A 57,671-nucleotide genomic window follows, 5' to 3' on the forward strand; every position below is an offset into this window, starting at 1 on the left:
CTAAATGATGTGTAAAAATTTGAAGGACTGTAGATAGGGGACTAAAGCTTACCACATGAAGTTTTTGGTAGCATTACCCCACCTACATATATTTCAGAAATCAAATCATAGTCCTATTGTATTCCTAAATCACTGATTTCTGATTATTTTCTGCATTTTATGTCCTTAAGTTTACCAAACAATCAACATTTGAATTTGTGATGTAACCACTATTGTTACCAACATCCAATGTTTGAGCAATTTGTAAGGATTGAGGTTTGTAACCGGGTACAAGTTTCTCCAGCCACAACAAGATTGAATTCACATCATTATGATTTGCTGCCTTACACAAATATTCTATGTAAACTCCTAAATATTCTGGAAGAATACGACTGGCATTTTTCACGACAAACAATTTCTTATGTTGTGTTGGTTCGTACTCTTCTCCTTGAATAAATAATTCCTCATATAGCTTTTCTCCAGGACGCAAACCTGTAAATACAATGTCAATGTCTTTATTAACTTCATACCCAGAAAGGTGAATGAGTTCTTTAGCTAAATCCACAATTTTGACAGGTTCGCCCATATTCATCATCAACACTTCACCACTTCTACCAAGCACTGCAGCTTGCAAAACAAGTTGAACAGCTTCTGGGATAGTCATGAAATAACGGCAGATGTCAGGATGAGTCACTGTTACTGGACCGCCACCTGCAATTTGTTTTGTAAATGTAGGTACAACACTTCCACGACTACCTAAAACGTTACCAAAACGAACCGCAACATAAGATTTGCCACTTTCTCTTGCTGCTTGCAGTACTAACATCTCAGCAGTTCTCTTGCTAGCCCCCATGACATTAGTAGGGTTAACCGCCTTGTCTGTAGAAATCATGACAAAATGTTTGACGTCATATTGTAGTGCCAAGTCCAGCAAATTTTTCGTTCCAATCACGTTGTTAGTAATTGCTTCTGCTGGATTTAATTCCATTAAAGGGACATGTTTGTGTGCTGCAGCATGAAAAACGACATCTGGTTGGAATTTCTCGAAAGCCTGTTTCAGACGTTCTTGAAAGCGAATATCAGCTATGAAAGCAAAAACACGAGAAGTACGTCTTTGTTCGTTGTTGTCGTTTTTAATGAATTGGACAGCCTGTTCAAGTTCTTGTTGAATGTTGAAGACAGAATTTTCTCCATGTCCTACAAGAATCATTTCAGCAGGTCCCGATTTAAAGATTTGACGGCAAAGCTCGCTACCAATAGACCCACCTGCTCCCGTAATCAGTACTTTTTTGCCTTGAAGAAATTGATACACTCTCTCGATATCTGTCTGTACGGGTTCGCGTCTGAGCAAATCTTCGATCCTGACATCTCGAATACTATCTACTCGCACGCGACCATTTAAGATTTCATGTATCCCAGGTAAAGTACTTGTTTGAATTCCTGTTGCTTTACAAATATCTACGATTTCTCGCATGACTTGTCCTGGTACCGTGGGCATGGCAATGATAACCTTATGGATATCAAGAGCTTTGACTGTATCAGGAATTCCGGTGCGATCGCCTACTACAGGAATACCTCGAATTCTTGCGTGTAATTTTTTAGAGTCATCATCAATGAAGGCAACAGGATAAAAACCCAGTTGGGGATTGCGCTGCATTTCTTCTACCAGAGAAACCCCTGCACTACCTGCACCAACTATCAACACTCGTTCTCGTGGATTGATGCTTGCACGCCACAGACTAGCTCTTTCCACAACCCTAATACTAAAACGCAGTGCCACAATCAAAACAAACGAAAGCATACCATCGATTAATGGTAGCAAGTGCGGGACTCCATCGCTCATTAAGTTTGCGTAAACCAAAACATTAAATAGCAAGGTTTGGCTCCCTACTGCAACTGCCATAAGTATGGCTATATCTATTAATTCTTCAATACTGGCGTAACGCCAATAACGCCTGTAAAAACCAAAACTCCAAAATACACTAATTTTGGCGCATAAAAACAGTGTGGTTACTAGTGCTAGCTCTGATACGTAAGTAGCGATATCAAAATTGCCATCCAAACACAAAAGCAGAGCTAACAATGGCGTCACAGAGAAAATAATGATATCGCAAATGAACAAGTGACGGTTTCTAAGTTTCAGCAGTGTGGTTAATAAACTGTTCTTTGATGTTGGATTAATGGTGTGAGAAGTCATGAACAACCTTCGAACGCTTTGAAGAGAAACAATACTAACTCTAGCCTTGAGAGCTTGACTTTCTATAGGGTTATGTGGATGCGTAAACTATGCAAGCCTTTGAAAGATCTAATTTACAAAAACCTAAAACACAGTGACAAAATACCTTCTGCACTAGAAAAAGGATACCTATTATACCAGCAAACTGTGTTAGCACCACACGTCAGGTACCCTTATAGAAATAATCAATATTATACAAATCAGGGATTTTTACCTATTACAAAACGTAATAGATACCTTTGTTAGAGAATTCAAGGCAGGTTTTCTTGGGGATTTTAAGCGATTGAAGAGAGGACTGGTGGTGCAGTTTTGGCGTTTCTCAGTAGAAACTTAATTTTTACCCTGTGTATGTGCTTTTAAAACATTCAAGCTACTTAGATGCCAATAGATGTTACTGCTAAGTGATTTGCAGAACGTAACCCTGGTTTAATATGGTTTTAAAGTTTACATCCACATATCAAATTACAATACGAGAAAATTCTCTCAACAGAACTTTATTAAAACATTAAATTTAATATCCCTATAGACTTACGTAAAGCTCGACTTAAGTTTCCCAAGCATAAGCCTTTGACACACTAAATTACCTTTACTCTCTATAAAACTTTGTAAACAACTTATAAAGTAAACCCTTACAAGTAGGTGAGGATAAATGTATTTATCATTGGGAAATAACAGCTATGCTGAGGACAGAAGAACAGACAATAGCGATCGCATAAAACGAAATTACTCTATGAATATTTTCGCTTAGAGATGCGCCATAACGCATCTCTACTATTTGAAAATATTAACCAAGTAGTATTTAAAGGGAACAGAGTTTAACCCTTGTTTAGAGGATGTTTTAAAAGTCATAATCGATCACCCCACCCTAACCCTCCCCTTATAAAGGGGAGGGAACTAAATTTCTCTTAATTTCCCCCCTTTACAAGGGGGGACTAAGGGGGGTAATAATGTGATTAAAATGACAACAAACAACTTTTCAAACATCCTCTAAGGGGATTTTTGAAATTCTTCAACCTGCTGCTGAAAATGGCTCTACACGATGTATTAATATATCTGTACTAAAACAGGTATTACTGTTAAAAGGAAACGCGTTATTTTGAGCAAACTGGCATGGTGAGGTCATTGCTTGTGTTCAGATATGAGCCTCTTACGAGTGTCGCAAAGCATGTCGGAAGCAATCGCCCCTATGAAATGTGAAAGAAACACAATTTTCCAAAAGCCTTGATATATAAGGGATTTAACATGAGTTTCTAAGGAGTCAACTTTTATTTGTCTCATGCAAGTGTATAGGTCGATTGAACTTGAACCTATTTACAAGTAGAAGGAAAAAAACAAGCTATTACCTTCTCAATAATATTGATATACTTTACTTGCTTGTTTTGACTTTTTTCGCTCGCCATTACTTAACCAATGACTAACAAACAGAAGTTTGGAAAAGTTGTATCTCAAGAACAAAGCATTTCCAGTTTAAAGGTCATCTATACTGCTTTTGGGTTTACCAATAGTCAAAAAATCTAAGTTTTCGCGTGAAGCCCTGTTTAATTTACTAAGCTTCGTGACTCACTCAACCATGGAAAACTATTTCTACAGCTAAGAGGAAAAACACATGAGAAATCAAATAGAGAACCCAGTTGACGGACGGGTATTAAAGCATACTTGGCAATTTATGCGAGCTACGTTTGCACAAGCACCCGAAAAATTCAAGCAGTTGGCAGAAAGTTTGCCCGAACTGTTTCTGGACAGTGAAACAGACATCGATTTGCGAGAAAAGCGTAAGGTCTATCTGATTATTGCTAAGTTTCTTCGAGACAACTTTCAAAAACCACTTCCTGTTTGTTTGGGAACGACACACATTCTTTGCGACGAAGCTGACCCCCGGTTACTGCTAGACGGCGTGCTTGACGATCAAGCCAAGCAGTTAGCTACGTTTGCAAAAGAACTCGTGATCGCAGTTAAGGTGCTGTACGAGCCGCTACCAACTCGCTCTTACAATCGCCTAGTTGAAATATTATGGCTCAAGAACGACAAACCGACAGTGGTCAAAGTAGAAGAAGAAGTGCCTTGGGATTATCTTGTTGCAGATGTGCGCGAGAAACGCCTTCTCTCTGGTGCGGACACCCTTACCTTTAAACTTTATCCACAAGAGGCTTAAATCATGGACCCAATTACAGGTTTGCTCATAGGCGCAATTGGTCTAGCACTGGCTGCTACAGCTACTGTAGTTTTTTGGCATCGCATTCTCGAATGGGGTGAGAAAAACGTATTTCCTTGGTTTGAACGCCATCTTCCGACGATTGCTCCCTATGTACGTAAGGCTTTCTCTCGCATTGATAATGTTGTTACCAGTGTCCGTCGTACCGTTAAAGAAGCCTGGAACAAGGTAAGCCAGTACTTACTAAAGCAGGTTGTAGAATTGAACCGCCAGACATCGAATACTTGGGTTCAACAAGTTACTTCTTGGGTGATAGAAAACTCCGGTTACAACAACAAGCCCCCTGTCAAAGAAATCAGGACAGAGCAAGAAGTTTCTTGGGATGATTTGCCTGAAGATGTACGCAAAACTTTCTTGCGCCAACAGCAGTCATCTTTTCAAAAGGATGTTACCGAGATTCGCAAACAGGAAATGGTGTTAGCCAGTTAGTTAAACTCTTACTTCTTGATGAGCATCTTGCTAGACGCCACCAAGCATAGGTAAATGAGTTATTGCAGTGATTTGGGAGTCGGTCTTTCCTAATGAAAATGTGAGATAGACCGACTTTCTATCTAAAAACTATGAGCTTGACCAAATCGAATATGCAGATTTCAGCAAAGAACTGCAACGCATAAATTATGCCTACAGAAATATCATTAATCAAATTCAATGAGGTAGTATATGCCGACAGGATGGACGATAGAATCAGCAAAATCAGAATTAACAATATCGAAAGATAAGGTAACTGAAGAGAATTCTACTGTCAATGCTTCTAATTTAGAAATGCCGGAGATGGCACGATTGGAAATGTTCATTCCTGAAGCCCCAAAGCGCAAGATTGATGACCTAATTCTGTCAACAATTGTTCGTGAGCGAATTGAGACTGCGCTCAACCGCATTCTGTATCATGACGTGTTGTATCACGAATGGAATCTGAAAAAGATTGACCCTCAAGGTCGCCGAGTAGCAATTAATATGTATGGTCCCCCCGGAACAGGAAAAACGTTTTGTGCAGAAGCGATCGCGCACTACCTCGACAAACAAATCATTAAAGTGAACTATGCTGAAATTGAGTCTAAATATGTCGGCGAAACACCAAAGAATATCACTGCTGCCTTTAGAAAGGCTAGCGAAACAAATGCTATTCTGTTCTTTGATGAGGCAGATTCCATCCTTGGCAAACGCTTGACAAATGTCACCCAAAGTGCTGACCATGGAGTCAATGTGAGTCGTTCAGTGATGCTGCTAGAGTTGGATAAGTTTGATGGAGTGGTAATTTTTGCGACTAACCTCGCCAGCAATTACGATGGTGCTTTTGTGCGGCGAATTCTAGCTCACATTGAATTTGAACTGCCGGATGAATGTTGTCTGGTAAAACTGTGGCAGTATCTATTACCAGAAGAAGTTCCCCGTGCTGATAATATTACCTCAGAGTGGCTGGCACAAGAGTCACTTGGACTGGCGGGGGGAGATATTTTGAATGTAGTGAAGTTAGCTGCTTCTCAAGCAGTTACCAGAAAAGGTAATGCGCGCCTAGTAATGCAGTCTGACATTAGAAATGCGATCGCACAAGTCAAAAACGCTAAGGAGAAAATCGGCTCAACACCGGGTGAACGACAAGCGATTGCTACAACCGTTGTTACAGAACGGGTGTTGACACCTGATGAACTTCCCTCTGATCTCCGAGAGCCTTACAAACAAGCTATCTCCAATCAGCAAGCACAGAATCAAGATGGCTTAGAATCTCCTTCAAATGATTTTTCTAACAATGGTTATTCCATCTGTCATGATGCTAATTAAGCTGTTGTCTTCCGTTAAGGAGACACGATAGTGCGGGGATCTCCCGCACCGCTGCAAAGCGGGCGTGCCACCGTCGTGCAACTTCTAATCGCTTAGGTTTAATGCAAAATGTGACTAAACTTCCATTGGGGTTATACAAGTGTATAAGTCGATTGGATTTGCGTCTATCTAAAAGTAGAAGCAGGAAAAACCAGCAATTAGCTTGGGTTCCTCCTTCTGCTCAAAAGAACATCACACCATCAAAAAAACATTCCTATGAGCATCAAATCTGATTTGCAACAAAGTTTCATGACTCAATTGCTTAAAAAAACATCACTTACACGAACAATCAGCAAATTTTCTGCTATCGGACTAGTGGTGTGTTCGTCTTTAAGTGTAACATTTTTATCACTTAAATCTAGCTACGCCTACAGCGCCTTTAAAAATAACGATTATTATGTTGCACAAAGCAAGCAAAAGTCTGGGGAACGAGGAAATTTCTCACAGTTTAAGTATAAACTTGCACAAAGGGAAACAGGAGAACAAAATCCATCCTATGATAATACTAAGAACCAATGGGGTTTTATCGGTAAGTATCAATTTGGAGAGGCTTTATTAATTGACCTTGGATACTACCAAGCTGATGTTTACTATGGCAATGGTGCCGACAGGAACTATTGGCGGGGAAGATGGACAGGAAAAGATGACATTAGGAATAAGGAAGATTTTTTGAATAATAAGAATAATGTACAAGAAAAAGCTATTAATCAGGCTTTTGCGTTGCAGTGGAGCCGTCTCAAAGCTGAACTTCAACAGAATGGACGGTCTGTGGAACAATATCTTGGAAAAAGCACTAGAGGAATAGCCATCACCACTTCTGGACTTATAGCAGCTTCTCATCTGCGTGGTCCAAGAGCAACTGCAGAAATGCTGCTTTTTGATAAGGATAATAGGGATGAAAGAGGTACTTCTATTTTTGAGTACCTCAATGAGTTTGCTGGATATCAAATCAAATAGTGAAACTCTGTCATAGGATGTTTTTTAAAAAGTATCAGATTTTATTTAGATCCCCTTAGCCTCCCTTAAAAAGGGGGGAAATACTTCTACTCGTCCCCCTTTTTAAGGCTACGGTGTATACAGAAGTCTGAAATACTTAATAAACGGAGATTTTAGCGTGAGTTTTACCCCACCCTAACCCTCCCCTTGGAAAGGGGAGGGAACCGGAAATTCAATTTCCCCCCTTTGCAAGGGGGGACTAAGGGGGGTAAATCCATCTTGTGTGTAAACCGTAGCTTTTTTTTAAGGGGAGCCACTGCGTTACTTCAAGCTACGGAGTCCCAATTCCATCACACAGACGGCGATCGCTCTGAGTGACATTGGGATTGTTTTTCAAAAAATCACCTACCCAATGACAACCATCAGCTAGTAGCTGATTTGACTCCAAGCCCAAATTCCATAGAATTAATTTTCCGGTGTTGTCACCTGAAGCAAGGTGAGTAGCATCTGGGCTAAAATTTAGGCTCCAGACGGAATCATCGTGTCCGAAGTAAGTTTTCAGTTCCCGAGCGTCAAGACTCCAGAGTTTAACAGTCTTATCCTTACTAGCAGTAGCAATTGTTTTGCCATCCGGGCTAAATCTGACACGGAAGACTCCAGCATTATGCCCTTTGATAGTCCTAATGAATTGACCTTCAGTTGTCCAAAGTTTAACAGTTCTATCCTCACTGGCAGTAGCGATCGTATTACCAAGCGGACTGAAACTAACACTATGAACTCCATCAAGATGCTCGTTCAGAATTTTGATGAGTTTACCTTCTCTTGTCCAAAGTTTGACAGTTTTGTCCCAACCTGCGGTGGCAATAGTTTTGCCATCAGGGCTAAAACTGACGCTATTCACCCCTTCCCCATCTTCATCGTCATCTTTTGTATGTACTGTTAGGGTTTGGAGTCGATCTCCATTTAAGTTCCAGAGTTTGACAAGACCGTCATGACCGGCAGTAGCAAAAGTCTTGCCATCCGGGCTAAAACTCACTTGCCAGATCCATTTTTGATTGTGCGCCTTGAAAGCTTTAATTTTCTCTCCCAGATGATTCCAAAGTATCACATTCCCATCAGCAGTCGCAGTAGCAATTATTTTTCCATTAGGGCTAAAATTAATGTGAGTAAACCATGTATCATTGCTACTATCATCCAATTTAAGAGTTTTGATTAATTCACCATCGCGCCGCCAAAGTTTGGCAGTTTTATCTTGACTAGCAGTGGCATATTCGGAGCCATCTGGGCTAAAACTCAGGCTATAAATCGCACCATTATGCACCTGTTGGATTTGATGTTTCTTCCCTTTTAATTGCCAGAGTTTGGCAGTGCCATCCTTGCTAGCAGTGGCTATGATTTTGCTGTCAGGACTGAAACTGATGCTCCAGATACAATCTTTATGTCCCCTCAAAGTTTGGAGATGGGAACCTGATTTGTTCCAAATTTTGATGGTTTGGTCACTACCGACTGTAACAATTTTCTGACCATCAGGACTGAAACTAACGCTAGTTGCTTCTTTATGAGCATCTAAGGTTTTTATTTCCCGTCCCTCAATGCTCCAGAGTTTTACAGTTCCATCTCGACTAGCAGTAGCAATTTTTTCACCATCAGGACTGAAATTGACGCTCCAAACCCAATCTTTATGTCCACGATCGCCAGTGAAACTTTGTAGTTCTTTCCCATCGCGATTCCAGAGTTTCACTGTGTTATCTTGGCTGGCGGTAGCAAGAGTATGACCATTAGGACTGAAGCTCAGGTTCAAGATAGACTTTTCATGTCCCTTAAAGGTTTTGATTAATTGACCATCAATTGTCCAGAGTTTGATATATCCCTTGGCATCAGCGCTAGCGATAGTCTTTTCGTCAGGACTAAAACTTACACTATTCACTTTTGTATTATGACCAGTGAGGGTAGTCATTAATTGACCTTCAGTTGTCCAAAGTTTGACGGTTCCGTCCCAACTGGCTGTGGCAATTATCCGATCTTTTGGGCTAAATCTGACGCTTTGTACTAAATCTTGATGTCCTGAAAGGGTTTCGATCTCTTTTCCATCTAAACTCCAGAGTTTAACGGTTTTGTCTTTACTGGCAGTAGCGATCGTATTACCAAGCGGGCTGAAACTTACGTCTGTGACTTCATCTGTATGTCTTTCCAATTGATTGCGTTCTGTTACTTTGTAAAGTGCCTCTTGTAATAAAATGTTAAGTTTCTGTTGAAGGGCGGCTTTTTCCTGAGGTTGATAAAATGCCGAAAATAAAGGAGTTTTATTCAGTTTTTTCAATGCCTTCAAACTTTCTATCAGCGCATCAAAATCCTGAGATGATATCAAAAGTGCTTGGCTCGATACACTAGTCGCTTTGATTTCATTCAACCGTGCATTCTGCCATTGCCACCATGCTAGAAGAGCAAGTATTAAGGTGACTACCAAACCACCAGTGAGACCTGACATAATAACTTGCTGTCTGCGTCTGTTTTGGCTTAGTACCTGTTGTTGACGTGTAATGCTAGCGGTAATAAAGTTTTGCTCGGATTGTGTGAGTTGTTCTCTGCGTTGCTCGTACCATTCTTGTGCTACAGCCAGACGAGTTCCTTGCAATAATGCTTCTGCTTGACGGTTCTTATTCAGCTCTAGCCATTCTTGCACGTCTGGTTTTAATCTTTCTTGCCAAATGCGAAACTCACGATTGGATTCGATCCACTCCCGCAAAGTTCCCCATTCCCGAATCAATGCTTCATGGACAATTTCTACTGTTTCTATTTTCTCAATTTCATCCCACCCAGTCACCACTAAACGTGCATCCGCCAAGCGTTTGACTAAATCCCAATTTTCTTGTCCCACCTCGTGGCGAGTAGCTACACGCTTAGTATCCTCTGTTCCTTCCCCCGGACGCACTAACTGAATAAATACCCTTTGTGCTTTTTCTTTATCCGCCCCAGATAGCGGGTTCAATACATCATCTGCATAGTTAGCCAAAGCTTTCTCTAAACCACCAATTTCTTCATAAGCCTCATGTGTCAGATACCAATTCTTCTGTTTAGACCATAACTGTGTCAGAGCAAATTCAAGCATTGGTAAACGACCGAGTTGATTCCCAAGGTCATTAATTAATCTACTAGTTAACCCCGACTCTAATTCCACCTTCATTTTGGCTGCAGGCTTTTTGATGGCATCTCGTAATTCTTCAGAGTTCATCGGGGTCAATAATAATGGTGCATATCGCTGCAAAGCCTCACCAAAAGGTTGATAATCGAGTGAATTTCTGAGAAAATCCGCTCGTAGCGTTAGCACCAACGTAAACCTTCTCCCAAATTTTACAACATACAACAACGCATCTAAAAAAGGTTGACGCTCTGCTTCTGTTGCTAGAGTGTAAAGTTCTTCAAACTGGTCAGCCACCAACACTAAACGCTGATATCCCAAAAATCTGGCAATATTATTAATATAATAGTATAATCTTGTATTATCTAACTCTAAGTGTTCTTTTAAATTAATTTCTATTGAAAAGCGAGCATTTTCTCCTACATCCTCTTGCTGCTGTCGTACCAGCGACTGACAAAGAGGATTTAACGCCGCAGCCAAAGCATCAAAAGGATTCTTCCCCGGACGAAAACTGACTATCTCTACATTAAGAGACTCTTGTAAACGCGGAATCAACCCTGCAAATACCAAAGACGACTTCCCACTCCCAGAAGCACCAATGACAGGTACAAGCGGGTTGCTGTTGACTGCTTCCACTAAAGAAGCAATAAACTTCTCCCTACCAAAAAAGAAATCTGCATTTTCCTGACGAAACGCAGATAAACCTTGATAAGGACCATCAGGAAGTTCCCCAGACAGTCCTCCCAAATCTTCCCAACTTGGTGGAGCGAGAGTGGTATTTTGACAGATAATTGGCAACCAACTAACTCCTGGTAACTGTTTTGCAATATCTTGGTCGTCTGCAAGTTCTTGCAACTTATCTCTTGCTTGTCGAACTGAATTAAATAAAGATTCACCTTGGGAAAAAGAATTTAAAAAATATTGGAGAAACTTTTGTGCCAATTTATCTGGTACTTCTTCACGCCAGACAATAATGTAGGGCAGATTTAAGCTTGCCAATTGTCTTGCTAAACCCAGACCATCACAAGAATTGAAAATAGCTAATTTTAAACCTTTATTAATTGCTGTTTTTAGTGTGTTTTTGATTTCTCCCAAACTTAAACTATCATTACGATTAATATTTATGACACCTATTTGACCATCATTTTTAGTTTCGCTGTGACCAGCAAAAAATAAAATGTCGCAGGGTTCTTCCCAGAGGGCTTTAAAGTCTGAACGATTTGGTTCTGTAAGAACTATTAATTCTGCGGCTCGTTTCTTCAATTTTTCAAGCAATTCTCGATCTGCACTGGTATCAATGTTGGTACTATCTCCAAAAATACTAAGAATCCTAGCTCTTCTAATTTTACCAGCAGTCAATGATTCTTTAGATGCGATAGTACTTGCAACAGAAGATTGAAAACAAACAGCCGCCTCATAAGAGAACTTTTGAGCAAAAAAATTCCATTCCTGCCAGGGTAGTCGATGTAAGATGTCCTTGGTTGCTAGAGATGCAATTTTCTCAGTATGGATAACCAAACGAATTTCTGGTTGGGGGTCTTGTGGCAGTACTTGTTCTAATTTTAACTGAATAGAGCGAAGCCACTGATGAAGTTGATTGCGTAAATACACAGATGAATCATAACAATCTGTTTTGGATAGATTCGTAACTTGGTTATCTTTAAAACGACCTCTGGAGTGGTTCAGTAACAAGTAGTATTGTTTTTTCCAACGTTCATAAAAACCTGGAATTTCCGCATCTGGAGGTAATTGCACTTCTAGTTGTGTAATGTTATGCTGTGCGGTTGGCACCGTCACCTTAAGATTGATGTTACTAAACCCGTGCTCAAAGTTCCCGTCACCAAACTCCAAGTTTACCCATATTTCCATAAACCACTACCCTAGGCTAGTTCACCAACCCCATCACCATTTTCTTTAAGTAGGTTCAAGCAAATGCAACTTATGCGGTTTTAAAGAAGAATTGCAACAAAACTTTAGGGAAGCATTACGTCCTGCGAGGGAGACATAATTTTTAGTATATTTTTACTACCTGCGCTCATCTGTTTTTACAACACTAGGACTTACGTATTGACAAAAAACATCAGATATGTGTGAGCATTTTTAGCGCTTCAACGTTTGATTTTTTAACACCTGAGAACCATCATCACCTACTACAGGGGCGCAAGGCCTTGCGCCCCTACAAGTCTGAAACGACCTTTCTTCCTTGACTCATATAATGGTTCATTTGTACAGTGCGTAAGTCCTAAACACAACCAATGACTTGACAACTGTTTTTACAATACAACTGTTAGTATAGCAGTCCTAAATGATTTACAAACACCTCTTGCTTGTCCTCCTTGTCTCCCTTGTCTTCCTTGTCTCCCTTGTTTGGATCTCAAATAGGATTGCTATAGCATCTGTATAAGTTCAAAAAACCGAAACATATATATATTATGTAGCTCTCCAGAACATTGATAAAAACGATCTCTGGTAAATAGCTTCGCTGTTGATGTCACATTTGATGAGAAGCAAGGTAACTTTAAAAACTATGATGGTTCCGTCAAGATACTGGACAATGCAGATAATTGATTCTCCTATAGTACGCAATAATAAGCTAAAAGGAGGCTACAAGGCCAAACCAATTCTTCCTGCACAGGAGTTTTTTAGGATACATTTTTCTAAATTAGCCAACCAACCTACATTATCGTCAGAAGAAAGCAGACACATTCAAGCGATTGTGTGGAAGCTGTTTTACTCAGCTTCCGATATACGCGATCGCGCTCTTGCTGGGCTTTGTTTGAGATGCTATGTATCTCAGAAAATTCTCATGACTTGTAAAAAAATTCCTCACACCGGTCAATCTGAAGTTGAAAAGCCTTTCAGCTATATCGATCTGCTTCCGTTCGTTTTAAATGACGATGGTAGAGAACTAGTGATTTTGGATAATGAAGGTCAAAATCAACTTATCTTGAATCAAGATGACACAACTCGACCAATAGCTAAAGGAGGAGAATATTTTAGCGTTGAAATTTTGCGAAGATTTAATCCAAACTTAAATTCTAGTGAAAGCTTAGATAATTGGATTTGGAGGCTAACGCAACAAAATCAACATTTAAAGTCATTTTTATGGGAATTCGGAGTACGAACTCCCAGTGATTGGGCGCTACTATGTAGACATATTCCTCGTTCCCTAGAACCCCGTCTTCAAAAAGGAGATCGTGAAATTGTCGAAGTTTTTTATGCAGTCTATCGTCGAGACAGACGTAACTCAGACAAAAAAGGACGTTGTTCTGAACCAACACCAAGGCAGTTGCAAGAAATGCGCGATTTATTGCAGCAACGAAATATTACCGTTAGTTCTTCAAGAGAACTCATGTGTCATTTCAAAAGAATTGCAGAAATCTTACGACAAGATACGCTTTCCAGGAGGATAGGTAGCCCTAAAACCATACCTTTAGAGGTATATGATAACTCAACTAATCATTATGTTCCCAATCTAGAATTAGACTATCACGATCCCGACCTAGAGGAGATTGAAATAGACCAATTACACGAGAATTGTAATGCTTTGTTTGAACAGATTTTATCTGAAGTCATAGCGGAAGTTATTGCACGGCATATTGAATACTTAGCAAAAAGTAAAGGATATAAAAGTTTTGCTCAACGATTCCATGAAGGTTTACAACTTTACTACCAAGAGAATAAAACATTAGGAGATATTGCTAAACTATGGGAGATACCTTGGTCTAAAGTCAGACGCATTTTTGTCTTAGAAGACCTTCTCAGGAAGGTTCAATATCGAACAGAGGAAAAATTCCTTGACACAATTCTCAAAAAAACTACACCACTACTGCCAACCACAATTAATAGCGATCCCGCTCTTCTAACAAATGTTGCTGAATCAATTCGAGATTATGTCTTGAAGAAAACATTCAACGATGCATATGCAGAAGTCTTAAGCGGAAAAAAACAGATAAGAAACAGTTTATTTGCTCAAATGATACGCCGCTACCTCAATCATTCACTCAATCACGTAGCATGATTAAATTTTTTATCAGAAAATATCCACTTTTTTTTATCAGAGTCTACTACTACTTGAGGAGTTAAGATATGATTAACGTTTCTGTTTGTTCAGAATATAGGAGACGGAAATTGTCACCAGAAGTTATTTACTTGGAAACAGAACATTTTGAGTCAGCCAAAGAAAATAGCGACCAAAATTTAGATGAAGCACACCAGTGGAAAATTTATTTAAATACACTAGCGCTACTTGGTTTTGAAAAATGGCTGAGAGAACGAGTTCCGGATATCAAAATTAATCGAGATAATTGTTCGATATTTCAGCCCAATAGTATCAATGCGCTCGCTGGGGTTTGTTATCTTAGTCTTGGTGATTTTCATCTCTGCTTAATTACTGTAGATAACTTGATTGATGATTATGTAACTGTACCAAAAAGGGCTGCTCATTTTTATGTATTGCTTGAAGTCTTGGAAGAGGCAGAACAATTAAGTATTCATGGTTTTTTGCGTTACGATCAACTCATTGAATATTGCCAATCAATTAATTTAGAAGCAACTTCTGACAATTCTTATGAGCTACCACTCTCCTGGTACGATCCTGAAGTAAACAATCTCTTGTTATACTTGCGTTTCTTGTCTTCAACAGCTATTTCTTTACCATCAATAGTTGAAGTCAATAATACAGAGATACAAAATCTTACTCCGGATACGAGCATTGCTAATAAAGCATTAGTCAACCTAACCAATTGGGGACGTGAAGTTTTTGAAGGAGGTTGGCAATCTAGCAAAAACCTTTGGAAGACACTTGATAGTAACTATGCTTGGGGATATGCAAGAAGCCATTCAGTATATTATCATTCTTCTGGAGCTAAAAAATTAGATTTTGGATTATTACTAAATGGTCAATCAGTAGCTTTAATTGTCAATTTGAAAAGGTTGGAAAATAATGAAGTTGATGTGCTTGTACAAGTTGCTCCTTGTTGTGAGGAACATCGCAATGAGGAATATCTACCATCTGGTTTGAAGTTGAAAATCACTCTGAATCCGAATACCTGTGAGTCAGAAAGTCAGGAAGTTACTGCAAGGGAAGCAGACTATATCATTCAGTTAGAATTTAGTGAAGCTCTTGGCAAACAATTTCAGGTTGAAGTCAGCTTCAAAAATGCTGTGATTGCTGAAAACTTTTTGTTGTGAATTTCATCACTGGTGTTTAGCGAGTGGGTAAGGTTTGAGGGGCGAGAGGGGATCCTCAAACCTTACCCATTTTCCATAACTAGTAGCGGCTGCGTGTCCTCGACATTCATCCATGAACAGCAAGTCAGCACAGTTTATCATTCATAACATAGAGCACTGGGCAAAGGCATACTTTTTAATCTGCCCCACCTTATTCTATGCTGCTGAGAGTATTGATGATTGGATGAGCGCAGCTAGATTTGAAAATGTACAAACAGAATACGTTGGTTGGATTAACCAGGTGACATCTAGTGTTAAGCCCAAAGCATTAGTACATTAATCAAAATTGAGGACACAAAATCCATTTTTTTGTTCAAACGCGTCATATCCCGTCTCTACATTAACGAAAAATGAGTTTTTGCAAAAGAATCCAAGTTTTTGACCTCTATGTTGAATAATGTACCAGTGCTTTAAGCCGATAATACCCCTAGTGCCTGATTTTACTACAATTAACTGGTTAAATACTAAAAAAATTAACACTAAGATTATATAAAATTAAGTAATTTTACGGTTTAACTTTATCAGTATGGTTGTGTTAGCCTAGATACGCGTATGTTAAGTTTAGTGCATTTATCCCTTAGAAGATTTGTTTCAGGAAAAACGTTTTCTGTTGATGTAAAGGTAAATATCAAAAGTTAAGCACTGTTGATAGAGGTTCTCACTTGAATAAAGTACAGATTTATCTGCGTGCATCCGCGTTCATCTGCGGTTCCTTAATTATTTTGATGTATTACATCCTAATTGAAAACAACTATATTTTAAACATTTTTATAGTTATTTAATCTATATCCTTGGGAGTCATTTTAGGTGCTCTGCCATGACGTTATCCTTAACCAAAAATGATTCATGGCTACTACTTCTTTAAATGTAACGGTTGATTGGAATGCTGTTGAAGGACAGACAAAAAATGAACATTTTGGAATAAATGTTTATAGGGCTGTTGCAGATGCAGGTAATTCAAAATATCGCAGCAACATGAACCACATGAGTCCGGGAATAATCCGCTTTCATAATATGGATTATATGAAGGATTCTAGCAAGGATCATGGCTTAATTGATACTGAAAATAAAACATGGGATGCTCAAAAGGTAATCAATACTATTCAAGCTTCCATTGATATGTTTGGTACAGATCAACCCCAACGTATGTTCAATATTCCTTCATGGCCAAGTTGGATGGATGCCAACAACGATGGTTATCTAGATAGCGATCGCTTTGACGAATATGCGAACTTATGTGCGGATTTAGTCAAGATTGTTAATAAGGATAATAAGTTCGGCGTTCAATATTGGGAAATCACTAACGAAAAAGACATTGAGTACTTTAGCATTTTCCACACCAAAAGCGGTTGGGGTAAGCTTATTGACCCGAATCAACCAAATCGCTTAGACGAATTAATAACTATTTATAACAAAGTTGCTGAAGCCATGAAGGCGGTAGATCCGAGCATTAAAGTAGGTGGACCTAGTGTTGCTCGTCCCGACTTAACTCCTTTCTATGAACCATTCATTAAAGGAACACTGCACAATCTGGACTTCTTTACCTATCACTATTACCCTACAGGTAGCGCTTCGACTTCAGACGAGCAAGTCTTTAATGCTACTAATTCTATTGGAAAATACACAAAAAGTATTGTTGATACACTCAAAAAGCTCAGCCCAGATCGAGAGATTCCTGCCATGTTAGGCGAATATAACATTAGTTGGACTTGGGAAACTCATGACCCACGTATGACTAATAATAAAGGCGCAGTTTTTGATGCACTATCAATAATAGAAGCTATAGACAACGGTGCAGCAGCATCGCTCTCTTGGAATGAAAAAGACGGTAGTTACGGGAAAACAAGTTATAATGATACGCTACGTCCCGGTGGTCAACTCCTACACTTATTTAATGAATATTTAGTTGGAAATCGTATCTCTACAAGCAGCAATAATAGTAACATCACAACTTTTGCAGTAGATCGTCCAGGTTCTCATAAAGCTTATGTATTAATTAATTCCTCAAATAGCGCTCAAGAAGTTGCTGTCACATTCAATAATTGGAACTCAACACAATCCAATGTCAGCAAACATATTATTTCTGACGCTGGTTATAGTCAAGAATTGACAGCTTGGGATACGGTCAATAATAGTACAATTTTTCTGCCTGCAAACTCTGTTATTTTCTTTGAAGATGGCAGTCTCGATGTAAGTTTACCCCCGACAAACGAACCCAATCCCACACCACCAAGCGATAGCCAAGGCAACACTGGCGGTTCTGATGTGAGTTTGCCCCCAACAAACGAACCGAACCTCACACCACCAAGCGATCGCCAAGGCAACACTGGTGGTTCTGATGTGGGTTTGCCCCCAACAAACGAACCCAATCCCACACCACCAAGCGTTCCCCAAGTAAGCAGCTCTATATCTAGTCCTGAAAATATTAGTGCAGGTGGCATACCCTCTAGTTATACTTCAACTCTTCACCAACAGTCTTCTCCAGGCAATCTCAGTTCTTACAACCAGCCCGATCGCTTTGATAATATGGAGTTTTCATCAAAACCTAAAGACTCAAGCACTAATATTGCTTCTTTATTATTAAGCAGTGGCAAAAGTGTTAGTCAGAGTCTTAAGTCAGCGCTCGATACTCCGCGTAACATTTCCGGAAGCCATGTCACGGATAAAACCGCTATCGGCGAGCCAGAAATTGCGGCTGTATTAAATCCTTCAAACGACTCTCAAGCACCACTGCTTGACTTGCGTAAGACCGATCTGAATAAAGATGGTCAAGTTGATAACAAAGTCTTTGTCAATTTCTATGACGTTAAGAGCCATGCAGTCTACAACAATACTGTAGGATTCTACAAAATTGCCAATATCGATGGAGCAGTTTTTGACTCTTTAACAGGCAAATTAATTCCTCCGGGTGAAAAAGGTTACGCTCAAGTAGCACTTGAACAACGGGTATTGGAGGTAGAACTCAATCGGAATACAGGTCAACTTATGACTCAACTTGAGGGTGGAGCATTATATGCCCCCTACCTGATTGCAAGTGGTACTGCACAAGAGTACCTTAGCAACATATCTGGTAATCCAACCAGCAACCAAACACCTCAAGCATTCTTTGGTTATGGAGTGGGGAACCCAGACAATATCAATCACGTCAAGTTACTTGGTAAAAATCAATTAGGATTTGAGGATACAGCCGGTGGGGGAGATAGAGACTTTAATGATTTGATGTTCAAAGTAAAAGTGCAAAACAGTTAGTTAGAAAACATGACTTTTTTGTGATAAATCCATGAGATTTGAGAGCTTGTAAACTATACGCGCACCAACATTACCATCCCACTCAGCATCACCAACTTCGCAGAGATCGAAGCCAATAATTTTTCTACCGCTATGAACTAATTCACGGAACAGAAAAAAAGCTTGCTCTAATTCTAGCCCTCCAGGAACAGGAGTTCCCGTACTCGAACAGAGTTTTGGATCGAGACCATCAACATCAAAGCTAATGTATACTTGTTCGGGCAAATGACTGATGATTTCTCGGCATATTTCAATCCAAGTCGTTCCAGAGTAGAGTTTTTGTTTGATAATTGAGTCATAATAGGCAACAATCCGACCGTTCGATTGGTCAATAGTTTGCACCTCATCATGGCTGATATCGCGCAATGCTACCTGCACTAACTTGGCAATTTGCGGCAGTTTCATAGCGTTAAACATGATGGATGCATGAGAAAACTCAAATCCTTCATAAGCATCGCGTAAATCTGCATGGGCATCAATGTGTAAAATGCCAAAGTTTGGATAAGAATTTGCTAATGCTTGATAATATCCTAATGGTACACTGTGATCTCCGCCAATGACGGCTACCCGTTTGCCATTTTCTATTGCTTCCTGGCTCTTTTCAAACAACCATTGATTGACTTGTTGGCAAGCTTGATTAATTTCTGTAAGAACTGGTGTTAAATCTGGTGTATCTGTCAGAGATTTACCTTGTTCTAGACGCTGAATAATTTCTGCTGCGCGATCGCGATAATACGCGTTCTTCTCCAAGATATCTTGGGGAATTCCCACCATAAATATTCCCTGTTTCCATCCATCAGGGTTATCGATATCGAACAAATCCAATTGGGTTGAGGCATCAAGAACGCGCTGTGGTCCGTTAGCAGTACCTGCACCATAGGAAACGGTCACTTCCCACGGCACGCCAAAGACTATTAGTTTTGCCGACTCGCAATCAAATGGTAACCCAAGGAGGTTACCATTTATTTGACCTACGCCACTGGGATTGTAATCTTGGAGTTGCATTTTCCTATGGATTTTTAGTAGACAAAACACCGCTTGGTGGATACTGAAATATGGTAACGCAACTCATGCTTTTGGTAACGTCAATTACTTATGAGTTATCTTCTAGAGATTCGCCACTGCAAAAGTATTGCATTGTGCGGGATCTCCTGTCTGAACACCCCGCTTAAACCAACGCGCTCTCTGGGCTGAACTGCCGTGTGTAAAGGAATCTGGGGTGACATATCCTCTGGCTTGGCTTTGCAAGCGATCGTCTCCAAGACTGCTGGCTGCATTGAGTGCTTCTTCAATGTCACCTGTTTCTAAAACCTGCCGCGATCGCTGGGCATGATGCGCCCAGATACCAGCAAAACAGTCTGCTTGTAACTCCTGGCGAACGGAAAGTTGATTTGCCTCTTCTTGAGGAACTTGACTCTGTGCTGCACGAACTTTGTCAGAAATACCCATAAGAGTCTGAACGTGGTGTCCAACCTCGTGAGCAATCACATATGCTTGGGCAAAATCTCCAGGAGCTTGGTATCGATTCTTTAAATCTCTATAAAAGCTTAAATCAATATAAAGTCTTTGGTCAGCAGGGCAATAAAAAGGACCGACTGCCGATCGCGCATAGCCACAAGCAGATCTGACTGCATCTGAGTAAAGAACTAACTTTGGCTCTACATAAGTTCGTCCCATTTGCCGAAACAGGCTATTCCAGGTATCCTCCGTATCTGCTAGGACAACTGAAACGAAGTCAGCTAAGCGATCGTCGCCTGTTGCAGAACGTTCTGTTTGAGGAGACTCTGAGTTAGGGCGGCTTGGTGCTTGTGTTTGCTCCCAAATGACACTGGGATCGCCACCCAGCAAAGCCACAATTAATGACAAAACAATTGCCCCGATACCACCCCCGACAACTGGTGCGGAAATCCGACTTCCACGCCTATCTTCAACGTTGGTGCTTCTACGACCAAATTCCCACCGCATAGCCTAGAGTCCCCAATAACTTAGTTTGATAAAAGTGCGATTTGGCGATAAGGTTGTACTCCCGCAGGCAGCAGGCTTATCGCATTTTCTAAATTTCTACAAATGCACTAAAAATATAAGGAATTAAATTCATCTAAAGCATCTGTCACAGGAGTTGTGATAATTTGCTCGGTCATCATACTTGAGGAAGGCGTACCGCTATAAGTATTCGCACATACCTATCAAAAAACCCGATGCATAAAATTACAAATTATTTTGCGTTGTTTTCAATGCACCAGATCCGATAATAGCGTAGGTAAGGTTTGACACGATACCACAGGGGATATGAGTAGATTGCTTTTTAAGACTAAATAGTAAAAATATTTTATATATTTAACTTATGTTAAGTTAATAGTTATTTTGTTAACTCAGTACGCTAGTGTACACTTCTTTATTCTATAAATATGTTAAACATTCTATGTCTAGTGCAAACAATCAAAAACAACTATGCAGTTGAAAAAGCCTTCCGGAGCTTGGAAAATAAAGCTCTGTTGCCTTATATACTCAGCATAGCTGCCTTTTTGCACTAGCTTAACATTATCCCAGAACATTGATGCTTGATTTAAACAGCTTAGCTGAGTTTTCCCGTGCCAATTGTGTCAGTCTTTGTGCCTTTCTAGTACCAGCTAACTTGGTTGCTACAATCGTTACGATGGCTCTAACTTTATTCGATCGCCCAGCACATCAAATATGGCGAGCCGCAGGAGTTGCCAGTCTTCTTGCTTTAATTATGGTATTGCACGTATATACCTGGTTTGCAGTTGGCATAGTCATGGCTCCTACCTATATTTTGTTATTGCTAGCACTCTCTTGTTTGCTAACCAATATGGGAGCTATCCTCTTTCAAAGACACTTTGCTACTGTAACCAATGACCAATGACCAATGACCGATGACCTGACTCCGTGAAAATTCTATCAAAAAAGGCAGGCTTTGTGCCTGCCAACGACTTTACAGTTATTTAATAATTTTTGCTTTCAAGCTTTAGTAGCGTCTGGAGTAACCACCACTGTTGTTTCCACGTCTACCGCCGCCACCACCGTATGAAGAACCTCTGTCTTCACGTGGCTTAGCTTTGTTAACTTTTAAATTCCGACCCATCCATTCAGCCCCATCAAGCGATTCAATTGCTGTAGTTTCTTCTGCATCCGTTCCCATATCTACAAAGGCAAAGCCTCTAACTCGACCTGTTTCCCGATCTACGGGTAGTTGGACTCTTTTTACGGTTCCATATTCTGAAAAAACGTGTCTGATATCGTTCTCCTGAACTTCGTAGGATAAATTACCGACGTAAATTGACATAAAACATCTCCTGAATCAATTGGCGATGAGAGTTAGATTCGGAGATTACACTTGTAAGTACCATGAGACAAACTGCAAAACCGAATATAAATCCTGTGAATTAAGGATAACACAAGTTGGTAAGCCGATTGTCATGGTTTTAAAAAATTGTAAAAATTACTTAAAGTTAGGCAACCTAAAAGATATTTTTATTAATAGTTACCAGTTGCCAAAGGGATTTATCTCCTACTTGAAAGTCACGAATTTGAATGATGAATCCGTTGATTTTACTTCAGGAAGAAGTAATAGTGTAAGCAATATAGGATTTCTATTTGATTTTTGAAATATATGTAGGTTGGGTTAAAGCCCACCAGCAGTATCATATGGTGGGCTTTAGCCCTACTACTTAAAATCTTTCATAAATCATTTAGGATTCCTGTATAGGATGTGACCAGAAATTAAATAATTTTACTGAATGCCCGGTCAGCGATCGCTGCTCTTGTTCCAGTATCTAGCGATCGCTTGTTCGCTACCCAACCAACCAGCCACCTGAATCAGGGTGTCTATGAGTAACTTTTGCACGAGGTGCGACGGACCGACAAGGACGGTGTCGGCTTTCCTTAATAATAAAGCGAGGTGCAAGGGATTGGTAGGCATTCCCTCACGATTGGTCTTACCGTCAATTGCTAAACCAAACAATCCTCTGATAAATTGCTCAAACTGTCCTGCAGGTGTATTTTCACTTGTATATGTAACCCATTGCTCTGAAGCATTGCGGAAACTGTGTTGCATGCCAGGGGGAACATACACGCTTTCTCCCGCTTGTAGTGTGAGGCGTTTGCCTCTCCCTCCAACCTCCATCTCCAAACATCCTTGCAACACGGTAAAGGTTTCACCCATCTTGGTATGGTAGTGTAACGGGCTACCTTTAGCACCGGGGGGTAGATCGAAGCGCACTTTAAAGTACTCTCCTTCACCTGTGGGGTTTGAGTGCAAAACCGTCATGCGATCGCCAGTCACTGGATTAACAATGGTTTCTGGTTGCTGAGTTGCGACTAAGTGGGCAGTTTGGGTTTGAATATTTGTCAATTCCTTCATAGCAAAAACTCCTTTGGGTTAAAATTTTGTTTGAAGCTTTGTGTTACCAGATGCATTGCTGCTTGGCTATAGTTCAAGAATATGGGTTCTGCTTAGTCGTGAATTGACATATCCCGCCAAGAAGTTAACCGATCGTGACGAGATGAAAGAAGCTACGTTCTCTGTTTACCTGACCCGCAGCATTGTGCAATATACAGTTGTAAAATATGGAGTTGATGCAGATAGCTTGTGTGCGGCGGCGGGGATTGAAACTACCCTGCTAAGCCAACCTGACGAGCGAATTCCAGGTACACTTCACAGTGCCGTGTGGCGGGAAGCGATTCAGCGTACAGGGGATGAAAATCTTGGCTTACACCTGGGTGAAGTTTTCAATCTGGCAGCGTTTGGCATTGTTGGCTATGTACTGGTGAATTGTCAAACACTCGAGCAAGTCTTGGAAAAGCTGTCGCGATATACCCATTTGTTTAGCCAAGGTGTGTACATTCGCTTTAATGTATCTGATGGTTTGGTGTTTTGTGACTGTGATATTGCGGACGACTTAAAAAACTACTTGTTAGCAGAACCTCGACAAGCCATTGAAAGTACTTTTTCATCTTTACTGACAGCAACAAGAGTTTTGACAGGAAAACAGCTTCGTCTTCACGCTGTTTGGTTTGGGTATCCACGCCCTGTTAATACTTCCGAACACGATCGCATCTTTCAGACAAACATACAATTTTCAATGCCTACAAATCGTCTCATCTTTGATGCCAATTGCTTGAATTGGCCTATTTTATCAGCTAACTTGAACCTTTTGTCAGTCTTCGAGCAACACGCAGAAGCAATGCTCAATACAATAGTTCGAGAGGATACCTATACTCGACAAGTGGTACAAGCGATCGCGCAACAACTTAAAGGGGAACTACCATCAATTAAAGCGATCGCTCAATCTCTGGCAATCAGTGTTCGCCAATTGCAGCGAGAATTGCAAGCTGAAGGAAAATCTTACCAACAAATTCTTGACGAAACGCGCAAAGAGTTGGCTTTGCGACATTTAAAGAACCCAGATACTCCCATTTATGATGTAGCGTTTTTGTTAGGATTTTCTGAACCTAGTGCTTTTAACCGAGCATTTAAGCGATGGACGGGGAAAACTCCACGCAGTTATCGCCAGTCACCATAGCAAAACACCTGGTTTGTAGTTGCGCTTTAGCGCTTGTATCGTTACTACGAACCTAATTTCTTAATAAGTTGTAAGGTGTGCGTGAATTGCATGCGCTGAAGCGCTACTACGAACCTAATTTCTCAATAAGTTGTAAGATTTGTGCGAATTGATAGTTATGAGTTAGTTCGTGCAGGTCAGTTATCAGAGATGTGTAATTTTTTGGAATTTGTTCGATAAGATTGAGTATATCATCATCGTAACACAAGAGTGCTGCACGATGTAAATCAGCAATCCACGTTTGAGGCATGACTGATAGATTCTCATTTGTTAATGAAGCACAGGTAGATAGTTTTTCTTGTCTGCGGGCAACTGAAGATAACACTTCATCATTGGCATATATGTACTTTACTTCCAAATATTCTTCTATCTTGGCAAACAGCTCGCTTTCTTGGAAGGGTTTGCAGATGAAGTCATTACATCCGGCTTGGATGGCAAGGGTGCGATCGCTCGTTGAAGCTTGAGCTGATAGAGCAATGACGATAACCGATTGACCTTCTGCAGTAGAACGAATATACTGTGTTGTTTGATACCCGTCCATTCCTGGCATCCGAATGTCCATCCAAATTAAATGGGGATGCCACTCTTGCCAAAGTTGAATACCTTCTTCTCCATCTTTGGCTGTTTCCACCTCAAACCCCTTTTGAGTCAGCAGCTTGAAAAGCAGGTGACGGTTTTCAGGCTCGTTATCTACTACTAAAATTCTATAAGCTGGTTGTCCATCCGCTAGTCTGATGACTCGACGCTGAATTGGGGCTGGTGGTACTTCTGATGCTTTTGCCAACTGAACTTGAACTTGAACACTAAAAGTACTGCCTTGACCGAAAGTACTGCTCACTGTGATGGTACCACCTAGTAGATATGCATACTTAAGGCTAATTGTCAATCCCAATCCTGTTCCTTCTTGCGAGGATCTGCCAGAATGTGTTTGGGTAAATGCATCAAAGATAGTATCAAGTTCGTGTGATGCAATCCCAATCCCGGTATCTTGAACAGTGAAGAGAAGAGTCTCGATAAGTGGAGATGTAGCGATCTCCTTATCTGTCTGATTTTGCCCTTGCTTTGCTCCTCTTTTTGCTGTCAGAATTACGCTACCTTTTGTGGTGAATTTGATAGCATTGCTTAGTAAATTTGTTAAGATTTGGCGGAGTTTGTTACCATCAGTTGTAATAAATTGCGGTAAATCTGAAGCAAGGTGAAGGAAAAGTTGCAAACCTTTGGCTTCAGAACGCTGACGAAACATAGCCTGTAAAGAATATAATAAGGCGTAGAGGTCAAAACTACTTTCGTCTAACGTAACTCGTTCCGCTTCGATTTTTGATAAGTCAAGAATATCATTGATGATGCTCAGCAAGTGCTCGCCACTGCGATGCATAATTTGTAAGTTTTCTTGCTGTTCTGGTGTGAGGGATGAGTCATGGCTCATAACTTGAGCAAAGCCTAAAATAACATTTAAAGGTGTCCGGAGTTCGTGACTCATGTTTGCGAGGAAAATACTTTTCGCTTTATTTGCGACTTCTGCGGCTTCCTTTGCTTGTTGCAGTTCAACCTCAGTTTGTTTGCGATCGTTTATATCTCGATGCGTTCCTGTCATTCGTAAGGGTTTTCCATTTTCATCCCAAGCCACAACTTTGCCGTAGTCAGCAATCCATTTCCATTCTCCAGATTTGGTTTGGAGTCGATAGTCAAACCCATAGCGAACTGAAAAATCTTTCAGGTGCGCTTCCAAGATTTTTTTCACCCAAACTAGATCCTCAGGATGAACCAGTTTTTCCCATGTACTTACATCTTGAGGGAATTCGTTGGCATCATAGCCAAGCATTTCAAAGTACTTAGGACTGAAGTAAACTTCACCCGTGCTCAAATTCCAGTCCCATAATCCATCGCCCGCTCCTTCGAGTGCCAGTTTTAATCGTTCTTCGCCCAGCTGCAATTCAGATGTTCGTTCGCAAACTCGCTTTTCTAATTCGGCATTTGTCTGTTGCAATGCTAGTAATGAGATTTGCAGTCGATCTGCCATATCTCTAAATGAATCTGCCAGTTCTCCTACTTCATCTTCTCTATATATAGTCACTGGATCGTTAAAATCTCCATGAGATATTTTCTTGGCTGCTGCATTTAAATTTTTTAAAGGACGGGTTATCCAGTTAGATGTAAAAACGCCAATTGCTGTGGCAGAAAAAGCGGCTGCTACACATAACAATATAGTAGTATGTGTATGCTCGTTGATTTGTGCCATGAAATCTGACTCTGGCACTACAATAACAATTACCCAATCCAAACCAAGTTTATCCTGATAAGGAATAACTTGCAGAAACTGGCGATGGTTGTTAGCCCAAAAGCTCAGTTGCTGACTTTTTTGAAAACCTTTGAAACTCCCAAACTTTGCTTGTAAATATTGACTTGTTGCTTGAATCAAAGCGTCATGACTATCAATTGCTTTGATTCTCTTTAACTTGCCACTGCCATTTTCCTGTTGAAAGGGAATCGGCTGTCGATCGCTTGAACTTCCTACCAAAAGCCCGTTGCGTTCAACAATAAAAATTTTTCCTGTTTGACCAACCTTTATACTAGCTAAAAATTTGCGAAAAAAGGACAGATCGCAGGCACTAGAGAATACACCAAGCAGTTTCTTTGTTTTTGGCTCGTAAATGGGATAATTAGCATTGAGGGACATATCCGAATTATCGGCAAGCACAAAAATAGGACTCCAAACGGGTTTCCCCGCTTCAACAGTTGCTCGGTACCAAGGTCGTTCTTTTAGCTGAAATTGTCGAATTGTTTTTATACGATTGAGTTTTTTTCTGTTCCTGTCTACAGCATCATAATATACCAAGCCAGGGTTCGTGGGGTCGGAACTCAATAGGCTCAGTTGGGGGTTACGATTGGCAAGAATGAAATGACCTTGTACTGTACCCACCATTACATGGCTGACAGTTTCAAATTGCATGAGTTGGTTAAAAAGATAACGTTCCAACTCCCGGCGGTTCTGAAAATCTAGGTACCCCAAACGAACGGCATTAGCATTTATACGGTTGATTTGTGGTGGGGTAGCGAAATAGTTGTTGAGGTATAAGTTGACGCGATCTCCCACCTCTGTCATCAACTGATTTGCCATCTCATTAACTGCCTGTTGCCCATTTTTAAAGGATAGGTAACCAACTAGCGCTGTTGCAGCAATCATCTGTAACACGAATGGAACAACGAGCACCCAACTTAGGGAAAGATGACTTACGCGGAGTTTAGAATGTTGAATATGAGAGGTTGGGAGTTGGTTGCTCATTGCTTTTAGTCTAGCTAGTTGAAGAATTCATCTAGAATAACTGATGCCATAAGTGTTGCGCCCCTTTGCCTTTGCAATGTAAAGAGCTTCATCTGCTGCTGCAACCAAGTTCTCCGGTGAGTTTTCTATTGTAGGAACAACACAGGCAATGCCCATGCTTATGGTGACAAATTCACTTACAAGGGAAGATTCATGAGGAATGGCTAGAGCCGCTATTTCTGTTTGCATTTTTTGTGCTACGTGAGCTGCTCCATTCAAATCGGTGTTGGGTAAAAGTATGACAAACTCTTCCCCTCCATAGCGAGCCACTAAATCCGCAGGGCGTCTGCTGTTGTTAGCAAGAGCTTGTGCTACCTGTTTCAAGCACATATCCCCTGCTTGATGCCCGTAGCGATCGTTGTAGTACTTGAAGTAATCTATATCGCAGAGGATCAATGCTAAATAAGTTTCCTCGCGCCGCAATCGCCGCCATTCCTGACTCAAGGATTCATCAAAACAACGACGGTTCGCTATTTGCGTTAAACTATCTAAGTTAGCCAAGCGTAGGAGTTCTTGATTTGCTTGTCTGAGTGATTCTTCTGCTTTCTTGCGCTGCATAAGTTCACCAAGTTGAAGCGCAACGGCATTGACAAGCTGCATAATTTTGAACTCATAGGGCGTTTGGCAATGTTTGAAGAAGACTAAAACAGCCAGTACTTGTTCATCCAGCACAATTGGAACACCAAAAACAGCTTTTAATCCAGCTGCGATCGCTGCTTCAGTACGTAGAAAGATAGGTTCTTGCACCTGTGCTAAGTCCTCAATCCATAAAGGTTGCAACAATTCCCAAACTCTCCCAACTAAGCCCATGTAAGGTGCAAACGTTCGCTCGGAACTTGCTTTATGAAAGTGGCTGAGTTGTACATTACTAGAGTCATAACAAGTTCGCCTTAATTGCAAATTTGTGCTGTCTTCAGTCAGAATCCAAGCTTCCGCATAGTCCCAACCAATCCCCCGACGTACTTCACATAACACAGCATCAAGAGCACAGTCAAAATTAGACGCCTGAGTGACTGCTTGAATCGTTTTCAACAACAGTTTAGTTTCTGCTTCCGCTTGTTGTCTTTCTTGGATTTCTTGATGTAGTCTCTCATTTTGTGTGTAAAGCTCTTGTTGTTGCTGTTGAATTGTAAGTTGATGGTTGATTCGCACTAAAACTTCTTCAGCCTGAAAAGGTTTGGTGATGTAATCTACACCTCCACTTTCAAAAGCTTTAACTTTATCTGTAGCGTCATCTAAGGCGCTTAAGAAAATAATAGGGATTGCCCAGGTTTCTGAAGATTTTTTTAGCTTCGCACAAACTTCATATCCATCCATATCTGGCATTTTAATATCTAACAAAATGAGGTCAGGTTTTTCTACTTGAATAGTTTCTATTGCCACCTGACCGCTCATCGCTTTCCGAACTTTGTATCCATTTTTCTGAAGGATAGCAGCAAGTATCCGAAGGTTATCGAGATGGTCATCAACAATTAACAAATTTGCCTTGGTTCTTAATATTTCTGTTTGTGGCGATTGTACAGACTCCGTACTTTTTTGAAGGTTTTTGGTGACTCCCTGAAGTTTTATAATCATTCTATGTAAAATTTTAATAAATTTGTATAAATTATTTCTAACAGCTTAACTTGAAAAACAAGATTACACAAATCTTAAGTTCTCGATGTTTGACCAAAGGGGATGCCTTTGGTTTATCGAGCTATACTATTAGAGGTCATTTATAAAGTAAATCTTAAATCGCCAAATGTATTGTGTAGGTTGGGTTGAGGAACGAAACCCAAAAATTTGATTCAATGTTGGGTTTCGTTCCTCAACCCAACCTACTTATGTTTAACAAAGGCAACAATAATTTTCAAAAAGGTTCATTTATTCTTGAAGAGTAGAATGAAGTTTATAGCTTAAGGACTGTTAATAGCATTATAGTTGAGTATATCATCATCTCCTCTTTCTCTAACAACTTGCTCGACTCGCTGCCACAATTCAGCATTTTCTCGGTAGATGCTTAAAGCCGCGATCGCATCTTTTGCGTCTATACTTTTTCCTTCTTTGATAAGAGATAATAAAAACTCGGATGAGGAATCTTGTCGCAGCATTGCGATCGCAAGCAACCCTGTTCGACGCAATTGTGCATTTATTGTTTTCTCCCACCAACTTTTGAGAATAAGAAATGCTTCATTTAATCGTGATTCACCTAGTGCTAAAGCAGCAAGCTCGCAAACTTGTTCTTCTGAAGCTACAAGAAAACTCGCAATCAAAGGCAGCGATTGTATGGGAGCAAGTTGTAATAGAGCAATAAAGCATTCTGAGAGAACTTGAGGTGCTTTATCCCCCATGCGAACTTTCAAACGCAGTAATGGTACCCCTTGAGAATTGGCAGTATAAGCAATTGCTTTAGCTGCAGCTACTCGTGCTTCCGGTTTTGGATCGGCGAGCAAATCTGCTAATTCGTTCATCACATCAGGATAATTCATCCGTACCAAACCTAAAGCGCATATTCCGCGCAAAATGGCTGCTGTATCTTCTTTGCCTCCCCAAACAGGTTCCATTTGAATGTGGTGAATTCCTTGGAGAAAAAGGCTCTCCTCACCGTACTCGAAGCGGTAGAGAGTTTCTGCAATCTCCTTTTTGGCAAGACAACCTGGATCGGTGTCTGCTGGCTTGACCATCATTCGCTCAAATGCTGCAACAAGGTCGGGAATCATGTTTGCAATCGCCAATTCTCCTACTATCTTTGCAGTGCGGGCAACAGCTACAGAGTATTTGCTTTTCAGGGTTTGACGCAGAATTGCGATCGCTTGCTCATCAAGAGGATTTTCTCGAATTTGAGCCAAGACAGATAAAGTTTCTTCAAGCTTGCGTAATTTTGCCATATGTTAGTGAATCAGTACCTAATTGCATCAACTATATCTATATGTATGTTTTGATGGAACTTCAGTCCTAAGGGACGAGTGACCATTTTTTCCACAAGTAGGAGGTTATCATATGGACTTCGTTCCCTACCACAGTGGGTCGGCGGGTTCTTTGCAAGAGTCTGAAACAGCAGTTGCCAACCAAGTGATAGGAGCTAGATCGTTTATTGCTGCTCCTGTCAAGAAGTTTTACGTGAAGTTTCGTACCCAAAACTACCGTCCCAACCATCTTGTAACAATTCGCAATAATGTCGATGGTTGGTGGCAAGACATATATGGAGCATACTACAATGGAGAATGGGTCTTCTTTCTAGAGGAATCCAAGTATCGAAGCGGTCTCAAGATAAAGTTTGTACTGGATCGCCAAGTCTGGATGGAAGGAGCGGACATTCAACTGCAACCCTTTGGCGAACATATTTTTACCGAAGGCAATGTCGTTTTTGCGTCAGTACCAACTCGATATTTACACGGTTATGATAATTTGCGAACTGACGATAGTAAGCTTCAGCAAGATGCTATTCCCAGGAACACTAACGAAACAATAGAATATGATGTTGCGATCGTAGGTTCGGGTATGGGAGGAGGTATTCTAGCTGACACGCTTTCCGACGCTGGTTTGCGGGTGCTTGTTCTAGAAGCAGGAAGTTTGCTCTATCCCACACACATGACAAACCTTCCCGGAGACTGGTCTCGGCTTGCATCACATCACCAAGTGGGACATTTTACAAACGAGCCAGGATCTGAGTTTTTGTCCGGCGTACAGATGAACTTTGGAGGTCGTTCTATCTTTTGGTCGGGTCTCATTCCACGCATGCACGATTGGGAAATTCTTGCATGGCCTGAAAGTATCGGTGAATACTTAAAGAGTCCTCAGGGATATGACCGTGCAGAAAAACTTATGCGGAAACAAAAAACCCTTGGTCGTTTCCAAAATCGTGTAGTGAGCGAGTTGCAAAGTGCATTTTCAGATTATAAAGTAGAAGACTTGCCGCGATCGCGCCACCAGCCGAATCTTGACAATCAAGGAAGTCTGGAAAATGTTCTCGAAGCGTCTACAGGAACTTTTTCTACAGCATCCTTGCTACTGGATTCTCTTTCATTTAACGGTCCGGTGGGACGAGATAATCTGACGGTTAACTTAAATCACCTGGTGACTCATATAGAAACTGATGGTAGAAAAGCAGTTGCTGTGGTGTGTCAGGATTTAGTGGGGAATCAGAAACGGCGTTATCGCGCCAAGCATATTGTTTTGGCTGCGGGTTCTCTGGAGACTCCACGAATTGCTATGCGTAGTCAGCTTTCCGATCCCAATCAAAAAATCGGCGTAGGTTTGACAGACCATCCTGCTTTTTTCTCAAATACCTACGAACTGGACTTGAACAGCCCTTATAGCGGGTTTGAAAATCATGCCAAGATATTAATGTACCACAAACAGGCAACGACTACCGAGCATCCTTATAATGTTGAGTTGCTCATCAATCCAAAATATTGGGATGTGGCGCACGCAGATGATGATGTTTGGAAGCAAGAAATCGCAAAAGACCAAAAGACAACAACTCGTCTGCAGTTTGTTTTTGCCAGTCCACTTGACGATCGCAACCGGGTTTTTCATCGGGGTGAAGGACAAAAGTTGGGGGTTATGGTCAATCGCAACCCATCAGGCTCAAACCTGTTTAACGAAGTACGGGAATTACGCAATCACATCCTTGAGTTTTTACAAGCACCTCATAACCCTAATGATGGAATGCATTTTGGGAATGAAGGAACGGTGCATCATGCTGGTGGTTCAATGCGGATGAGCCGCGATCGCACGGGAGTGGTTGATGAAAATCTGAAAATGGAGGCTTATGATAATCTGTACGTTTGTGATGTGTCTGTGTTTCCGATAATCCCGGCTGCGAATCCATGCTTGACACTAGCTGCATTGACTCTTCGTCTCGGTGACCATTTGGCTCAGTTGTCGTAAATGTCGAGATGTGCTATATCGCGTCTTTATTGAACCGCAGAGGCGCAGAGGACGCAGAGGGAAGAAGGAGGTCATTTATGTAGTCCAACAATCGGGATCGCAGGCGCTTCTTATACAAAAAAAAGCGCTTCGTCTCAGAAGCGCTGTCCATACCTTAGTTAAGCACTCATAACATCGAAAGAGAAACTTGAATTCCGTTAACCTTAGCCGTTGATAGCAGGAGCGCTGATAGCAACAGGTGCAACTTCAGCAGAAGCTAAGTCGAGGGGGAAGTTGTGCGCGTTACGCTCGTGCATGACTTCCATACCGAGGTTGGCACGGTTGAGGATGTCTGCCCAGGTGCCAATCGCACGACCTTGGGAGTCAAGTACGGATTGGTTGAAGTTGAAGCCGTTGAGGTTGAACGCCATGGTGCTGATGCCCAGTGCGGTGAACCAGATGCCCACTACTGGCCATGCTGCCAAGAAGAAGTGCAAGGAGCGGGAGTTGTTGAATGATGCGTATTGGAAGATTAAGCGACCGAAGTAGCCGTGTGCTGCTACGATGTTGTAGGTTTCTTCTTCTTGTCCGAACTTGTAACCGTAGTTCTGAGACTCGGTTTCGGTTGTTTCACGAACTAAGGAAGAGGTTACCAATGAACCGTGCATTGCACTGAACAAGGAACCACCGAATACACCTGCTACACCTAACTGGTGGAAGGGGTGCATGAGGATGTTGTGCTCTGCTTGGAACACCAACATGAAGTTGAAGGTTCCAGAGATACCCAAGGGCATACCGTCAGAGAAGGAACCTTGTCCAATGGGGTAGATCAAGAAGACTGCGGTTGCTGCAGCAACAGGTGCGCTGAATGCTACACAAATCCAAGGACGCATTCCCAAGCGGTAGGACAATTCCCACTCACGACCCAAGTAGCAGAATACGCCAATCAGGAAGTGGAAAATCACCAACTGGTATGGACCACCGTTGTACAACCACTCATCTAAAGAAGCCGCTTCCCAGATGGGGTAGAAGTGAAGACCGATCGCGTTAGAACTTGGAACAACTGCACCGGAGATGATGTTGTTACCGTAGAGCAAAGAACCTGCAACAGGTTCGCGGATACCATCAATGTCTACGGGTGGTGCTGCGATGAATGCGATGATGAAGCAGATGGCTGCGGAGAGCAATGTAGGGATCATCAATACGCCGAACCAGCCGACATAAAGGCGGTTTTCGGTAGAGGTGATCCAGTTACAGAACTGCTCCCATACGTTTGCGCTTTCGCGACGTTGTAAGGTTGCTGTCATGGTTTTATAATTGCGATGATGATTTACGTATGTATGGGGTGGTTTGTCACCCTTAACTTTAATTTACATTCAGTTACATTACTTTATCAAGACTGTTAACTTTATTAAATTTTATATAAATGATTAATAAAACTTATAATTTGGTGATTGGGAACTGGGGCTTATCCGCAGAGGGCATTCGGAAACCCTCATAGCGGCTCTCAGCCATCTGCCATCTGCCTTTCTTCCAGTAATCAGCTTTTTTCAAGAAATTCTTTTCAACCGTTTTCTTCTTCCCAATCTGGGCATATATCCTTGTCTACACCATAGGGGTACATGGCACAAACAAAGGGCACATCATTATAGGCAACACCATGGTAGTGTTTGCATCCTTCACAAGTTTTTGGAGTTACAATCGTATTAGTAAAAACGGGAGAAATATCTCTTTCTGGCTCTATCTTTTCCTGACGTTTTTTTCGAGAATTACTTATTAAAAGTATTCCTGATACTGCGGAAAAACCGCCAACTTTAAGAGCGTTTTTAAGTAAGGTATCTTGGGGTTGTATCGTTTCTTCTATTGAATTGGCTATGCCTCCAATGTCTTCTGTATGGAGACATATTTGTCCAATCATCATACCTAAAATTCCTACAACTCCTACGATTCCTGTAGATGGTTTTAGAGTTTTTGTGGCTTCTATTTGGCTTGTTTTCATACAATTTTTGCTGGAGTTCTTCTCTATATATATGGAAGGATGAGATATTGGTTTTATGAAACACCCTAATGATGTACTTTTTTTTGAAGACTAGGGTTGAGAAACGAAAGCTAACAATAAGGGTTCAATGCTGGGTTTCGTTCCTCAACCCAACCTACATAAATCATCTCTTAGGATATTTGATTTTTTGTATGTTTCTAATCTTCATGAATTTGAAGTGTTTCACCGCTAGCACGAGTAATGCTCAAAGCATTGAACTCATTGTCATCATAGTTGCCAACAACGGTGACTTGTTCTCCTACAGAGAGGTTAATGGGTTTTCCTAACTGAGGTTCTGCCTCAACGATGATTTGTCTCTTACCATCGTTGAGAATGAACTCGTCATCTAAAAGCTTAGTCACTTGACCGGAGATAGTTGTAGCACGAGCGTTTGAGAAATTCTCAATTTGGGTTGCTGCTTTCTGTGCTCCTACCTCAAAAGGAATTAGGAACGCAACCAAAGCAGTTAGGACGACGCTGGGTATAGGATTGAAATTCATTTCGTTAAGACCTCTAATCTCATGTGGAACTCACGCTTATTTTCAAGTTACCGGGTAAAAGTAACAAGAAAGTAACAGTACAGCTTTGCTGAGATTTAAATTAGCGGTAGCTTGATTTGAAATGTAGAACCTTCACCCAAACGACTTTTTGCTACAATATGTCCCCCATGTACCTGGACAATTTGTTTTGCGATCGCCAATCCCAATCCGACGCCTCCTGTATGACGCGATCGCACGCTATCTACCCGATAAAACCGCTCAAAGATATGGGGTAAATCTGCCTCTGGAATCCCAATACCGCTATCTTGTACTTCAATAACCACCCAACGAGACTGAAGGAAAACTCGCAAGCACACTTTACCTCCAGAGGGTGTGTAGCGACAGGCATTGCTGAGAAGATTGGTTACGACTTGCCGCATTAAATCTGGATTTATTTTTAACATTACCAGTTGTTCGGGAAATTGGCTTGTGAATTTTAGATTTTTTTCCTTTGCTAAGTGAGTATATTCCTCTACTAATGCGGAGAGCCAGTTAGCCAAATTGACGGGGTTAAGTACCTCTGGCTTTAACTGTCCTTCATTTCGAGCCAGGAATAATAAATCGCTAATCAGCATTCCCATTGATTCAGCAATCTGGTCAATATTTTGTAGGGAACTTTGCTGTTGACTGGGGTCTATGGGTTCGAGCAAGCCAAACTGAGCATGATTCCGAATTGCCTGAAGGGGTGTCCGTAGCTCGTGGGAAGCATCGGCTGTAAAGCGCTGCAATTGCTCGTAGGATTGGCGAATTGGCTGCATCGCCATTCCCCCAAGCAACCAACCTGTTAAAGCAATGACGCTCAAAGCAATGGGTACACCGACTATTAAAGATAGTCTTAGCGACCATAAAGTTTCTTCAACAGGTGCTAGAGAAGCTGCTATTTCTAGATAACCGATTAATTGTTTATCCTGAAAAACTGGAAGTGTTAATTGACGCAGTTGGATATTTTGACGAACACTGGTAGAAACGCGATCGCCCGATTGGGGTAGATTCTTTGAAGCATCGCCTAACTCAATTGTTTGAAACCCTGGTTGATTATCTAACCGCTCTGATGGCGTAACACCAACAAACTGTAGGAGTTGTTTTTTGGGAGTGTACCAACGAGCATAAACAATCGTACTGGCAAAAGGCAAAGCTTCACCACCCAACACAGGAACGTCTTCAAGACTAATGCGCTGCTGTTCCTGGTAAAGCCCATCTTCAACGCCAGCCGCCATCAACCGACTTGTGTTGTAAAGCTCTTGATCGAATGACCACAATTGGTCTTTGGCTTCTAAAAAGTAAAGTATTGTGGCAAAGATAACCAAAATACCTCCCATTGAGAGTGTAAACCAGCGAGCTAGGTTACGCCGACTGCGGCTGAACATATTTGGAATTAGCGATCGCATCATTCTGGCGCAACTAATCGATATCCCATTCCATAAACAGTCTGTAGCCAATCTTCTGCTTTCACCACCTGCAAGCGCTGCCGCAGTCGATGCACTAACATGGCTATCGCTTTACTATCTGGCTGTGTATTCCATTCCCAAAGTGCTTGTTCGATTTGATTGTGAGTCAGTACCTGTCGGGGATGCCGTAAAAAATATTCTAGCAATTGAAACTCTCTACCTGACAACTGAACTGTAACTCCTTGGCGCTCCAGCGTTAGGGTATTGAGATGAAGTTGTAGGTCAGCTAACTCTAGGGTATCACCCTGCCAGAGTGGCGCTCTGCGTCCCAATGCTCGCACCCTTGCTAACAGTTCAAGCAAACTAAAGGGTTTAACTAAGTAGTCGTCTGCACCCACATCTAAAGCAGAGACTTTATCCAAAACAGCATCCTTAGCTGTCAGAATCAGCACTGGAGCCGTTTTGCCTGCTTGGCGATACTGTTGACACAGGCTTACTCCACTTATTTTAGGCAACATCCAGTCTAAAATCAAGAGGTCGTAGTCTCTTTGTTCTATTAACCACTGAGCCGTTTCACCATCTTCCGTACTATCCACAATATGACCAACTTTGGAAAGGGCACCCTGTAGTGGTTGTAATTGAGTAACATCATCCTCTACAAGTAAGATTCTCATTCACTACTCCCTTCCTGCAAAAAGATTACCTATTATGATTATTGAATCATCAAGCTTTCTTTGTGTTATGACTCGACCTCGTTGGTTGCAATTTCTGATAAAGTTAGGACTGGAGTTCTGGCTGCCAATACCTTTGATAGGGCTGTTTTTTTGGTTGAGCACTGGTTTGCTAACGCATCAAGTCCTGAGCCATACCTATAATACAACTTCACAATTACACGCTGACTCAAAACATAAAGTTCATTTTTCTGCTTCGCTTGCTGTTATGTCTATTGAAGCCCTGATTGAGCGAAGAGAGAAGTTTACTGAAGTGAAGGTTTTTACTGCTGATTCGTTTTTAAAGCAGATGGAGTTTGAGTTTCCTGTGACTGAATATGCTCAAGTCGATGCAGCGCTTGCTCAAACTCTGGGATTACCGATAACGGCAATTAAGCAGTTGATACGTTATCGCGTTGAGAATTAATCTAATGAATGGTTAAGGATGTCTGTCTCGCAAGGTGGGATAATTTATTTTGCAGTTCCCTGATTTCTTTCCCGCCTGAAGATTCTTTTTTATTGAACCGCAAAGGCGCAAAGGACACGAAGAAAGAGGAAAAGAAGCTATGTGTATTGAATTTGGTCGAGAAGTTTGCGGCTATCTGAATATAGTAGAATTGAAAGAATGGTTGGTCACCAATGGAATAGGTGGTTATGCTTCTGGTACTGTAGGGGGATTGCTGACTCGGCGTTACCACGGCTTGCTTGTTGCTTCTCTGAATCCTCCTTTGGGTCGTACCTTGTTGCTGGCTAAGTTGGATGACACGGCTGTTTATGGAGAGCAGTTTTATCCTCTGTTTACCAATCGTTGGGCTGATGGGACTGTCAGCCCTCATGGTTATCTTCATATTGAACGCTTTTCTTTACAAGGTACTGCCCCTACATGGCGTTTTGCCTGTGCTGATGCTTTATTGGAAAAACGCGTTTGGATGCAGCAGGGTGCCAATACGACTTATGTTCAATACACATTATGTCGTGCAACGCAACCTCTAAAGCTGGTGCTGAAGGCGATGGTGAATTATCGCGATTATCATGGGGATACTCAGAGCAGTGACTGGCAAATGAGTATAGAGGAAATTGAAGGGGGAATTTGTACGATCGCATTTCCAAATGCAGTGCCGTTTTATCTCTTGTGTAATAATGCTCGAGTCTCACTGTGTCATACTTGGGTATCTGGTTTTGATTTGGCGGTGGAACGTTATCGGGGGTTGAGCGATCGCGAAAATCACCTCCATGCTGCTACTTTTGAAGTGACGTTAAATGCTGGTGAATCGGTGACTTTTGTTGCGAGTCTTGAGAAGGAACCAGAGTTGGATGGTGAAGCAGCATTTAAGTTACGGCGGACGCAGGAACAGAAGTTAATCAGCCATTGGAAAGCAAATCGACCAATCAATGCTAAAGAAACGCCTGCTTGGATCAATCAATTAGTTCTTGCAGCTGACCAGTTTATTGTATCGCGTCCCTTGAGTGATGAGCCTAATGGCAAGACGATTATTGCAGGTTATCACTGGTTTGGAGACTGGGGACGGGATACGATGATTAGTCTACCGGGTTTGACAATTGCTACTGGAAGACCGGAAGTTGCTCGCTCTATTCTTCGCACTTTTGCTAAATATGTAGATCGGGGAATGTTACCCAATCGGTTTCCTGATGCTGGGGAGATACCGGAGTATAACACGGTTGATGCGACTTTGTGGTATTTTGAAGCTATTCGTAACTACTACAATGCCACAGAAGACAAGGATTTTCTGCAAGAACTTTTTCCTGTTTTGGTTGAGATTATTGATTGGCACTGTCAGGGAACGCGATACAACATTCATCTCGATATGACTGATGGGTTACTGTATGCGGGTGAGGAGGGTTCGCAGTTAACTTGGATGGATGCTAAGGTTGATGATTGGGTGGTAACGCCTCGTATTGGTAAACCAATTGAAGTGAATGCTTTATGGTATAATGCTTTGCGGATAATAGCACAGTTTGCTCGCCTTCTGGAGAAAACCCATCAAGGGTATGAAGCAATGGCAGAGCGCACCTTAGCTAGTTTTGTCAAATTTTGGAATGATGAGATGGGCTACTGCTACGATGTGGTAGACGGTACTGAAGGTAGCGATAAGCCGGGTACGGCTTGCGCCAAGGGCGATCGCTCTTTGCGTCCCAACCAAATTTTTGCAGTATCATTGCCAGATAGCCCACTGAGTCCCGAACAACAACGGAAAGTTGTAGACGTTTGTGGTAGAATGTTGCTCAATTCTCACGGGTTGCGTTCTTTGAGTCCGGATAGTCCTGAGTATAAAGGACATTATGGGGGAAATGCTGTGGAAAGAGATGGGGCTTACCACCAGGGAACAACCTGGGGATGGTTGATTGGTCCTTTTGTTTTGGCACATTTGCGTGTTTATAAAGATCCGGTGCAAGCCCGTCAGTTTTTAGAACCTATGGCAAATCATTTGCGCTCTCATGGGGTTGGAAGCCTTAGTGAAATTTTTGATGGCGATCCTCCTATGACTCCACGAGGCTGTATCGCCCAAGCTTGGACAGTGGCGGAAGTGTTGCGTGCTTGGTTTGCAACGGAAGATGCAGGAGCGAATAAGTGATTCAATGCCTACACATATTTATCACATCACCCACGTTGATAACTTACCTTCCATCATAAAATCAGATGGATTAATAGCAAACAGTAGGCTGCGACAACAACAAACAAAATATCTTGATATTGCTCATGGAAACATCCAAGATAGACGAGCCAGAAAACGAGTCCCTTGTGGTGTAGGTGGGTATTTACACGATTACGTACCCTTTTATTTTGCCCCACGCTCCCCCATGCTCTATGCCATTCACAAAAATAATGTAGACATTTACAAAGGGGGACAACAGCCAATTCTCCATTTAGTTTCAAATGTAGAAACTGTTGATGCAGCAGGACTATCTTTTGTAGGTACTGACGGACACGCAGTTATGGAGTATACGGATTTTTTTGATAAGCTTGAAGAGCTAAGGGTAGTTGACTGGGAAATTATGAAAGCCACTTACTGGCATGATACGCCAGAAGACGGGGACAGAAAACGCCGACGACAAGCCGAGTTCTTAATACATCAATTCTTTCCTTGGACATTAATTCAAACAATTGGTGTCATAAACAACAAAATCGAAACACAGGTTAGAGAAATCTTACAAAACTCTAGTCATCAGCCCTCAATAAAGCTTTACCCTGAATAGTATTACTAGGTGAATAAAAATAGTACAATTGTATTTTGAAGGTCAGTTCAAGGCGATGATAGAGTTCAAGCAAGGCAATTTGTTAGAAGAAAATGTCGAAGCCCTAGTTAACACCGTTAATTGTGTAGGTGTTATGGGTAAAGGTATCGCCTTACAATTTAAGCAAGCCTATCCTGAAAACTTCCGTCAATACGAAAAAGCATGCCGTGCTGGCGAAGTGCAACCAGGGCGTATGTTTTCAGTAGTTACAAATAGTTTATTGAATCCTCGGTATATCATTAACTTCCCCACCAAGCGCCACTGGAAAGGTAAATCAAAAATAGAAGATATCAAAAGTGGACTGGTGGCTTTAGTTGCAGAAGTGCGGCAATTAGGCATTAACTCAATTGCCATTCCTCCATTAGGATGTGGTAATGGTGGTTTAGATTGGGCAATAGTTAAGCCTTTAATAGAATCAGCTTTTGCACAACTGCCAGAAGTACAGGTAATTATTTTTGAGCCAACAGGCGCACCAAGAGCCGAAGAAATGCCAGTTGCTACCAAAAAACCAAATATGACTCGCGCCCGTGCTTTGTTCATCCGTCTGCTGGAATTATACGGCATTCCCGGCTATGAATTGACGAGACTAGAAATTCAAAAACTCGCTTATTTTTTGCAAGAAGCTGGGGAACCACTGCGGCTAGAGTACGTTAAACATAAATACGGTCCTTATGCTAACAACCTGAATCATGTTCTGAAACATATTGAAGGACATTACATTCGCGGCTACGGTGATGGAACTGCTAAAGCAGAAAGCGCCGAAATTTATGTTTTGCCAAAAGGAACAGAAGCAGCACAAGCCTTTTTGGCAACCGAAATAGAAGCACACAAGCGATTAGAGCAAGTTAGCAACCTAATCATCGGTTTTGAAACCCCTTATGGGATGGAATTGTTGGCGACAGTCCACTGGGTGGCTACCAAAGAAACCATTCCAGCACAAGATAGCGAACAAGCCATCGCCTTAGTGCATGAATGGAGCGAGCGCAAACGTAAAATGTTCAAGTCCGAGCATATTCGCAAAGCTTGGCAAAGACTGCACCAGCAAAACTGGTTAACTGCAAATGTGAGCGAGACTTTGTAGCTTGCGTGGGATGTACTCCGTGATACGTAATTTGGGCTTGTAATGAGCAAAAAAAAATATTTCAGTAAAATCCGGAATGTGGATATTTGACTTTGTAGATTAGTATGTCCATGTAAGAAAGCTGGACTGGCAATCAAACAGCAATATAAACTGCTAGAGACAGGTGATATTACCTAACTCTTATGACAGTACCATCTCGTAGTTAATTATATCTAAACCAACTAACTATTAAACTCTATACCGAAACCCTTGCCGCACTGCTTTATAGTAGTGCGGTACTATTTTAAGAATGTTCGTAGTTGCGCTATGGTTGACGCCAAGCTGCGCGAACAGCGCATGCATCGCCAATTATGAACCGCATTTTGGAGCCAGTGCGTTGGACGGGTTCCCCGGCTTGAAGCTCCGGGCGTCGCAAACATCGCTAAGAAAAGAGAGAATTTGACAAACGATCTAGAATGACTATATCAACTTTAAAGTAAAATTTATCTGCGTTCATCTGCTACAGGCTGCGGTTCCACAATCAAATCCAAAAAATTTACCAGAAATCTATTCATGCTCAACCCCACAATTAATACCCTGCGTAACAGTACCATCCAATTTTTAGAACAAAGCCCTCAAGAACGACTACAAACTCTCAAACAACTACAGACATTTGTTGGGTTTCACCACGGGTTTAACCAACCTACAAAAATTCTTGTCCGAGCAGTATTGACTTAATGGTTCATTTCAATGATTTTGAAGGATTAAATAAAAAACCGCTCCAGGCGCAGAGAACACAGAGGAAGAGAAGAAGAGGACTAGAAATTCAAAACCTTGCTTATTTCCTGCAAGAAATTGAGAAACTTACCTTGTCTCATCACTGCTACGATCGCGTTGCTGTAGGTATTGCCAAAGTCGGTCAATTTGCGATCGCCATTCCTGACGGTCAGCGTTGAGTTCTGTTGTCAGTCGCTCAAAGTTTTGCTGGTGAATTGTGGCGACTTGCAGCAAAGCTTCTGCAGTCGATCTAAGTTCGGTTGTTGATTGTCTCAGTTCTGCGTTGACGACTACCTGATTATCAAGCTGCTGCTGCAAGTTCTCTAAAGCTGCTTCTATACGGTCTAATCTATCTCCCCTGTCTCTATCCTGAGTCATCTGGCATTGTCCTTGCTGAAGAATGTGTTACTAGTTCTGGAATTATAGTACATTTGTAGCCTGCGTGGAATGTACTCCGTGATACGCAATTTTGACTTGTAATTAGCAAAAAAAAATAATTCAGTAAAATCCGGAATGCGACTATTTGACTTTGTAGATTAGTATGTCCATGTAGAAAGGTGGACTGGCAATCAAACAGCAATATCAACTGCTAGAGACAGGTGAAAGTACCTAACTCTCATGACAGTACCATTTCGTAGCTAATTATATCTAAACCAACTAACTATTAAACTCTATACCGAAACCCTCGCCGCACTGCTTTATAGTAGTGCGGTACTATTTTAAGAATGTTCGTAGTTGCGCTATGGCTGACGCCACGCTGCGCGAACAGCGCATCCATCACAAATTATGAACCGCATTTTGGAGCCAGTGCGTTGGACGGGTTCCCCGGCTTGAAGCTCCGGGCGTCGCAAAGAGCGCAAAGAAAAGAGAGAAGAGAGAATTTGACAAACGTTCTAGAATTTTCCTATCAACTTTAAAGTAAAATTTATCTGCGTTCATCTGCTACAGGCTGCGGTTCCACAATCAAATCCAAAAAATTTATCAGAAATCTATTCATGCTCAACCCCACAATTAATACTCTGCGTAACAGTACCATCCAATTTTTAGAACAAAGTCCCCAAGAACGACTACAAACCCTCAAACAACTACAGACATTTGTTGGGTTTCACCACGGGTTTACCCAACCTACAAAAATTCTTGTCCGAGCAGTATTGACTTAATGGTTCATTTCAATGATTTTGAAGGATTAAATAAAAAACCGCTCCAGGCGCAGAGAACACAGAGGAAGAGAAGGAGAGGAGCCTTTTGCAAGTCAATGAACCAAACTATGCTCTTGTGGTACGGGCGGGGACGTCCGTTCTTTATTAGTAGTTGGCTAGAAGCTTGCACCACTATGGTCTATATAATCTGAAAATTGCTGTAAATATGTCAAAGGGTAAGAGGACATGATGAATGGACATTACTGAAAAGTTAGCCTCAGTCGTCCGTAACCTGAATATAGTTCAAGTAGGGCTTCTTCTTGAAATGGCTCAAGCCATGACTGTAAAAATCGAAGAATTTGTGAATGAAGGGAGCGATCTTCTAACTCCTGAATTTGTTACAAACTTCTCAAATCGTCTGATAATTCATCATGCAACTCATGTAGAAAAATTTAGTAAAAAATCTTTTGAGTACGCTTTTGCATCTGCTTCTACCTCTGCTGGAAGAAATGCTTCTATTACTCTCAATTCTACAAATCCAGGAGAGGATGTCATAGTTGATGGAGTAAAATTTTCCTTGAAAACAGAAGCCTCAGCAGGGCTGATTCCAAAGAAAAGTATTACGATTTCAAAGTTAATGGAAGCACGGTGGATTAGAGAATGCAAAGTTTCTACAGATTTCGCTAGAGAAACAACATACCGTGTAGTTTCTCATCTAAGAAATTATGACCGAATCGTTATGCTACGTGCATACGATATACTACCACCTTTACTTAAAGAAAATCAAACCGAAACTGTACCCGTGATTCGGGATAGTGATGCAATTCAAACCTTACCTAAAGTCCGGTATGACTTATATGAAATTCCACTTAACATATTAATGCTTATCCAAGGGCTAAAAGAAAGTAACTTTAAGCCAAGAACAAAGAACGGAGGTAGTAGCGCCAAGGTTTATACAGAAGACAACAAAGCAGCTTTCACCTTAATTTTAGACGGTAGTGTCGAGAAAATCACGATCGGTAACCTGGGGATCGATTTGTGTTTCCTTCACGGCTCGTGGGTTATACCTACTATTGAAGTAAACAGGGCTAAGAATCAATCAAATGGGGACTGAAATAGTTGACGGGAACTTAAAACTTGTCTGTTGTTCATCACATTCCGATTCAATATCCTCTGGCTTGAGATGAGTATGAGCAAGTATAACTGAACTGATTGAGGGTTTTTTACCACTGAGAATCCATTCACATACGTGAGCTAATTGATAGGAGATAAGCGGAGGAACAGCGTCCCCTATTTGCCTGTACATATTGGCTAGCCCAGATGCCACAAATTTGTAGTTTCTTGGAAAACCTTGAAGGATCGACATCTCGCGAACAGTACACAGCCGATCCTGTTCGGGATGGCTGTAACGCCCATTACCGATATGAGCACATTCTCTCTTAATAGTGACGGCAGGCTTATCCCAGCTTAACCGTCCGTATACATCCGGATGAGATCCTAATTTTCCCTTGGCAATGTGACGCAGCATGGCAGGGTTTAGAAGATCGCGTGCTTCTTGGCAATGTCTTATATCAGCCCAAGAGCCACCGTCTTTTGGTATCATCTGAAGACGTTTCAAGCTTTTTTGCTCTGAAAATCCGGGTGCAATGTGTAGGAAATCTTTTGGATTTGGCTGTCCCGCAGCTATTGGAGATAGGGATGAAATAGCTCTCCGAACGTGGGTTGCTTCTAACCTAACATGAAAGCCACTCCACAGATCGTCAAGGGTTCTGAGCGTTAAATCTTCTCGTACTGCAAGAACTAATGCCCGTTCTCGACGTTGCGGAAGACCAAATCGGTTAAGTAGGTAATTTTTCCCGTGAACCTGGTAGCCAAGGTGGATAAGTTCTTCTTGCAGCCTTTGGTAGTGATGAGTGAAGTTACCAACAAGCAACTCTCTTGCATTCTCCATTAAGAAAATTGTCGGTCTGAATTCTTTTACAAAGAGAGCATTACGCGTTATGAATGAGTTTCGGGGGTCGTCCAATAAGTGATTTTCAGGCAGTGTTCTAGAGAATCCGGTGCATGGCGCACATGAAATTAAGACATCAAGAGCATCAGTACCAAGAGTGTTTGTCAGAACTTTGCGTAAATTCTTAGGTTCAAGAGTTGATATATCTTCATCCAGTGGCTCTAAACCCATATTTGCTTGATAGGCAATATTACACTGCAAAGAACCTCTCTTGCTGCTAGGCTTACTTATCTGGGCATCAACAGCTCCCACTATTTTGAATTTTGGATGGACATGGAAGCCGTAGCTCATCCCTCCTACGCCTGAAAAAAGGTCAATGACAGTCCAAGGCTTGTTCAAGAGTATCCTTTCTGCTACTAGTACTAAATACGGAATTATAGTACATTTGTAGCCTGCGTGGAATGTACTCCGTGATACGCAATTTTGACTTGTAATTAGCAAAAAAAAATAATTCAGTAAAATCCGGAATGCGACTATTTGACTTTGTAGATTAGTATGTCCATGTAGAAAGGTGGACTGGCAATCAAACAGCAATATCAACTGCTAGAGACAGGTGAAAGTACCTAACTCTCATGACAGTACCATTTCGTAGCTAATTATATCTAAACCAACTAACTATTAAACTCTATACCGAAACCCTCGCCGCACTGCCATAAAGCAGTGCGGTACTATTTTAAGGGTCAAGCATTCGTAGGGGCGCAATGCCTTGCGCCCCTACATATGAACCGCTTTATCTGCGTTCATCTGCTACAGGCTGCGGTTCCACAATCAAATCCAAAAAATTTACCAGCAATCTATTCATGCTCAACCCCACAATTAGTGACCTGCGTAACAGTACCATCCAATTTCTAGAACAAAGTCCCCAAGAACGACTACAAACCCTCAAACAACTTGGTATAGCCCGATATGATTTTCTAACCAAAATGCGCCTCAATGAAGCTAACATTATCTGTGTCATGAGGTTTTTACAGAATCCCACTCAGTTAAAATTTCCAAATTTGATAGGAGCAGATTTATCAGGATTAATCTTAGATGATGTCAACTTTATCCGTGGTAATTTATCGGAGGTAAACTTACGCGGAAGCAGTTTAATTAATGCGGATTTAATATTTGCCAATTTTACTCGTGCCGATTTAAGAGATGCTAACTTAAGCGGTGCAACTCTAAATCAAACAGTTTGGTTAAATGCCCTTGTAGAAGGGTGTGAGTTTGGAGAAGGTATTGGATTGACACAATATCAACGTAATGATTTGCGGCTTCGTGGTGCTAAGTTTACAAGTGCTTGATAACTTTACATTTATGGAGCGCAGGCTGGAGTGCAGCATAGTTATGATAATTCCAATATCCGGAGGAGAACAAAATGAGTACTTACACGGGTGGATGTGCTTGCGGAGCAAATCGTTACGAGATTAACACAGAACCGCTGCTGATGGGTCATTGTCAATGCAAGGACTGCCAAGAGGCTACTGGAAGTGGTCATGCGTCAGTACTTGTTTTCCCCAAAAGCGGAGCCAAATTGTCTGGTAGCGTGACCGAGTACTCTACTAAAGCGGATAGCGGTAAGACAAAGAAACTTGCATTTTGTCCCATATGTGGTTCGCCGCTATACACGTTTCTTGAATCAATGCCTGACGTATTTGTCGTCAAAGCGGGAAGTCTTGATGACCCGACCGTCTTCCAACCTCAAATGGTAATTTATACTGACAGTAGATGTACTTGGGATTACATAGACCCCGCCTTACCAAGCTATCCAAAGATGCCATCTACCACGTAGTTGCAACTGCTTGTCATTCAAGTCTGACCCCCACCTCGTTCCCAGGCGGAGCCTGGGAATGCCTTCACTCTAGGCTCCGCCTCCCGTGTGCAAGTAGCGAATGAGGGGTGATACATCTTAATTGACCATCTGTATCCACAGAAGTTGTCGGGGATCTAATAGCCAATTAATAACCTCTGGATTTCTGGTAACAAGCGATCGCAAAATAAGGTTGAACTTTTAAGCAAGGAAAAGCTCGTTAGAGTAATGTACTTACTAGATACAAATCACTGTAGCAACATTCTTTTGGGAACACCAACAGTTATTCAGCGAATTGAAGAAGTTGGCGAGCTAAATATTTCTACCTGTGTCATTGAATTATCATTCAATTTCCCAGTCTTCAATACGCAATCCCTCTACTCTAGAGAATTCGCCAATATTATGTGTCACTAAAGTTAAGTCATGAGCAAGCGCAATAGAAGCTATTAACAAATCGTTAGCTCCTATGGGTGTACCGAGGCTAGCTAATTGAGACCGAACCCGTCCTGCAATGAATGCAGCTATATCATCAAAAGAAAATGAAATAAAAACTTCAAGAAATTTTTTATGTTTCCGCCAAGAAGCATCTGGGTCATTGCTTCGCATTGCTCCATAAAATAGTTCCATTTTGACGATACAACAAACTGCTATATCTTCTAAGTTCCTCCTCTGCTACCGCCGTTGAAGTATTTCTGATTCACCGTTTAAATATCTTACATAAACATTTGTATCTAATAAATACTTCATGTCTATTCTTCACTATCATCAAAAATTCCGTCACCATCAATAACTATGGGGTCGTCTTTACAGGCTCCAAAAGTCTCTTCAAAAAAATTAGGAGGCCATCCTTTACCTTGCGTGTTATTTTCTAGATGGCTTAATGCGAGCGGTTGAAATGTGACAGTAACTTCTAACTCTGTATTAGTAAGCCCGATTGGAACATCTAAGTGCAAAATCCCATCTTCACCAACACGATAACGTCTTGTTACGCTATGCATAAATATTTCCTTTTACTTTCTACTATAAATCTTATCGAATAAATCAGTTAACTGCACTGGCTCAAAATTCAAATAAAAGCGATCGCAAGTTGCACTCATATCCCCGACTCCTTCAAGAAGTTGGGGATCTAGTAGTCACTTGATAATCCATGAATTTCTGGCAAAAGCGATCGCATTCTGTATTATTTTCTTTTTTCTAGATAACGTTATTGATTTTGCATTTGTATTATCTAATAATTACAAGAAGTAAAGCAAATTACTCCCTTCCCGTTAGAAGAATAGCTAATTTAATGAACCGCAGAGGCGCAGAGGACACAGAGGAAAGAGGAGAAGAAGATCGGTAATCTTATGGCGGAAAGGGAGTAATGATAAAAACTCTTTTGGCAAAATTTTACTATAAGTAAAAACACTTTATGTTAATTTTTGACAAAGAATGCTAACAGGCACATTTGTCTTAACTACCAATGTTCTACTATCTCTCCTGAAAAAAGAGATAATAAGTTTAATCAGTTTCATCAGCTGAATAAATCCAATTTTCCTAAGTGTGTACAATGACTATTAAACAAGAGCTTATTCAAGAAATAGAATCTACTTCAGAGTCTCTCCTAGCAGAAACATTAAATTACTTGCGTTTCTTGAAAACAAAGCAGAATGAATCGCCAGTCAAAACGGTTTCTCAACTTATAGAATCAGAACTGCCAGAATCTACTCATTCTGATAGCTTGCAAAAAAATTCATCTGAGCTTTCTCAACTACCTTACAGCCCTGCTTCAGGTCGTTCTATCCTCAGGCATGCAGGTACATGGGCTGGGGACGACTATCAAGAATGCCTTGACCTGGTATACACATCTCGCGGTAAAGAACAATTCGATTATAACAACCCATTAGAGTAATGTACTTACTAGATACAAATCACTGTAGCAGCATTCTTTTGGGAACACCAACAGTTATTCAGCAAATTGCAGAAGTTGGTGAGCAAAATATTTCTACCTGTGTCATTGTACAGGGAGAACTTACCTATATGATGGAACACTCTCAACAAAAGCAGGTAAACTTAGTACGCCTCACGGAGTTTCTTAAAGATATTCGCATTTATTATATAGATAGAGAAACAGCAACTTTATACGGTGAAATTAAAGCAGCTTTGTTTAATCAGTTTGCACCAAAAGAAAAAAGCAAGCGAAGAAAAACGAAAATTACTGATTTGGGATTTGATGAAATTGTTTTTTAGAAAGTATTAGACGCATAGAATTCGCTACTATACAAACTAAGTTCTTCTTGTACTGTGATTTGAACCATTGCGTGACCAAAATTTTGAATCATATCGTGACCAAAGGTGTAACTTAAAAGATAAAGTGGCAGTTTTTAAAGCATAAAGTGGCAGAGCCAGGGGAGCTAGAACGCTTATTTTGTGACTTAAAGAAATTGTTTGCCGTTTAGGCATGCTTTTACTTAAATTTCAGTCCGGCAGTTTTATACTTTAAACAGTTTCCTCTTAGTCCATAGAATGAAATCGGCTGCAATTCTTAAAAAATTAATCATTCTAAGCAGATTTACTTTGGAAAGTGTCAAGATATTTTCGGCAAACTTTTACTTTGTATTTGAACTAATGGCAAGATTATGGTTGAAACCAGAATATTTTGGTTGCGATCGCTATCTTATAAAGTCGCTTTGTTTAAACTAAAACTCTGCCACTAGTTCAAATGCAAGGCAAAAGCTTGCCGTTTGTCCTCATACCCTTAGAGAGCGTTAATATATTTGACATAACCAAATTGTAGGAGAATCGCTCTGTTTTTACCCCGACGACTAAGAAGCAACTATTTAAAGTATAAAGCTGCCTCCCTCAAATTAAAGTAAAAGCATGCCACTGCGGCAAACAATTCCTTTAAGTCACATATTTTTCCGTGAACATAATTTGCACGCGATCGCATTAAAATCTCTCAAATACACGAACAGCATAGGTTTTTGACTACTGCCACTTTATGGTTTTAAAACTGCCACTTTTTGCTTTAAGTAACAGGGATTTTGAAGCATGTCGTGTCCGTTTGGTCAAATTATGGTTCAAATCACATGTACGGACTAATGAAAATTAAGGTTTTAAAACCCACGTAGGTGGGTTTTGCTTGTATAACCACGAATTCCATTCGCCTGGGCTGTAAGAAAAAAATGCAAACGTTAGATGCGATTATTTCCCAATGCCAATTCCATCACACAATTTGCGATCTTCATCTTTAGCATTAGGGTTGTTTGGAAGATAGTTATACACCCAATAGTCATGAATCCAAGCGCAACCCTTTGCCAGTAAATCATCCAGATCGAAATTCCACAAACGTACCGTACTGTCATTACTTCCTGTGGCAATGGTCTTGCCATCTGGGCTGAAGGCTACACTTAAGGCACTACCGCTATGCCCGGTGAGGGTTTGAAGAAATTCACCTTTGAGATTCCACAAGCGTACCGTTCTGTCAGCACTTGCAGTGGCAATGGTCTTGTTATCTGGGCTGAAAGCGACACTCCAGACAGTACCGCTATGTCCGGTGAGGGTTTGAAGGGATTCACCTTTGAGATTCCACAAGCGTACCGTTCTGTCATCACTTGCAGTGGCAATGGTCTTGCCGTCTGGAGTGAAAACTACACTATAGACATCTTCGCTATGTCCGGTGAGGGTTTGAAGGGATTTACCTTTAAGATTCCACAAGCGTACCGTTCTGTCAGAACTGGCAGTGGCAATGGTCTTGCCATCTGGGCTGAAGGCTACACTATAGACAATACCGATATGCCCGATGAGGGTTTGAAGGGATTCACCTTTGAGATTCCACAAGTGTACCCTCCCGTCAGAACTGGCAGTGGCAATGGTCTTGCCATCTGGACTGAAAGTTACACTTAAGACACTACCGCTACGCCCGGTGAGGGTTTGAAAGGATTCACCTTTAAGATTCCACAAGCGTACCGTACTATCATCACTTCCAGTGGCAATGGTCTTACCATCTGGGCTGAAGGCTACACTTAAGACACTACCACTATGCCCGGTGAGGGTTTGAAGGGATTTACCTTTAAGATTCCACAAGCGTACCGTACTGTCAGAACTTGCTGTGGCAATGGTCTTGCCATCTGGGCTGAAGGCTACACTATTGACAACTTCACTATGCTCAGTGAGAGTTTGAAGAAATTCACCTTTGAGATTCCACAAGTGTGTACTGTCAGAACTTGCTGTGGCAATGGTCTTGCCATCTGGGCTGAACGCTACACTTCTGACAAAATCGCTATGTCCAGTGAGGCGATTTTGTACTTTGATCTCGTAAACAATCCTGTGTAAAACAGAGATTGCCTTGGATCGAGTATCACCTTCTAATTTCTTGCTTTTCACCTTTTTTCCCAGTTTCAAACCTGCGGCTAACGCCTCAAATTCAAGGTTGGAAGCCAGTAAGTTTTCTATTGTTAAACTTTGTGCCTGAATTTCTGCATTGACTTGTAGTCTTTCGGTTTGTATTTTGGCATTGTTTGCTTCTGTTTCTCTTTGCTTGGCAACGTCTCGTTGATTTTGAGCTTCTTGCTGGCGTTGTACGGCTGATTTTTCAGCAAATTGGGTTTTTTGAAGAGCATTAGCTAACTGTTTTCCACGTTGTTCTGCTATTTGGCGTTGCTTTGCTTCTGCTTGTTGAGCAAATTGGGTTTTTTGGAGAGAATCATTTAGCTGTTTTCCACGTTGTTCTGCAAGTTGACGTTGCTTTTCTTCTTCTTGTTGTGATATTTCAGCGAAGATTTCAGCGCCCTGTGCTTCTTGCGCGTTTTGCTGTGCCAACTTTTCAGCTTTATAAGCATTCTTGCTTTGTATCACTGCATCTTGACGTTTTGTGTCTGCATACAACGCTAGTACCCCCATAGAAGCAGAAAAAATTAATAACCCCGTTACAAGCAAGGGTTGTGATGGCTTGAGACGTTCCCAAAAATCTCGCAAGTTGAAAGGCAAATGTTGATTGACCCATTTTAAATCAAACACCCTGTGATAAATTTGATTCCTCACTTTCAACACTGCACCCTCTCGCTTTACCACACCTGAAAGCTTGAGATGGGATTTTACGAGTGACCTTTCTTCATCTAAAACAGGTAACCTACCCCGGCGAATGGTGCGGTAAGTCGTCAACACACCTTCTTCATCTGGTGCGCGTTTGGTCAACATATCCCGCACAAACTGCAAGTTATTATCTTGCTCGCTCATTTTCCCAAAAAAGGTACTGCTGACTATGCCATCAATATCCGCTTGCGACCATCTTTTTTGCTCTTTTTGTCTAATTATGCTACAGAGGCGTTGCGTTAAATAGGGATGCCCTTCCGTCCATTTCAACACCCATCTCAAAACTTGTAGTGCTTCATCTTTTGATAAATCCAATCCCTCAGCAAGCGGTTTTGCTTCTTCAAAAGTAAAATCTGTCAAGTTAACAGGCTGACCAATATTAAAGGGTGTTCGCTTGGGATCGCGTATCAAATCGCCAGGGGTTGCTACACCAATCAACACAAAGGAAAGACGCTGAAATTCTGGTTCTAAAGCACGGGCGACATATAGATAACGAACGGCGGCAAAAAAGTCATCAGTAAAATTAAGGATTAATGTCGTATCAATTTCGTCTACAAAAACAACTACGGGTGTCGCTACTTCTGGTAAAAGCACCTCTTGAAAAAATAGGGTTAACCTTTGGGTAAAGCCCAAATGGGAACGTTCTTGCCACCACTGCACTACATCTGTCTCTAACAACAGAGTTTCTTCTACGATAGTGAGTAACCCTAAATACCACTGTTCGGCTGTTACCTGAGTCCCTACCTGTGTCAAATCAATGACAACGGATTGAATTTCTTCTTCAGCGAGTCGATCTTTAGTCCGCACCATCAAACTGGATTTACCCATTTGCCGTGAGGTGAGAATGTAAGAAAACTTACTTTCCCGACACAGTGCGAGCAATTCCTCATCGGCTTGACGAGAAATGTAAACACCGTTTTGGTTGGCCTGTACGGTTCCACCAACCGTGTAAATACTTGCTTTACTCACGTAGGTTCTCCCGGAAATACTCGGCATATAGTTGACAGCGCGGAACGATCGCTTTTCCTTCTTCTCGCACCAAGCCTGCACCCCGCAATCGCCAAAAGATGCGTTTATCAGCACAGTTATTTTGACGAATGATTTCTAACAAACCTTGGATTAATTCTGTTTTGTTATGTAGCAGTGAAAGATGATGGCGTAGGTGATCCCCAAAGGGTCCGCTATCATAGGTGGCATTGGCAAATAACTCACTGGGGGAAATTTGCTGACTGGCTATTAAGTATAGCGATCGCCGGATCAAATAAGGATGCCCTCCGAGTAACCCAATCAATCGTCTTTCTTCACTGGGGTTGAATGGCAAACCGTGACGCTGGTTGAGATCTGCTACCTGTTCGGGGCTGAAATCTCCCATTTCTATCACCTGTCCGACGTTAAAGGGGGATTGGTTAAGGTCGTCTATCAGTTGATAGGGTTCTGTGGAGGTGACTAGGGTGAGGTCAAAGTTTTTCCAAATGGGTGTCGTGGCGCGACAGTTATGCCAACTCCGCAACATCCCAAAGAAATCATTGCGAAACTCAGCATCAAAAACTTTATCCACTTCATCCATTGCTAAAACCAATGGTTGTTTGCCCAATCCTTTTAATATATGGCGACTGACATAACGGGTACAGCGTTGGCTATTCCCCAATGGGCTACTCCAATATTCATCAACTCTGTCTTCCATTTCCAGTTCATCGGTCACCCAGGTGCAAAACTGGCGGAAGAAAAGTTCGCCATCTTGCAGGGCTGCTTTGTCAAACAGTTGGAAATCTAGAAACGCCACTCGCTTACCTGCTTTCTCGGCTGTTTCTTTGATGCGAATCAACAGCGAACTTTTTCCAACTTGTCTCGGTCCTTTGATAGCGATGGTCACACCTTTTTGCTCGATAGTTCCTAATGCGATCGCATCGCACGGACGTTCGACGTAAAATTGAGATTCACTGTCCATTGTCCCTTCTGGCATTTCCAGTTGCGCGGAGGGGAAGGGACGGGGAAAGGGTGATGCCTCAATTGCCTTCAGTAAGCTAGGCTTTTGTGCTTCACCAATACTCAATTCACCGCCCGAAATCGCTTGAGTTAACTCTGCTATCAGGCGTGGCGTATCGCTGTCATCTTGCCAAAATGCCCAATTGATGGGGTCTAAGTAAGCACTCAAGGGATACTGAAACTGTTCTCGATAGGCCAAACGCACGGGAAGAATAGCAGGGCGTCCTCCCTGTAGTTGTCCCAACTCATGCGCCCTCTGAATTTCCAACCCTACCATCTCGCTGTGGACTGAATGAGAGGAAAGAAAAACAATGAGAAAATCAGATTGTCGCAGTTGCTTTTCTATACATTCAGCCCAACGAGTCCCTACCATCATTCTTTGGTCGATAAAGACTTCATGATGTTGGGACAAGGAGTGATATAGTTCTATAGCCACTGCTTCATCAGGATCGGCGTTGCGCTTATAACTGATAAAAATGTGCTTGCGTTCTGTTGGTTTGGTATCTGGTAATTTCTCAATTCCCTTTTTTAATGCAGACAATTCATCTTGTGATTTTTTCTTAAGTACAGGAGTTTGGTGTTCTGAGAAACCAACCAAACAAGCGCTCCCCAGTTCAAAAGCATATTCAATGGTTTTCCCAGCTGCTAGGGCATCGTAAAATGCTCTAGAAAAAGCAATAGCTGCATTATCCCCGATTGTCCGATTTGTACCTATCACATAACCGACGTGTTGAGCGATCGCTTGTGCTTGTCCCTCAGAATAGCAGGCATTGAGTACTACACACTCGACACTTTCTGAAGCAAACAGCCTAAACATACTCGCCAGTTCATGTGCCTGTACCAGTGCTGCTTCCCCTGTCTCATCTTCTAAAACGATACCATCCTCCCCTGCACCATGCCCGCAAAAGTGAACAATCTGGGGTTGAGTGTCAAGAATTGCCCGGTAAAAGTCATGCGATCTGACTGCCCATCTTTGCTCCAATTTAAATTGTTCGCGTTTGTTCGCTCGTCGCAAACCCTCATCTATCTCCTGTACCTCCTTATCCAAGCGCAATCGAGAGGTGTTTTTAGGGTTTGCAGCCAGAATCAATATAGTTTTGACACGCTGATTGTCTCTCATGCTGGGACTGGGGATTGGGGATTGGGGATTGGGGGGTAGAGTTCGGGGAAAAGCGTCTTGCCTATTGCCCGTTTTATCTTTCCTTTATGCAGGTGATGATACTTACTTACATATTAGGGAAAAAAGATTAGCTTATGCAGCAATTTGTGGAATTCCTCTCATCATCAACCCTTCTCCCTTGGAGAAAAGGGGGCTTTTTGTTTTTAGAGGATGTTTGAAAAGTCATGATTCATGTATCAAATATTTTTTACCCCACCTAACCCTCCCCGATGGATTGGGGAGGGAACTGAATTGTTCTTGTTTCCCCCGATGGATTGGGGAGGGAACTGAATTGTTCTTGTTTCCCCCGATGGATTGGGGAGGGAACTGAATTGTTCTTGTTTCCTCCGATGGAAAGTGGAGGGAACTGAATTGTTCTTGTTTCCCCCCTTGGAAAGTGGAGGGAACTGAATTGTTCTTGTTTCCCCCTTTGGAAAGGAGGAACTGAATTGTTCTTGTTTCCCCGATGGATTGGGGAGGGAACTGAATTGTTCTTGTTTCCCCCCTTTCCAAGGGGGGACTAAGGGGGGTAATAATGTGATTAAAATCACAGTCAATCACTTTTCAAACATCCTCTTACGGAAATCTTAAATTATTTATGAAAAATCTTAAGTAGGGTAAGCTATAGCCCTACAAAAATTAGAATGGTGAGTTATAACTCTACCTAAGTATCCAAGACTGCTCGGTTAAAAATTTTTGTAGGTTGGGCTTACCGTGGGGAAACCCAAAAAATGCTTGTAAATGTTGGGTTTCGTTCCTCAACCCAACCTACGTAATTTCATTGTTGGAGCTTAACCGACAAGTATTGCCTAAGTATCAATGTCAAAAAAAATGCAGTTGTCTGGGGAAAGCTTTCTCAATCCAAAATCAATCCAAAATCCAAAATCTAAAATCCAAAATCGGTAAGATGGTAAACAAAACGACTTATTTCATGTGGCGGTGTTGGCAAATTTGTTTTGTCACCGGGTGCTTGAGCGCGATCGCTGCTATAACAAATATACCGACTTCCACGGCTGGGTTATTTGATAGTACTGTGGATCGATTGCCAACGAATGAAAGGGTTGCACTGAGAAAGGGGCAGTCGCTTGTCACAGGTGAAAAAGGGAAGTATACTGCTAGAGTTCTCGTCACAACTTCATTGGATACCGCATGGGAAGTTATCACGGATTACAACAATTTTTCTAAATTTCTACCAAATGTGGTCTCTAGCAAAGTCGTTAGTACAAACAAGAATCAGAAGGTAATCGAACAGGTTGATTCGCGTCAGGTGTTGTTGCTCAGGGTTAAATCGCGTATTCGCTCAGCTATTACAGAAACAGAAAAAAGTCGTGTAGATTTTCAACTTCTTGACGGTGACCTCAAAAGTATGAAAGGTTACTGGTTAATTGAACCAATTGCTCAGTATACAGGTGGAAAACCAACTCAAGTTTTGATTACACAAGTGGTGGAAGCTCAACCAAAGTCAGGAACACCTGCAAAAGTCTTTTATGGTGTTTTCAAAGATTCTTTGAATAACATGATGGGTGCAATTAAGCAAGAAGTTGAAAAGCGATCTTCTGTGTCTCAAAAAAAGAGTTAAGTTTGTGATTTCACATCTTGCACCTGAAAGCATGGATGTCAAAACCACAACTACGTACAAGAGAAAGTCAAATCTTATGGAAAGCGATCGCCTAGAGTATAAAGTTAGTGATGTCTACAATTAGCTTACCAACTCACGTAATTCCATGACCTGAAGGAATTGACCAATCCACAATTTTCCAATTAGAGACTTTCTCAAAATCCTTAAGGTTGCGCGTCACAATTGTACTATTTAAAGAAAGTACAATTGCCGCGATTCTTAAATCTTGTGTACCAATACGAATTCTTTGCTTTAACAATTCGTTATAGATATCAAATGCGGCGTCATCAAAGCCAACAATATTAGCTTGACATAACTGATTAAACGTTCCTTTTAAGAAAGAGTAAGCCGTAACTAATTCTTGCTTTGATTTTGCCCGTTTAATTACATCTAAACGACTGTACATCTGTTCAACAATAGTTATTACTGTGACTGCTATTTCTGAAGGATTTACAGCTGCTACTTTACTCACTACTATTGGATTACCTCGTTGTAGTAGCTAAACATGGTCAGTATCAAGTATCCATCTTG

Annotated in this window: 44 protein-coding genes; 23 read left to right on the forward strand and 21 right to left on the reverse strand. The window is 41.4% G+C overall.

The genetic code is table 11. The features are described 5' to 3' along the window. Positions 1-157 precede the first annotated feature (157 nt). Entirely contained in the window at positions 158-2,176 is a 2,019-nt protein-coding gene (locus tag F7734_RS05935; protein WP_155743810.1) for a nucleoside-diphosphate sugar epimerase/dehydratase, read from the reverse strand. Positions 2,177-3,821: 1,645 nt separating this feature from the next. Here F7734_RS05935 and F7734_RS05940 point away from each other — a divergent pair. From F7734_RS05940 to F7734_RS05955, 4 genes are all read left to right on the forward strand, one after another. Further along, on the forward strand, positions 3,822-4,367 hold the full coding sequence (locus F7734_RS05940) for a hypothetical protein (RefSeq protein ID WP_155743811.1): 546 nt from the start codon (positions 3,822-3,824) through the stop codon (positions 4,365-4,367). A gap of 3 nt (positions 4,368-4,370) precedes the next feature. Continuing rightward, a complete protein-coding gene (locus F7734_RS05945) occupies positions 4,371-4,856 on the forward strand; it encodes a hypothetical protein (protein ID WP_155743812.1) in 486 nt (161 codons plus the stop codon). Between the two features lie 231 nt (positions 4,857-5,087). Further along, positions 5,088-6,206 carry an ATP-binding protein gene (locus F7734_RS05950; protein ID WP_155743813.1) on the forward strand — a complete coding sequence of 373 codons (1,119 nt, stop codon included), beginning with the start codon at positions 5,088-5,090 and terminating at the stop codon, positions 6,204-6,206. A 255-nt stretch (positions 6,207-6,461) separates the two neighbouring features. After that, positions 6,462-7,202 carry a hypothetical protein gene (locus tag F7734_RS05955; RefSeq protein ID WP_155743814.1) on the forward strand — a complete coding sequence of 247 codons (741 nt, stop codon included), beginning with the start codon at positions 6,462-6,464 and terminating at the stop codon, positions 7,200-7,202. Positions 7,203-7,512: 310 nt separating this feature from the next. Here F7734_RS05955 and F7734_RS05960 read toward each other — a convergent pair whose 3' ends face one another. Then, a complete protein-coding gene (locus F7734_RS05960; protein WP_155743815.1) occupies positions 7,513-12,189 on the reverse strand; it encodes an AAA family ATPase in 4,677 nt (1,558 codons plus the stop codon). Between the two features lie 658 nt (positions 12,190-12,847). On the opposite strand from F7734_RS05960, the gene F7734_RS05965 reads away from it, so the two are divergent. The 4 genes from F7734_RS05965 (at position 12,848) to F7734_RS05980 (ending at position 18,801) form a co-directional block, all read left to right on the forward strand. Beyond that, positions 12,848-14,341 carry a hypothetical protein gene (locus F7734_RS05965; RefSeq protein ID WP_155743816.1) on the forward strand — a complete coding sequence of 498 codons (1,494 nt, stop codon included), beginning with the start codon at positions 12,848-12,850 and terminating at the stop codon, positions 14,339-14,341. Between the two features lie 68 nt (positions 14,342-14,409). Further along, the gene (locus F7734_RS05970) at positions 14,410-15,513 is read left to right on the forward strand and encodes a DUF1822 family protein (RefSeq protein ID WP_155743817.1); all 1,104 of its coding nucleotides are present in this window, start codon (positions 14,410-14,412) and stop codon (positions 15,511-15,513) included. A gap of 112 nt (positions 15,514-15,625) precedes the next feature. Then, positions 15,626-15,832, forward strand: coding sequence for a hypothetical protein (locus F7734_RS65965; protein ID WP_347566137.1), 207 nt, complete (start codon positions 15,626-15,628; stop codon positions 15,830-15,832). Between the two features lie 566 nt (positions 15,833-16,398). Further along, the gene (locus F7734_RS05980) at positions 16,399-18,801 is read left to right on the forward strand and encodes a DUF4114 domain-containing protein (protein ID WP_155743818.1); all 2,403 of its coding nucleotides are present in this window, start codon (positions 16,399-16,401) and stop codon (positions 18,799-18,801) included. On the opposite strand, the gene speB is transcribed toward F7734_RS05980, so the two are convergent. Then, positions 18,802-19,845 (reverse strand): agmatinase SpeB, encoded by a 1,044-nt coding sequence (speB, locus tag F7734_RS05985; protein WP_155743819.1) that lies wholly within the window; start codon positions 19,843-19,845, stop codon positions 18,802-18,804. A 102-nt stretch (positions 19,846-19,947) separates the two neighbouring features. Further along, positions 19,948-20,805: a neutral zinc metallopeptidase gene (locus tag F7734_RS05990; protein ID WP_155743820.1), complete on the reverse strand. Its 858-nt coding sequence runs from the start codon at positions 20,803-20,805 to the stop codon at positions 19,948-19,950. A gap of 592 nt (positions 20,806-21,397) precedes the next feature. On the opposite strand from F7734_RS05990, the gene F7734_RS05995 reads away from it, so the two are divergent. Continuing rightward, positions 21,398-21,724 (forward strand): hypothetical protein, encoded by a 327-nt coding sequence (locus F7734_RS05995; RefSeq protein ID WP_155743821.1) that lies wholly within the window; start codon positions 21,398-21,400, stop codon positions 21,722-21,724. 102 nt (positions 21,725-21,826) lie between these two features. Here F7734_RS05995 and F7734_RS06000 read toward each other — a convergent pair whose 3' ends face one another. Both F7734_RS06000 and F7734_RS06005 read right to left on the reverse strand, forming a co-directional pair. After that, positions 21,827-22,144, reverse strand: a complete 318-nt coding sequence (locus tag F7734_RS06000; RefSeq protein WP_038077635.1) for an RNA-binding protein RbpA — start codon at positions 22,142-22,144, stop codon at positions 21,827-21,829. A gap of 462 nt (positions 22,145-22,606) precedes the next feature. Next, the gene (locus F7734_RS06005) at positions 22,607-23,221 is read right to left on the reverse strand and encodes a cupin domain-containing protein (RefSeq protein ID WP_155743822.1); all 615 of its coding nucleotides are present in this window, start codon (positions 23,219-23,221) and stop codon (positions 22,607-22,609) included. A gap of 40 nt (positions 23,222-23,261) precedes the next feature. Between F7734_RS06005 and F7734_RS06010 the strand changes: the two genes are divergently transcribed. Beyond that, the gene (locus F7734_RS06010) at positions 23,262-24,383 is read left to right on the forward strand and encodes an AraC family transcriptional regulator (protein ID WP_347566138.1); all 1,122 of its coding nucleotides are present in this window, start codon (positions 23,262-23,264) and stop codon (positions 24,381-24,383) included. 106 nt (positions 24,384-24,489) lie between these two features. Here the strand turns inward: F7734_RS06010 and F7734_RS06015 are convergent, their stop codons facing one another. The 3 genes from F7734_RS06015 to F7734_RS06025 all read right to left on the reverse strand — a co-directional run bounded on the left by F7734_RS06015 (position 24,490) and on the right by F7734_RS06025 (position 30,611). Continuing rightward, positions 24,490-27,705 carry a response regulator gene (locus F7734_RS06015; RefSeq protein ID WP_155743823.1) on the reverse strand — a complete coding sequence of 1,072 codons (3,216 nt, stop codon included), beginning with the start codon at positions 27,703-27,705 and terminating at the stop codon, positions 24,490-24,492. Between the two features lie 27 nt (positions 27,706-27,732). After that, a complete protein-coding gene (locus F7734_RS06020; protein WP_155743824.1) occupies positions 27,733-29,319 on the reverse strand; it encodes a diguanylate cyclase in 1,587 nt (528 codons plus the stop codon). Between the two features lie 320 nt (positions 29,320-29,639). Next, the gene (locus tag F7734_RS06025; protein ID WP_155743825.1) at positions 29,640-30,611 is read right to left on the reverse strand and encodes a hypothetical protein; all 972 of its coding nucleotides are present in this window, start codon (positions 30,609-30,611) and stop codon (positions 29,640-29,642) included. 112 nt (positions 30,612-30,723) lie between these two features. Between F7734_RS06025 and F7734_RS06030 the strand changes: the two genes are divergently transcribed. Beyond that, a complete protein-coding gene (locus F7734_RS06030) occupies positions 30,724-32,616 on the forward strand; it encodes a GMC oxidoreductase (RefSeq protein ID WP_155743826.1) in 1,893 nt (630 codons plus the stop codon). 203 nt (positions 32,617-32,819) lie between these two features. On the opposite strand, the gene psbA is transcribed toward F7734_RS06030, so the two are convergent. From psbA to F7734_RS06055, 5 genes are all read right to left on the reverse strand, one after another. Further along, the gene (gene psbA / locus F7734_RS06035) at positions 32,820-33,902 is read right to left on the reverse strand and encodes a photosystem II q(b) protein (RefSeq protein WP_155743121.1); all 1,083 of its coding nucleotides are present in this window, start codon (positions 33,900-33,902) and stop codon (positions 32,820-32,822) included. A 257-nt stretch (positions 33,903-34,159) separates the two neighbouring features. Then, positions 34,160-34,594 carry a hypothetical protein gene (locus F7734_RS06040; RefSeq protein ID WP_155743827.1) on the reverse strand — a complete coding sequence of 145 codons (435 nt, stop codon included), beginning with the start codon at positions 34,592-34,594 and terminating at the stop codon, positions 34,160-34,162. Positions 34,595-34,791: 197 nt separating this feature from the next. Beyond that, a complete protein-coding gene (locus F7734_RS06045; protein WP_155743828.1) occupies positions 34,792-35,133 on the reverse strand; it encodes a hypothetical protein in 342 nt (113 codons plus the stop codon). A gap of 95 nt (positions 35,134-35,228) precedes the next feature. Further along, positions 35,229-36,539 carry an ATP-binding protein gene (locus tag F7734_RS06050; RefSeq protein ID WP_155743861.1) on the reverse strand — a complete coding sequence of 437 codons (1,311 nt, stop codon included), beginning with the start codon at positions 36,537-36,539 and terminating at the stop codon, positions 35,229-35,231. A 20-nt stretch (positions 36,540-36,559) separates the two neighbouring features. Beyond that, the gene (locus F7734_RS06055) at positions 36,560-37,234 is read right to left on the reverse strand and encodes a response regulator transcription factor (protein WP_155743829.1); all 675 of its coding nucleotides are present in this window, start codon (positions 37,232-37,234) and stop codon (positions 36,560-36,562) included. 34 nt (positions 37,235-37,268) lie between these two features. On the opposite strand from F7734_RS06055, the gene F7734_RS06060 reads away from it, so the two are divergent. The 5 genes from F7734_RS06060 (at position 37,269) to F7734_RS06080 (ending at position 42,323) form a co-directional block, all read left to right on the forward strand. Further along, a complete protein-coding gene (locus F7734_RS06060) occupies positions 37,269-37,697 on the forward strand; it encodes a hypothetical protein (RefSeq protein WP_243146718.1) in 429 nt (142 codons plus the stop codon). 139 nt (positions 37,698-37,836) lie between these two features. Next, a complete protein-coding gene (locus tag F7734_RS06065; protein WP_155743830.1) occupies positions 37,837-39,864 on the forward strand; it encodes an amylo-alpha-1,6-glucosidase in 2,028 nt (675 codons plus the stop codon). Positions 39,865-39,868: 4 nt separating this feature from the next. Then, positions 39,869-40,486, forward strand: a complete 618-nt coding sequence (locus F7734_RS06070) for a DUF4433 domain-containing protein (protein ID WP_155743831.1) — start codon at positions 39,869-39,871, stop codon at positions 40,484-40,486. A gap of 55 nt (positions 40,487-40,541) precedes the next feature. Next, positions 40,542-41,606: a macro domain-containing protein gene (locus tag F7734_RS06075; protein WP_155743832.1), complete on the forward strand. Its 1,065-nt coding sequence runs from the start codon at positions 40,542-40,544 to the stop codon at positions 41,604-41,606. A gap of 552 nt (positions 41,607-42,158) precedes the next feature. After that, positions 42,159-42,323, forward strand: a complete 165-nt coding sequence (locus F7734_RS06080) for a hypothetical protein (protein WP_155743833.1) — start codon at positions 42,159-42,161, stop codon at positions 42,321-42,323. Positions 42,324-42,449: 126 nt separating this feature from the next. Here the strand turns inward: F7734_RS06080 and F7734_RS06085 are convergent, their stop codons facing one another. After that, positions 42,450-42,740, reverse strand: a complete 291-nt coding sequence (locus tag F7734_RS06085; RefSeq protein ID WP_207714030.1) for a hypothetical protein — start codon at positions 42,738-42,740, stop codon at positions 42,450-42,452. Between the two features lie 617 nt (positions 42,741-43,357). Between F7734_RS06085 and F7734_RS06090 the strand changes: the two genes are divergently transcribed. After that, on the forward strand, positions 43,358-43,522 hold the full coding sequence (locus F7734_RS06090) for a hypothetical protein (protein ID WP_155743834.1): 165 nt from the start codon (positions 43,358-43,360) through the stop codon (positions 43,520-43,522). Positions 43,523-43,754: 232 nt separating this feature from the next. After that, positions 43,755-44,615: a hypothetical protein gene (locus F7734_RS06095; RefSeq protein ID WP_155743835.1), complete on the forward strand. Its 861-nt coding sequence runs from the start codon at positions 43,755-43,757 to the stop codon at positions 44,613-44,615. On the opposite strand, the gene F7734_RS06100 is transcribed toward F7734_RS06095, so the two are convergent. After that, the gene (locus F7734_RS06100; protein WP_155743836.1) at positions 44,601-45,851 is read right to left on the reverse strand and encodes a DNA cytosine methyltransferase; all 1,251 of its coding nucleotides are present in this window, start codon (positions 45,849-45,851) and stop codon (positions 44,601-44,603) included. The genes F7734_RS06095 and F7734_RS06100 overlap by 15 nt on opposite strands. Positions 45,852-46,312: 461 nt before the next feature. Between F7734_RS06100 and F7734_RS06105 the strand changes: the two genes are divergently transcribed. Together F7734_RS06105 and F7734_RS06110 are read left to right on the forward strand one after the other, a co-directional pair. Next, positions 46,313-46,798, forward strand: a complete 486-nt coding sequence (locus tag F7734_RS06105) for a pentapeptide repeat-containing protein (protein WP_155743863.1) — start codon at positions 46,313-46,315, stop codon at positions 46,796-46,798. Positions 46,799-46,872: 74 nt separating this feature from the next. After that, the gene (locus F7734_RS06110) at positions 46,873-47,286 is read left to right on the forward strand and encodes a GFA family protein (protein WP_155743837.1); all 414 of its coding nucleotides are present in this window, start codon (positions 46,873-46,875) and stop codon (positions 47,284-47,286) included. 360 nt (positions 47,287-47,646) lie between these two features. Here the strand turns inward: F7734_RS06110 and F7734_RS06115 are convergent, their stop codons facing one another. Further along, positions 47,647-47,955 (reverse strand): PIN domain-containing protein, encoded by a 309-nt coding sequence (locus F7734_RS06115; RefSeq protein ID WP_347566139.1) that lies wholly within the window; start codon positions 47,953-47,955, stop codon positions 47,647-47,649. A 98-nt stretch (positions 47,956-48,053) separates the two neighbouring features. Next, complete coding sequence (locus F7734_RS06120; RefSeq protein WP_155743838.1) at positions 48,054-48,302, reverse strand: hypothetical protein; 249 nt, start codon at positions 48,300-48,302, stop codon at positions 48,054-48,056. Positions 48,303-48,853: 551 nt separating this feature from the next. On the opposite strand from F7734_RS06120, the gene F7734_RS06125 reads away from it, so the two are divergent. Both F7734_RS06125 and F7734_RS06130 read left to right on the forward strand, forming a co-directional pair. After that, positions 48,854-49,195 (forward strand): DUF2281 domain-containing protein, encoded by a 342-nt coding sequence (locus F7734_RS06125; RefSeq protein WP_155743839.1) that lies wholly within the window; start codon positions 48,854-48,856, stop codon positions 49,193-49,195. After that, entirely contained in the window at positions 49,195-49,533 is a 339-nt protein-coding gene (locus F7734_RS06130; protein ID WP_155743840.1) for a type II toxin-antitoxin system VapC family toxin, read from the forward strand. Before F7734_RS06125 ends, F7734_RS06130 begins: the two co-directional genes overlap by 1 nt. A 954-nt stretch (positions 49,534-50,487) precedes the next feature. Here the strand turns inward: F7734_RS06130 and F7734_RS06135 are convergent. Together F7734_RS06135 and F7734_RS06140 are read right to left on the reverse strand one after the other, a co-directional pair. Beyond that, complete coding sequence (locus F7734_RS06135) at positions 50,488-53,457, reverse strand: AAA-like domain-containing protein (protein ID WP_243146726.1); 2,970 nt, start codon at positions 53,455-53,457, stop codon at positions 50,488-50,490. Then, positions 53,339-55,483 carry an AAA-like domain-containing protein gene (locus F7734_RS06140; RefSeq protein WP_155743841.1) on the reverse strand — a complete coding sequence of 715 codons (2,145 nt, stop codon included), beginning with the start codon at positions 55,481-55,483 and terminating at the stop codon, positions 53,339-53,341. Before F7734_RS06140 ends, F7734_RS06135 begins: the two co-directional genes overlap by 119 nt. A 946-nt stretch (positions 55,484-56,429) precedes the next feature. On the opposite strand from F7734_RS06140, the gene F7734_RS06145 reads away from it, so the two are divergent. Further along, positions 56,430-57,101, forward strand: coding sequence for an SRPBCC family protein (locus F7734_RS06145; RefSeq protein WP_243146719.1), 672 nt, complete (start codon positions 56,430-56,432; stop codon positions 57,099-57,101). Positions 57,102-57,234: 133 nt separating this feature from the next. Here the strand turns inward: F7734_RS06145 and F7734_RS06150 are convergent, their stop codons facing one another. Next, positions 57,235-57,612 (reverse strand): type II toxin-antitoxin system VapC family toxin, encoded by a 378-nt coding sequence (locus F7734_RS06150; protein ID WP_243146720.1) that lies wholly within the window; start codon positions 57,610-57,612, stop codon positions 57,235-57,237. Between the last annotated feature and the right edge of the window lie 59 nt (positions 57,613-57,671).

This window comes from Scytonema sp. UIC 10036, from assembly GCF_009725235.1.

Excerpts from the sequence above, each read along its gene's own strand:
- F7734_RS05935 (WP_155743810.1), bottom strand. The coding sequence starts at position 2,176 with ATGACTTCTCACACCATTAATCCAACATCAAAGAACAGTTTATTAACC.
- F7734_RS05940 (WP_155743811.1), top strand. The coding sequence starts at position 3,822 with ATGAGAAATCAAATAGAGAACCCAGTTGACGGACGGGTATTAAAGCAT.
- F7734_RS05945 (WP_155743812.1), top strand. The coding sequence starts at position 4,371 with ATGGACCCAATTACAGGTTTGCTCATAGGCGCAATTGGTCTAGCACTG.
- F7734_RS05950 (WP_155743813.1), top strand. The coding sequence starts at position 5,088 with ATGCCGACAGGATGGACGATAGAATCAGCAAAATCAGAATTAACAATA.
- F7734_RS05955 (WP_155743814.1), top strand. The coding sequence starts at position 6,462 with ATGAGCATCAAATCTGATTTGCAACAAAGTTTCATGACTCAATTGCTT.
- F7734_RS05960 (WP_155743815.1), bottom strand. The coding sequence starts at position 12,189 with ATGGAAATATGGGTAAACTTGGAGTTTGGTGACGGGAACTTTGAGCAC.
- F7734_RS05965 (WP_155743816.1), top strand. The coding sequence starts at position 12,848 with ATGATGGTTCCGTCAAGATACTGGACAATGCAGATAATTGATTCTCCT.
- F7734_RS05970 (WP_155743817.1), top strand. The coding sequence starts at position 14,410 with ATGATTAACGTTTCTGTTTGTTCAGAATATAGGAGACGGAAATTGTCA.
- F7734_RS65965 (WP_347566137.1), top strand. The coding sequence starts at position 15,626 with ATGAACAGCAAGTCAGCACAGTTTATCATTCATAACATAGAGCACTGG.
- F7734_RS05980 (WP_155743818.1), top strand. The coding sequence starts at position 16,399 with ATGGCTACTACTTCTTTAAATGTAACGGTTGATTGGAATGCTGTTGAA.
- speB (WP_155743819.1), bottom strand. The coding sequence starts at position 19,845 with ATGCAACTCCAAGATTACAATCCCAGTGGCGTAGGTCAAATAAATGGT.
- F7734_RS05990 (WP_155743820.1), bottom strand. The coding sequence starts at position 20,805 with ATGCGGTGGGAATTTGGTCGTAGAAGCACCAACGTTGAAGATAGGCGT.
- F7734_RS05995 (WP_155743821.1), top strand. The coding sequence starts at position 21,398 with ATGCTTGATTTAAACAGCTTAGCTGAGTTTTCCCGTGCCAATTGTGTC.
- F7734_RS06000 (WP_038077635.1), bottom strand. The coding sequence starts at position 22,144 with ATGTCAATTTACGTCGGTAATTTATCCTACGAAGTTCAGGAGAACGAT.
- F7734_RS06005 (WP_155743822.1), bottom strand. The coding sequence starts at position 23,221 with ATGAAGGAATTGACAAATATTCAAACCCAAACTGCCCACTTAGTCGCA.
- F7734_RS06015 (WP_155743823.1), bottom strand. The coding sequence starts at position 27,705 with ATGAGCAACCAACTCCCAACCTCTCATATTCAACATTCTAAACTCCGC.
- F7734_RS06020 (WP_155743824.1), bottom strand. The coding sequence starts at position 29,319 with ATGATTATAAAACTTCAGGGAGTCACCAAAAACCTTCAAAAAAGTACG.
- F7734_RS06025 (WP_155743825.1), bottom strand. The coding sequence starts at position 30,611 with ATGGCAAAATTACGCAAGCTTGAAGAAACTTTATCTGTCTTGGCTCAA.
- F7734_RS06030 (WP_155743826.1), top strand. The coding sequence starts at position 30,724 with ATGGACTTCGTTCCCTACCACAGTGGGTCGGCGGGTTCTTTGCAAGAG.
- psbA (WP_155743121.1), bottom strand. The coding sequence starts at position 33,902 with ATGACAGCAACCTTACAACGTCGCGAAAGCGCAAACGTATGGGAGCAG.
- F7734_RS06040 (WP_155743827.1), bottom strand. The coding sequence starts at position 34,594 with ATGAAAACAAGCCAAATAGAAGCCACAAAAACTCTAAAACCATCTACA.
- F7734_RS06045 (WP_155743828.1), bottom strand. The coding sequence starts at position 35,133 with ATGAATTTCAATCCTATACCCAGCGTCGTCCTAACTGCTTTGGTTGCG.
- F7734_RS06050 (WP_155743861.1), bottom strand. The coding sequence starts at position 36,539 with ATGTTCAGCCGCAGTCGGCGTAACCTAGCTCGCTGGTTTACACTCTCA.
- F7734_RS06055 (WP_155743829.1), bottom strand. The coding sequence starts at position 37,234 with ATGAGAATCTTACTTGTAGAGGATGATGTTACTCAATTACAACCACTA.
- F7734_RS06060 (WP_243146718.1), top strand. The coding sequence starts at position 37,269 with ATGATTATTGAATCATCAAGCTTTCTTTGTGTTATGACTCGACCTCGT.
- F7734_RS06065 (WP_155743830.1), top strand. The coding sequence starts at position 37,837 with ATGTGTATTGAATTTGGTCGAGAAGTTTGCGGCTATCTGAATATAGTA.
- F7734_RS06070 (WP_155743831.1), top strand. The coding sequence starts at position 39,869 with ATGCCTACACATATTTATCACATCACCCACGTTGATAACTTACCTTCC.
- F7734_RS06075 (WP_155743832.1), top strand. The coding sequence starts at position 40,542 with ATGATAGAGTTCAAGCAAGGCAATTTGTTAGAAGAAAATGTCGAAGCC.
- F7734_RS06080 (WP_155743833.1), top strand. The coding sequence starts at position 42,159 with ATGCTCAACCCCACAATTAATACCCTGCGTAACAGTACCATCCAATTT.
- F7734_RS06085 (WP_207714030.1), bottom strand. The coding sequence starts at position 42,740 with ATGACTCAGGATAGAGACAGGGGAGATAGATTAGACCGTATAGAAGCA.
- F7734_RS06090 (WP_155743834.1), top strand. The coding sequence starts at position 43,358 with ATGCTCAACCCCACAATTAATACTCTGCGTAACAGTACCATCCAATTT.
- F7734_RS06095 (WP_155743835.1), top strand. The coding sequence starts at position 43,755 with ATGGACATTACTGAAAAGTTAGCCTCAGTCGTCCGTAACCTGAATATA.
- F7734_RS06105 (WP_155743863.1), top strand. The coding sequence starts at position 46,313 with ATGCTCAACCCCACAATTAGTGACCTGCGTAACAGTACCATCCAATTT.
- F7734_RS06110 (WP_155743837.1), top strand. The coding sequence starts at position 46,873 with ATGAGTACTTACACGGGTGGATGTGCTTGCGGAGCAAATCGTTACGAG.
- F7734_RS06120 (WP_155743838.1), bottom strand. The coding sequence starts at position 48,302 with ATGCATAGCGTAACAAGACGTTATCGTGTTGGTGAAGATGGGATTTTG.
- F7734_RS06125 (WP_155743839.1), top strand. The coding sequence starts at position 48,854 with ATGACTATTAAACAAGAGCTTATTCAAGAAATAGAATCTACTTCAGAG.
- F7734_RS06130 (WP_155743840.1), top strand. The coding sequence starts at position 49,195 with ATGTACTTACTAGATACAAATCACTGTAGCAGCATTCTTTTGGGAACA.
- F7734_RS06140 (WP_155743841.1), bottom strand. The coding sequence starts at position 55,483 with ATGAGAGACAATCAGCGTGTCAAAACTATATTGATTCTGGCTGCAAAC.
- F7734_RS06145 (WP_243146719.1), top strand. The coding sequence starts at position 56,430 with ATGGTAAACAAAACGACTTATTTCATGTGGCGGTGTTGGCAAATTTGT.